The following is a 42,475-nucleotide window of genomic DNA, read 5'->3' on the forward strand; positions in this document are numbered from 1 at the left end:
ATGAAGCGAAAGTTTCATGTACGGTGTGAAGCGGGGGAAAACTTGGAGATAACATCAAAGAGTTACCTATCGCTATTTTATCTAAAGATGCTCTTGCAAAATCTTTAGGAAGCACACCACGAAGGGAAGAGTTTTCCTTTTCAATCACATACATGGCATTATCGATAACCTGACCAATTGTCGGATCTTTAGCACTGTTTTTAATTGTTTCCCAACGTGCTTCCTGCGGCACCCAAAACACATTTTTTGCAAGGTATTCATCTCTATCTTCCGGATCAGCATATTCATCCTGAAAAATTTCTTGATAAGCTCTTTCAAAACTATCAGAAATATATTTCAAGAATATAAGACCAAGACATACGTGCTTATACTCTGCAGAATCCATATTATTGCGGAGTTTATCCGCCATTACCCACAAATCTTCTTTTCTTAATTCAGCCATTTTTATTCCTCCACCATTAAATAATCTGAGATACTTTTGCCCAGATTTGCTTTTCGTTTGGGCTTTCTTTTGCCGACCTAATAATTTTTAATATTGATTCATTTTCCATTAGGTATTCTTTAATATCTGCTGGAACATCTTTTCTTTCTTTTGCAGCTAAATCATACAGCTTGTTCCTTATGTCTGGAAATTCTTCTAAATGCAATGTTGCAATTATTCTATCTAATAACTCTCTTTCGGGAGGTTTATTATTACTCTTTTCAATATCACTGATATATGTAGGTGTTTTACTCACCGCTTTTGCAAGTTGACGAATTGATATTTTTTTTGCTTGTCGGACGGAACGCAAATATTGACCAAATTCAGCATTTTCCGTTTTCAAATTCAAATCATCCACCTTTATCACCTCCATTGTAAGTTAGTTAGCTTACATACTGTTATTATATATTATATTGCTAATTAAATCAAGGTTCTTATCAAAATCAAATTTATTTGCTATAATATTTTTATAATCCAGGAACAAAATGAGATTTCTATGTCGTTTAATAAATAGAGAGTATACTCTCTGGAAAGGAGGCACAAAATATGCCGATATTATTAAAAAGAAAAAACGGTGAGATCACGCCGTTTCGCAACGCAGAATATATTTCTGCGTTTTATTTCATCCCCAAAAGCATTTTGGATAAGTGCGGAAAAGAAATAAACAGTATTCCAAGAAATCCAAGAAAATTACTTCAAGATCGTCGTGCCATAGAAATAATAGAAAGTGATTTGTTTAAGCTTGTAATAATCGACGCTTACGCTTTTATGGTGTGGCCTTTTATGGGGCTTGGCACAAAAAGGGAGATTTATTCAGGATATGAACCGTCTTGGAGATATGCGCACGCAGTTTCTATTTGGATTAAAGGAATGGAAGATGAAGGGATTATCCCTAAGTCACAGGAGATATTAAAAAGCAGCAATGTAGACGAAGATCTCGGATATATATCCGAAGAAGAAATCTCAGAAACATTCACTTGGCTCGTTCCTAAAATAATGGCAAAACACAATATGAATGAGATCATTGCTGTGGCGGAAGAATATCGTTGCTTTGAAGATTTTGATTATCGAAAGAGCCGACAAAAAATCGATTTTTACCGCAAGTGGTATCACACCCGTGCAAAAATATCCATTGAATCTCTTGATGAAATAAAAGAAAAGTATGCAGAGAATACAGACGGAATGGAGTGGGATATTCCTGATGACAGTGTTAATGTTGAGAGTACCGTATTAGAACCGATTGCAGTCAACGAGTTTTTAGACACTCTTTCTGAAACAGACAGGAAAATACTCACAATGCGAATGGATGATGTTACACTTGAAAAAATCGCAGAGGAATCAGGCTTCAAAACGCACAGTGCTATTCACAAAAGAATCCGAAAGATTGGCTTAGCTTACGAAAAATTCAGCGGTGAAGATTTGGGATTCAGCAATAAGAAAATTATCTGACAACACCTATTGATGTATAAATCGGTAGGTGTTCTTTTTATGCGCAAAAGCAGAAAGGAGGTCTTTGGGGTGCAGTACAATCTGATAAAATCGCAGCAAATCAAAATTAAGAACACCCTATGTATGCAATGCGGACACCAAAGCTGTTTGATGATAAGTAGTGGTGTCTGCCCTGTTTTTTCGGGAAGCAAACAAGAAATCATTAAAATCAAGGAGGACAATCACAATGAAAAAATATAAAGAAACATATATCATCGGTATTGACCACGGCTAAGGAAATATGAAAACGGAAAACTGCTGTTTTCAGGCAGGTGTGACCGTATATGATAAAGAACCAATTTTCAAAGACAATCTGCTTGTTTGGAATAACAAGTATTATCTTATCGGCGCAGAACATAAGGAGTTTTCGGCAGATAAAATGCTGGATGAAGACTATTATGTTCTGACGCTTGCGGCAGTCGCAAGGGAACTGAATATTGCAAAAATCTATTCTGCTGATGTATTGATTGCCGCCGGGCTTCCGCTGACTTGGGTAAGCGAACAGCGAGAAGAATTCAAACGATATTTGCTGAAGAACGAAACAGTTGACTTTAATTTCAAAGGCAAGGATTATCATATCCGCATTGTCGGTGCAGATGTTTACCCACAGGGATTTGCCGCTATTGTCAATCACTTATCCGATTTTTCAGGTGTAAATATGCTCTGCGATATTGGCAACGGCACGATGAATATTATGTTCGTCAATGATAAAAAACCGAACCCCCACCGCTGTTTTACCGAGAAATTTGGAACACACCAGTGTATGCTCCATATCCGTGAGAATCTAATGAGAATTCATCACGCAGAGCCGCCCGAAGAAATGATTACCCGTGTGCTTCGTTTCGGCGCAGCAGATATTGACGGCGACTATTTGAAAACAATAACCAATACTGCAAAAGAGTATGTGGAAAGTTTTTTCCGCAGACTGCGTGAACACGGCTACGATTCAAAACTGATGAAGCTGTATATTGTCGGAGGAGACGGTTGTATGATCCGTAACTTTGCTGAATATGACGAAAGCCGTATTACTGTAAACGATGATATTTGTGCTACTGCCAAAGGGTATGAACGAATGCTGGAAATGAAATTGATTAAAAACGGCGGTGCGTTATGAGTATCAAACGAATGAGCCTTAGGTTTAACCTGGATAACGAAGCTGACCGCAAGGCTTGGGAGCATTTAAAAAATACAGCAGATTCAAAAAACAAGGCAGTTATTACTGCTATCAATCAATTTTATGAGCCACACACAGAAATAACAGAGGTTATCCGAAAAACTATTCGTGAGTGCTTGCAAAATCTTTCTGTAATACAGATGGAATCAGCACAGCCCACCGAAGCACTGTCCGAAGAAGAAAACGAACTTATGTATTGCCTCGATATGTTTCTCGGTGAATGACGACATCAGAGTGGTGCCGCTTTTTTACGCTCTGAAATTCACTGTGGCATCATTTTGGCATCAAATCAAAATTAAGGAGGATTTATATTATGAGAGCTTATTTATCATTAAGACAACTTGAAGAAAAAGGTATTTGTGTTGATGAATACCTGACCAATGAGAGAGATGGCGTATTTAAAGCACGCCTTGATTGCAAGCGTTGGGGCAAGAAACGAAATATTCTTGCATACTTCACTTTTGAAGACGGCAGTAAAGTTATGGCTTCCGCTTGGCAGAACACCGGGTATCTCGGTATCCCTGAGATTGAAGAAGGAGCAATGCTAACGCTGACTTTTGAGAGAGCAAAAAACGGAATTTCTTATTTGAGAAAGGTTGAGAGAAACAAGGGAGAGCAATCGTGTCTTATGCTGTAACAAGCAGGGAACTTGTACGGCAAGTTCCAACTCAAAATCGGCTGTTTAGCCGATTTTCTCTTTAGGGACTGACGTCCCTAACACCCTATTTTGAAAGGACTGATAAATCTATGAACAGAAACCCGAAAGAAAAATTTGCCCGAATTGACATTCGGGTAAATCAAAAAGATAAAGACAAAATCAAACGATTTGCCGAAAAATGCAATTTATCTATTAGTGAATATCTGGTGCAAAGGGCATTGGGATATGAACCGATAACGGTTCTTCCTGATGTCTTTTTTGATTTCTATAACAAATTGTGTCAGCTTGACAACACAGTGGGATTTACGCCCGAAACAGAAAACAAACTGCTTTCACTGATTGATGAAATTCATTCGGAACTTTTATTACCACGGAAGGAGGATATGCGTAAATGGCGACCACCGGATTCTGGCCTGTCAAAAACAGGCTGAAAGAAGTAATCGACTATGCCCGTAACCCTGACAAAACCACTGACAAGAAATTCTTGGATGAAGATTTATATGCGGCACTCCGTTATGTTGAGAATGATAAAAAGACGGATCAAACGATGTATGTTTCGGGTATCAACTGTCCGAAACAAAGAGCATACGAATATATGATGGCTACTAAGCGTCGTTACGGCAAACTCGGCGGGAATGTTGCCTATCACGGATACCAAAGCTTTTGTAGTGGGGAAATCTCCCCCGAAGAAGCGCATCAAATCGGACTGGAAACTGCAAGGCGTATGTGGGGCAAGGATTATGAGATAGTCGTTACCACCCACCTGAACACAGATAATCTTCACAATCATATTGTGGTAAATTCGGTATCTTTTCGTACCGGGCGGAAGTTTGAAAACCATATTTCCGACCATTACAAGCTGAGAGAGATTTCCGACGCAGTTTGCTTGGAGCGAGGAAAAAGCGTATTGCCGCCGAGTAAATTCACAGGCAATCGAAAGAAAGATTATTGGATTCACAAAAGCAACGGTTTAACTCACCGAGATATTCTGAAACAAGATATTGATGAAGCAATTTCAAATACAACCAACTGGAAGGGCTTTGATTTATACCTGAAAAATCTCGGCTACTCTTACGCCCGAAACAACGATTACCGTCATCCCTCCATTATTGCTCCCGGTTGGAAACGCTCTGTCCGTCTTGATTCTTTGGGTGAGCAATATACGCAGGAGAAAATACGGCAGAGGCTGATTGATAATCAGAAAAATATTACTCTTTACGCAATTCGTATTCCAAAACGGTATGCACCGCTGTTACAGCTTGAATACGAATTTAAAAAAGCACAGCGTATGGACGGGATACAGCTTGCGTTTGCATTGATTATTGAGCTTTGGAAACTGATTACAGGCAACAATATAGAGCCGTCATCCCCAAAACCTCTATCCCCGGCACTACGGCAGGAAGTCAGAAAATTAGATCAAACCTTAAAGGAATACAAACTTCTTTGTGAGAATCAAATCGATTCCGCACAGGAGCTTGTTTCATTTATCGAGAAAAAATCCACAGATATTTCTACCTTGAAGTCGGAGAGGCAGAAAATTTATAACCGTATCCGCCGCCCGAAATCGGAAGAAGAAAAAGAACAGAACAAAGCGGCGGCAAGAAAAATCTCTGCAAAGTTAAAACCTTTGCGTGAAGATCTCAAAACCGCACAATCCATCACCGAGCGGTATCCGCATATCTTGAAATTGCTTGAAACCGAGCGTGCTATGGAAATACAATTAAAAGCCAAAAACAGAGAAAGGAATTATGAACGATGAAAAACACACCGAAAAATATTGCAATAGAAAAACTTTTCCCCTTTGAGGGACATCCCTTTAAGGTTCAGGACAACGAAGAAATGAACGCTTTGATCGAGAGTATTCAGGAGCAAGGTATTTTGTCTCCGTTAATTGTCCGACCAAAAGAAAACACCGCAGATGAATATGAAATTGTATCGGGACACAGACGGTTCCGTGCAGCAGTAAAGGCAGGGATAAAAGAAGTCCCTGCCTTAATTGTTCCCCTTGATCGTGACGCCGCTGCCATCGCAGTGGTAGACAGCAATCTGCACCGAGAACATATTTTACCATCGGAGAAAGCCTTCGCTTACAAGCTGAAAATGGAAGCACTATCACGGCAAGGCAAAAGGACAGATTTAACTTCCGACCAAGTTGGGCGGAAGTTGGAAACCGCTGAAATCATAGGGCAACAAGCAGATGAAAGTAAAAATCAAGTTCGTCGCTATATTCGTCTTACTAATCTTATCCCGCCCATTTTAGATATGGTTGACGAAGGGAGAATTGCTTTTACGCCCGCCGTTGAACTTTCCTATTTGCAACCTGAAGAACAGACAATGCTGCTATCAGAAATGGAGTACAGCGATTGTACGCCTAATTTATCTCAGGCACAGCGTTTAAAGGTTCTCAGTATACAGGGATTGTTCACGAAAGAACAGTTATCCGCCATTATGAGCGAAGAAAAAGCCAATCAGAAAGAGCGTGTAAAAATCCCTGTTGAGCGTATTCAAAAATATTTTCCAAAAGATTATACTACCACTCAAATGGAAGAAACCATTGTAAAACTCTGCGAAGCGTACCATCGAAAGCGCTTGCGTGACAGAGATTCAAGATAGGAGGTTCGCCTATGGATTTTAAGATGAACGCTGTAATTCACAGAGGAAACGATTATGAAAATTCATTGCGCACTTTCCAGAACAAGAGAATGGAATACCTTGAGCAGGAAATCCGTGCCTTTGATGTTGAAACCTTACGCTTACTTCTATACGACCTTCAAAAACGAGGCCGCACAATAGAAACGGTTACAGGGATAGCGGTATAATCAGACGGTAAGGAGGGCAGCTATGATGAAAAAACAAAAACAAAATAACGAGGACAATCGTAGCGTAGCAATCTACGCCCGAAAGTCCCGCATTACAAATAAAGGCGACAGTATCGGCGTACAGTTTAAGCAATGCGCTGAATATGCCAAAAGAGAACTTCAGCTTTACGACGATTATAATTTTATGGAATATGAGGATAAAGGACTCTCCGGTTACTATTCCGACCGTCCTGATTTCCAGCGTATGCTCCACGATATTGAAATGGGTAAAATCCGTGCCATTGTCTGCTACAAGCTAGACCGTATCGGCAGAAAAACCAGCGACCTTTTACGCTTGCTTGATTTTCTTGAAAAGCACAAGGTGGATTTGCTGATCTGCTCCAACAATATCAACACCGCTTCCGGCGTATCCAAAATATTCATTCAAATCTTTGCTGTGGTTGCGGAATTTGAGCGTGATACTCTGACCGAGCGTATCACAGATAATATGATGGAGCTGGCTAAAGACGGACGCTGGCTTGGCGGAAATACCCCCACAGGTTTCACAGTAAAGCGTGTAAAGACTGGCAGCGGCAAAAACAAATCAGCTTACAGTTATTTGGAGAGCATTCCCGAAGAAAAAGCAATGATACAAAAACTCTATGCTGTATTTTCGGAAACCCGTTCTATTAAGAAAACAGCAGACTGGATGAATGAGCTTGGCTATCGCACAAAGATCGGCAGCAAATTCAACACTTCCACTACAAGATTATTATTAAAAAATCCTGTCTACTGCGTTGCTGATGAAATTGCTTACAACTATTTCTACGAAAACGGCGGCGGAGTATGCGCTGAGCTGTCAGAGTTTGACGGTCAGCACGGCTTATCCGCCTATAACAAAACCGACCAAGAGAAGTTTGAGGACGCTGACAGCACCTTCATTTCTCCAAAATTTGTGCAATTAATGTCTGCAAAGCCTGTTTCTGAATGGATTATCTCGGTTGGCAGGCACGAAGGCTTTATTCCGAGTCAGCAATGGATTGATACACAAAATATGCTTGATTCCATCGCAGAAAAATACAACCGCCCGCACCGAAAGACTAATGCTCTGCTGGCAGGACTAGTATACTGTCCGCATTGTGGAAAACGCCTGCGAGTTGTCTCCGAATCAAATCGATGGACAAACGGCAAGCCGAGATTCAAATATGTCTGTCCCGGCTATCGTTTGAGCGAATGTACTTTCCGTGCTGTTGACGGTGTATTGCTTGATGAATTTGTAGTCAAACAGTTATCCAATCTATCCGATGAGGACAGCGAATACTTTGTCAAATTACTCAATCAGAAGGCTTCAGATATTTTTAAGAGTTCTCAGAACGAGCAGGAATTGACCGAGCTAAGAAAAAAGAAAGCACAGCTTGAAACTGCTATTTCAAATCAGGTGAAAAATCTGCGGGAAGCAGACGATAATCTAAAACGGTTTATTCAAGATGATGTAAAAGGGCTGACGGACGAGCTTTCTGAAACGGAAAAACTGTTACAAAAATTAGAAGACAGCAGGCAAAGTCAGATGTATGCTGTGAGAGATATTGAAGAAATCAAAGAACGGCTGCTGTCCTTTGAGAAATACGCAAAGGACGCACAGCCGGATGTACTGGTAACGCTGATACAATCCTTTGTGGAGCGTATTTATATAGTCGATGAAAACGACGAGCGTTGCTGTCATATCTTTATTAAAGGTTGCACCAAAGAGGACTATGACGAGTTCTTCCGGGCAACCGGTTACATATCTGGTACGAGAGAAACAGGTACTATCACATCCAAATTGTCTTTGTGTGATTCAGATGAGTGTTGCCAAGACTATGTGGTATTTGCAATTCCATGTGGTGTGTGATAAAGTATGTACGTCATTTAATGGATTATTATTCATTATTTGTCCTCCTTTTGATTTTTATGCAGTTGCCAGACCGCATTCTTATTCTATCAAAAGGAGTTTTATTTTTAAAGGCTCATCGCTAAAGCTCTACGGAACCCCCAGACTATCTGGGGGTTTTCTCATACAAAAAAGTCATTCACCTTTTATGAATGACCCTTTCCCTTGATTATTTTTATTTCATTTCAAAAAATCGCCGATTCTGTTCTACTTCTCGACTCTTAGGCTTATACACTCCGGCCAATTCGTTATATTGAACCGCTCGATCCTTATCCCCTAAACGCCACCAGCAGACACACAATTGAATGGCTGGTATATACCCATAACAATCTTCACGAATAAAAGCACCACTGGTTTCATTCATCGGTACTTTCATAGCACATTCATACCAAAAGATAGCCTCTTTATACTTCGCTCTATCCATAAAATGCTTTGCGATATCGCAACATAACTCGGCATGTGGTACTTCATATTGTAAAGAGCATAAAAAACTTTCTAATGCCTTTTCTTCTTTATGCAAGGCATAGTAACAATATCCCAGCATCTCACAGGCATCAATTTTATTTTCTATCCAGCCGCTATCTTCTTTTAAAAACTTTTTGAATGCTTTAACGGCATCTTTATAGCGCTTATGATAGTATAGCTCTCTGGCATAATAAAACTGTTCCCGCGGATTTAACTTTTTTCCTTTATCCAACATAGCTTCAAAGATGCGCAGATTGCGATTGGCATCACTCACATGCACCTTGCGATGACAGATTCCGATATCGGTATAAAGCAGTCTGCCTGTTAAGGGAATCACTTCATGAATTTCCCCTTCCCATAAATGCAATTCTTCCCGTTTTACCATACGTTCCCGATAATACGAAAAAGAAGGATTTCCATCTTCATCAAACGCCGTATGATATTTCATCATAACGATGGAAACTTTTTTATCTAGTTCTTTTTTTAGTTTCTGTATCTTCTCAATATCCTCATCTTCTACCACATCATCCGCATCCAGCCACATACAATACTCCATACTCGCCTTGGAAAAAGAAAAGTTACGAGCCTTGCTGAAATCATCACACCATGAAAAATCATATAACTTATCCGTATACTTCTTTGCGACTTGCTTTGTCTTATCCGCACTTCCCGTATCGACGATGATGATTTCATCCGCAAATTTCTTTACACAGTCTAAACATCTTGCCAATACATCTTCTTCATTTTTTACGATCATACATACACTGATGCTTATCAACGATATTCATCCCCTCTCTCTCAAAGAAAAGGATAGTTTCCCATCCTTTCACTGTGCATTAGTTATAGACATAATAAGAACTAACGTATCTGATAAATAATCAAATATGCATTTACGGTATGATGATTGCTACAAGATTCTATCGTATTGTGGCAGTCTGATACCAAACGAATGCTATTGTTCGGATGCAATTCTAACATGACACAGCCTCTTACAAATTGGTTTTCGCATACTAATGGCATGCGGGATTCTTCTAACAATTCTTCATTATTAATTTCTAAAGCAAATGCATCGCCATCACATACCGAAGAACTGATTAAAACACCATATTCCGCGATATACGTGCCTTCCTGTTGTGCAGTCAGACTTGTATAATCATTTGAAATCGTAAAGCCATCACTGACATTGCCGCAATCAAACACCAAAGCATCTTGAGGACATAGTGATTTTGGTGTAAATGATGTTAGCGATGCGGATGCATAATGGATGATAGGTGCACTTTCTCCGGCAGGTCCGGTGTTTCCCATAACTCCTTGTATACCTTGTGGTCCGGTAGGTCCAGTAGGCCCCTGAATACCTGGCACTCCTTGTGGACCGGTTACACCTTGCGGACCTCGAATGCCTTGTAAGCCTTCTCTGCCTTGTTGCCCTTGTAATCCTCTGGGACCCTGTGGACCTCTTGGTCCTCTTGGACCCATGGGACCTGTTGGCCCCATACCTGGCTGAGGGCACCATCCCTCTTGGTTTCGATAATCTTCCATTGGATGAAAATCATCATAAGCACAATTGCCATCCGGATAATCATAATTACCGTTATAGCCAAAATCCGCCTCATTTCCTCTATCATCACAGTTACCATAATCGAAACGGTTTTCATCATTTGGATGATGCTCATAGCCGTAGTCGTTTCCATATCTGTTCTGGTACATAACATTCCCCTTTCCCTTGTACGCTTATCACGTTCAATCCACTATATGCAGGTATCGGGATAGTTGTGCCGATGAAATCGCACAGTTCATGATATATGACCAGAACAAAGAGAATTCAACTTGGCTACTTCATAACCATGGCGCAAAATACGTTCAAAATCATCTTTCTTTACCCGCTCTAAGGTCGTCTTATAAGAACTTACGCGTAATACATCACTTTCCTTTAGCGATGCATGAAGCAATTCTTGTTTACGGGCAAAAGATATATCACAATGACGCAGCATATCCTTCGTTTGACTGCCTATTTGTAAGAAAAGTCCTTGTTTATTTTGCTCCATAAAATCTATTACTTCCTGCTTACGGAGGAGCTGGCTTTGTGTCATACTGATTGCTAATAATCGTTTTAGATTACTGAATGAGTATCCAATGGTTCGCATCTTGTGCTCCAGCTTGTCCATAGATGCATTACTGACAATAAGATAATTAATATCTGGACACAGCTTATTTTGCCCTTGAAAGGAAAAAAGCGGGTCTAAGCCCATATTATCATAAACACCGCCATCCCATAGATGCAGGGTTTCATCTCTTACCCGAACAATCATAGAGCCTGTAACATCACTCCATACATACGCTTTTGTCTTTAATGTATATGGTCCGATGAAAACAGGAAAACCGGCACTTGCACAAATCGCATGACTAAGAGGAAAGCGCGGGCGTTGCACAAAGCTATACTGTGAGCCCATTCGCTTTGCGGATATGCGAAAATCTTTTCCCGTTTCATAAGCAGTTGTATTGATGGTCCATAAAGGAAGTGTCGGGATATCTTGTAAACAGGCCGTGATCTTCCATCGTTTTTCCATGACATGCGCTAACAGATTTGCTTTTTTATTCCAATAATAAGGGGATACAATAAGCCTGCATAAAGCCGTCCATTGAATATCTTTTGTGATAATATCACGTTTCATAGCCGGAAGAACTTTTGATAAAAATGTTACATCGGATGGCCATTGATTATCATTGTTCGCAAAAATCAGACCTACTGCAATACTTGCCCCGGATACACTTGAAATATGGTGAATCCTTTTCAGCAAACCTTGCTCAGCAAGCCATTTTAAGACACCTAAATGAAAGATGGCAGCACGCATACCGCCACCAGATAATGCCAACCCTATTTTCATATCCTGTTTCAACATGATATAGCCCCCTTTATAGTCTATGCCTAGGATTTTGCCAATATGAAAGGACATGGACCATATCGTACATGCTTTACGATGCGCTGATGAAGCATAGAAAAAAGAGGTGTAACCTCATCGACTTGTCAATCTTGTCTATTTCGTTACATCCTCTTCCATGCATTTGCAAATATCCTTATCCTTGCTCTTTAGGAAATAGTGCCTGACGCACATAACGCTGAGCCTCTTCTAAATCATCATTTCTTACATAAAGCTTATATGCTATGCTCATATCATAAGAAGAGCCTTTTATGACTTCTTCCGTATACTCATCATGAACCTTCGTCGTTTTAACGGTGTATTCTATACCATGTAATGCTAACGTATGAGTTACTTTATCCAAGTTTTCTTTCGTATACGTTATAAATACTTCACTGCGATTAAATACATGTAACATCTTCTTCATCTCCCTTTTCTTATCCTTACTATAGTGCTGCAAGTGGATTTGGTTACATAGAAAATCACCTTATGCGTTTCAAAGTATGCTACTTGATCTTTTTTTCTTGTTTGCTGTTGTGACAAGCATACCTACTAAGATCGTAAACGTCTGTTTATCTTCAGCAATCAAAAAGGCATCGTTCATAAAGAAATTTACTTTCCCATAATATTTTTTCGCTTATCTTCGAAATGCCTGTTATCCTATTTTTATTATAACGGTTATTTCCATAAAATGTCAGTAAAACATGATAAATATAAAGCTTTAAATAATGCTATAGTATTAAGATGAAAGAGGCTGTAATAGTTGTTTGATGCATAACCGCTTGATGATGGATTCCTTTATTCGCATTCTATATAATGCATAAATCAATCATGATATATACATGCAAAAGTATTCTTTGGAAGCGAACTCGGCTGTTTTTTTTCGCATACATGTATAAAAATACGATGATTGACTTGCTTTGATCGTAGCATTTTCCTATTGTGCTTTCTATCCTATGCCGATAGAAAAAAGTGACAGATTGCTCCATCACTTATGTATTAGATTACGGCTTCAAACTGCGGCTTGATTTTTTTCTTTGTGATAAAGAAAGAAATGACTAATAACAAATAGGTGATATCAAAATTTGACGGTGATACCAGCTTAATGAAGACACACGCTAAGAGTGTTGCGGCATCGACACGCATATAAAAGCTGCCAAATTGATAACGACGAATGATTCTGCGTTTGATCTTAAAGTTTTGAAAAGCGATAGCCCCGGCAATACAAGCAACGATTGCGTCAATTGCATAATTGGCCAGGTAATCTTTTGTCAACAGATTCTTTAAGAAGAATAAGACCATCGCAATCGCAAATACCATCCAAATACTGCCAATCTGCAGTTTCTCATAATCCTGATTGCGTAATTTCTTTTTCATTTCTTTATACACAGGACCTTTGGAATACTTCGCCACATAGTCTTTCAAATCGCGAGGAATCACAAGTTGTGGCTTTTTCTGTGCCTTCATGCCTTCCATACATTGTTCTAAAGCAATATTGGCAATGATACTTTTATCCAAGTCACTCTTTTTCGTATCCTCTAACAGATAATCATACAACCGATAAAAGGCTTTCTGATAATCTTCATCTAATTTCTTTACTAGATATAAATTATCAATATGCAGTTGTTTTCTTGCCTTTCCATCCGCCATTAGTTCTCTTGTACCTCAATGCTTTCACTATCGGTAATATGTAAATTGGTATTATAGAATGTAGTTAATGCTTTTACCATATAGTAAGAATCTTTAATACCGGCTGTTTCATAAGATGAATGCATTGCCAACTGAGGTAAACCGATATCTACGGTATGCATAGATACTTTCTGACTGGATAAGTTACCTAACGTACTTCCACCGGCTGCATCACTGCGATTAGCAAAGTATTGTACTGGTACTTCGGCTTTTTCACAAATACCGCCAAAGACCGCAGAACTGATAGCATCTGTCGTATATTTCTGATTTGCGCTGAATTTTACAACGATCCCTTTATTCATATATGTACAATTGGTAGCATCTGTTTTTTCCGGATGATTTGGATGTACCGCATGCGCATTATCACAAGAAACCATGAAGCTTTTTGCGACTGCTCGATAGTAATCTTCCTTTGTGAATCCCATGTTGTCATTTATACGCTGTAACACATCGTATAAGAAGGTTGAACATGCACCTTGTTTTGTCCCTGAGCCGACTTCTTCGTTGTCGAAACAAGCAAATACATTTACCGCATGAGTATTCCCTTTACTTTCTAATAATGCTTTTAAAGATGTAATGGCACACTGTAAGTCATCCAGTTTAGGGGATGAAATGAATTCTTCTTTTGCGCCCCAGATAGATGGTGCCATACGATTATACAAATACAGATCACAACCGAAGATGTTTTCTCTGGTAGTGCCTAAAGCATCGGCAATTAATTCATAATAATCATTTTCTGCACATTCTCCTGCGGAAAATAATGGCAATAGATCTACTTGATTATTGTATTTCATACCATTGTTTACATCGCGGTTCATATGGATTGCCACATTAGGAATTAATACAAGATCCTTATCGAAGCTAAGCAGCTTACTGACAAAGGTATTGCCTTCTTTTACTAAGACACGTCCGGCAATGGATAATGGACGATCCATCCATGTTGCACATAACATACCGCCATAGCCTTCTGTATTCAGTTGTACATATCCGCCTTTTCCTTTTAATTCCGCAACTTCTTTCACTTTGAAAGTAGGTGAATCGGAATGTGAGGAAGTTACCTGGAAATGATAATCATCTAAATCATTTCCTATCGCAAAAGCAATCAAACTGGAACCATTGCGTGTCGTAAAATATTTACCACCGCGCTTTAATTCCCAGCTTTCACACTCTCTTAATTCTTCATAACCAGCATTTTTTAACATTGCAGCCATTTCCGCAACAGCATGGAAACAGCTTGGACTTTTTTGAATGAAATCTAACACTTGTTTTGCAGTTTCTTTATACATATATAAGCCTCCTAAATTACTCGTTTGTATTATAGCATTTTTCCATGTACAAGCCAAACAAAAAGGCAAGACTCCTTAAGAATCTCACCTACTTTGTTTTTATTTTGTGCTAGCTTTTTCGTTTTTCTTAATCAAAGGCAGAATCATACCTAATGCAGTCAGAACGATTGGTGTCACTACGTTTAAGAACATAGTGAATAAATCATCTGAATACATACCCATGATACAGCAAGCTGCTGTGACAAAGAAGCACCAGAAGCCCATTACCAGTGCAACCGGCTGATTCTTCGTGAAACGATATTCCGGATGGAATTTATCTCTAGCTTTACGCAATGCGATATAAGCCGCAAATACCCACAGATAACGCAAAGGCATCGTTACAGAGTTCAGCTTGTTTAACTGTGCCAATACACCGGCTGCCCCTGAACCACCAATGATCTGAATCAGGATGATCGCACCTGATAGTGCAACAACCATCCAAATACCATTGATGTAAGCACCAAATTTGTTCTGTTTCAACAGTTTAGTTGGAATGAACTGACGTGCATCTTCGTTATCCAACAGCATACGCAATGGTGCATCAATGCTGACAACCAACGTAGAGAACTGACCGATTGCATTACATGCCGCATAGATGATCATCAAAAGATTACCTACATGATAGTATTCACCCAGCTTCTGGAATGCCCAGTAAGAACCATTGGATACATAAGAGTTAAAGCTTTCTGTAGAACCATTGATCAAAGCAGGATCAAACATCATGCCCATTGCAATTGTTCCCAGAATTGCACATACCATAACCATGATTGCCAATGCAATCATACCTTTTGGGAAGCCCTTTGCAGGATCTTTTACCTTGTTTACGTATGGTGAAATCTTTTCACATCCACCAACAGCAAATACCAGAATGGATAGTGATGTAAAGTAATTTACATTGAACTGTGGAATGATGTTATCCCAACTGAAATCCATGCTTAAGTAACCACCGTTTGAATTGATGATAGGTGCCGCAAACATCATGACGATGTAAAGAATTGACATAACGAACATACTTGTTCCTGCCAATGTTGCTAATTTCTTCAATGGATTTAAACCACGGCTGGCAACCCAGCAGAAGAATAAGAATACACCTAATGTTGCTAACTGCACACCGATCGTAGGGAAGGTATCGTATGTAGAACCATCTTGGAAGACCATCCAGCTTAACGCTTTCAAGCCGCCGCTGCCCTTACTTGCGATGTAAGTGATGTGGCATGCCCAATAAGTCCAACCTGCATAATAAGCAAATTTAGGACCGATTGTTTCGTGAATCCATGAAGAAACACCGCCACCTGAGTTTTTAAATGCGGAACCAAGTTCACCAACCATCAATGCATAAGGCACGAAGTATAAAGCGAACATCAGAACCCAGCTGAATATAACCTGAATACCGTTGAAATAAACGAAACCATTTAATACGTTTCCGAATCCCCAAACAGTAGAGAATGCCATGAAGGCAAGGTTATACCAGAGAATTTTCTTTGAACTTTCCATTGTAACCTCCTTAAACTCAACGTTCCAATAATAGCATAAATCAAAACTGAACGCTACAATAATTTAGCTTTATACTTACATTTCGTATATTTTGTCTATCGCATGAAAACATGAATTGCTAATTATTGGAATATCATTTTTAGATAATTACGCAAAAAAAGGAACCTCATCAAAAAGGTTCCAAATATGCTAAGCAATCGTTAATTAAATATCCATGTATTTCTGTGCAGCTGTCACAATCGCCATTTTGAATACTTCTTCGGCATTACAGCCACGAGATAAGTCATTGATAGGTGCATTTAATCCCTGCAGGATTGGTCCGATAGCTTCCCATCCGCCTAAACGCGCCGCGATCTTGTAGCCGATGTTACCGGCATCAATATTGGGGAAGATAAACGTATTGATCTTACCAGCCACCTTAGAATCAGGTGCTTTTAATTTTGCTACTTCTGGTGCTACGGCACAGTCAAACTGAATCTCACCTTCTACCCCGAAGTCTAATGGCATACGTTTTAAACGTGTTGCAGCCTCTTTTACTTTATCCACACTGCTGCCCTTTGCTGAACCTAAGGTAGAATATGATAACAAGCCAACACTTGGTTCAATACCAAACTGGCGAACCGTATGTGCTGTCTGTAAAGTGATTTCCACCAGGTCATCTGCACTTGGATCAATATTGATAGAGCAGTCACCCATAACCAACTGTTCTTTATCTTTTAATAAAATGAAACAACTTGATACGATAGAGTTTCCCGGTCTTGTTTTTACTAGTTGTAGTGCAGGACGCACTGTATCCGCTGTTGAATAGGTAGCACCACCTAACAAACCATCTGCACAGCCTAATTTTACATACATAGTACCGAAAAAGTTTGTTTTCAAACAAGCTTCACGTGCCTGTGCTTCATCTAATTTACCTTTACGTAATTCAACAACTTTGGTAACCATCATATCCATATTCTTATATTCTCTAGGATCCAGCATTTCAATGCCTTCCAGATCATATCCCAAAGATGCGGCAGCACCTGTAATTTCAGCACGGTTTCCTAACAGTACAGGCACCAGGATGTTTTCCTTATGTAAACGAACAGCAGCTTCCAGAATACGTGCATCTGAACCTTCTGTAAAGACGATACGTGTTCCTTTACCCTTAATTTTTTCAATCAATGTGTCAATCATGAAAATATCCTCTCTTTCTTATTTTCTTGCTTTACCATTTTTTATTATACACCGCTTGTTTGCATAAAAAAAGGATTTTTTCACAAATGATTATTTTCACAAAGAAAGATACTGCTATTTACCAAAACGGTTATATAAAAGGATGGAAAAAGGGATACGTCTTTTGATACGTTCCCTTCTTTCATCTATTATCCTAAAATGCCAAAATAAGTTAATGCAATTGCTGCGATCATGATACCGAAAATCAATCTTACCGCTTCCTTGCCATTGGTTTTCTTCAAACGCCAATAACAGAATAGCGTAACTAATACCGGTAAGAAACAAGGCATGATCTTATCAATGAGTTCCTGAACGACAATCTTGCCATCACCACTGGCAAATTCTAAAGGGACACTTAATTTAACGGTTGTGGAAACCAAGCAACCGGCTACACAAAGACCTAAAACGGTAGCAGCACCGGAGATGCGTTTAATGACTTCATCACCCGAACCGGAGTTAATGATATCCATGCCTTTGGTATAACCGATACGGAAACCAAACCATTTCACTCCCTGATTGATAACATTGAAAACGACAAAGGTGAAGATTGCGCCAAAGATATTTCCGGTAACCGCCATAGTTGCGCCGATACTTGCGCAAATTGGCCACAAGGTAAACCAGAATAAGCCATCACCTAAACCGGCAATCGGTCCCATCAAACCTGTTTTAATGGAAGTGATGCTGTCTTTTTCCGCTTCTGGTGTATTTACCTCCAAAGCGGCGATAAGGCCAAACAATAATGGAGCTAGGGTTGCATGTGTATTAAAGAATTCCAAATGCCGTTTGATTGCTCGTTCTCGTTCCTCAAGTGGTGCATCCTTATATAACCGTTTTAAAACTGGTGTTAAGGTAAACAAACAGCCATCCGCTTGTTGGCGTTCATAATTCCATCCCCATTGGAAGGTCAGATGATTGATAAACATTTCACGATAGACCTTATTGGTCATTTCAAATTTTTCACTCATTATAAATCAATGCCTCCTTCCAGCTCCATCGCTGTATCACGTTCTAATTTTTTACGTTGTACATAATTGTAATCGTGAATACCGGCAAATACGATGCCAATTAAAGAAACTCCTAATACCGGAAGACCTAAGTATGCGGCAGAGACAAAACCAGCCACCAGATACATCCACATATCTTTTTTCAACATCATTGTCAGCAACATACTAATACCTACAGCAGGAATGATACCGCTGGCAACATTTAAGCCATTAATGATAAATTCAGGCAACCATTCGATGAAATCAGATAATACGGTATTGCCAATATAAACAGCGATAAAACATGGAATCGCACGTGCTAAGAATAACAGAACACCACTATACAAATGCCAGCGATTCGCTTTGTTGAAGTCACCCGTCGCAGCATCAATTTCCGCGCGGTGAATATGAACGGATAAATAAGTTTGTAACAAGACAATCAGCTGCAGAATCAAGGTTGCTGCCGGAACGGCAAAGGCAACACCGGCTGCCACACCGCCGTCACTGGTAATACCCACAGTAACACCGACAATAGCTCCACCGGTGATATCAGGAGGTGTATAAGCACCGACAGAATTTACACCCAGCCACATCAATTCCAAAGTACCGCCGATAATCAACCCCTGTGTAAGATCCCCCAGAATTAAACCGGTGATGGTTCCGGCTAACAGCGGTTTACGAATCTGCAGCTGCATACCTCCATCATCGAGTGAACAAAGACCAGCCCATAGGGCCACAAGCAATGCTTTCACTAACATAATCTTTTTCTCCTTTTCTTATTTGGTTTTTGTTAAGACATCTTTCATGTTTAATAATTCATCTCTTGGTACCATTTGTATTTGTACATCGATTCCCATTTCCACAAGTTTCTCAAACGCTTCCCTTTCCTTTGTCGTAACGGAAACAGCCTTGGCGATTTTAATTCGATCATTTTCAAAACGCATACCACCTACATTCAATACCGGAAAATTGACACCTCCTCTCGCCAAACGGTATGCATCAATCGAATTCGTTAAGATCAGCATCGTACGACGATGAATCGGATTCTTCTTATACACCTCAATAAAGGCATCTACACCAAAGACTTTTACCTTCACATTCGCAGGTGCCGTCATCGATATTACGGATTGTTGCATCTTATCTAATAAAATCTCATCATTAATGATCAATACCTGTTCAATCGAATAGTTGTTGATCCAAGTCGTCGCTATTTGACCATGAATCAATCGATCATCAATTCTCACTAACTCGATAGCCATTTACATTTCTCCTCTCTTATTCATGATGCGTAAGGATGAAGCCAAGATTTCTTTACTGTCCTCAATCAGCTCACACACCTTCATCGCTGTTGTATTGCGGCGGTTCACAAGTTCCACCAGAATCGCTAAGTTATAGCCGGTCAAAACCGTGATATCTTCTTCATCCATCATTAAGCGAACAGCTACATTGTTTGGCGTTCCACATAATAAATCTGTGAATATCAATACCTCATCACATTGTTGATGCAAACTTTCATACGCACGCTTCATCTGCTGACGTGCTTCTTCATTGTTCATCTGCGGTGTTATGGACACACATAGCAGATGGTCACAGGGACCAATGATCATCTCCAGGCTGTCTTTAGTGCCCAGACAATACTGCCCATGACTTGCCAGCAGAATACCCACTTTATTCTCCATGTTCTTCCACGTCCTTTCACTTTTTTATTAGCAAATCTCATGCCAAAATTGAAAAAAGGCTTATTTATCAGCCTTTTCCTCTCTATGATACACATGAATACAGTGATGACATCAAATGGATACATGCGCATTCTCATCTGTATCATCTAAAATGATCTGCATAAGATAGTAACACTCTTCCTGATTGATGGTAGTGTGAAAACTCGAACGGATTGCCTCCAATTGCTCAGTTACGATTGTATACAGCTTTGAATGTTCCTTTACTTGTACCATTGTTTCTTCGTTTTGCTCAAAGTGATATTCATCAAATAACAAACGTTCGATCATGCAAGACATATGAACGATCAAGCGTGTTAATGTTCGATTATTCAACGTCTTCTGTAATTCTTTTTCAACCCCTTCGATAAACTTCATCAACAATGGATAAAGTTTTTTAGAATTCAAGTACATCAGATATTTATCAATCGATTCAAATGCTACATCGACAAAGACATCACGCTCAAAACTTTTAACTACATCACTTTTATGAAGGACATCAATATCACCGATGATTTCAAATAAACGCTGCACCCCATCACTCATTAAGATATCTTCCATTGAAATAAAGGGATATTCATGAAGTCCTGGATCTACATTGCCGATCATACACAACACTTCTTTATTTTTGGAAGTTTCTTCTATCATACTGCGAATCTTTATCAAAGAATCATTACTCAGCGCAAGAATATCAATTGAAAAGATACCTTCCTGCTCTAACAAATCTTTTAAATATTTCTCTAAATAATGTGCCGTACCATCACCGGAATAACATATCGTATAAATGATCTTTTCACTACTTTGCGCAATATGGTTATGAATGTGATGTTCCAAGGTTGCATCCAGTTTTTGATTCATCCGCATGACATCCTGTAAAATATTACTCAAGGTATATTGCATAAAGACGGCTTTTCTTGCTGCATCAAGCAATAACAGAGTGTTGATTGTTGGGATGACAACTACATGATAAGATGTTTTCTGACGCAGCGTTTCTTCTAGGGAAGTAAGGGAACCCATATCGACAAATAATAAAATTTCATTCCCTTTTGGTTCCTGTTTGATCTTAAGAATCAACTCATCCATAATTTGATTTACATTTTTGGTCAAAGGCATATCCATCGGAATCAGATAATGGATTGATAATAATTCATTGACCACATCGGCAATATTACTTGCCAGACTTGTCCCATGAGCAACAACAAACATACTAATACCACAGCTTTGTAAGGTATTCGTTGTAAAGGTATTTAAGATACATGCTAAGGTATGCAGTTCCTGTGCAGGAATGCGCAAATGAAAATGTTGTTCAATCGCACGAATGAGACTGCGGGCATCTTCCATGGTCGCCACATCATAATCCTTCAGATCCTCTTCATGAGAAAAAGCATCTAGACGATTCTCACGGATATTTTTTAAATAAAAGGCAAGTGCCGCGCTTTGGCTGCGGCCAATAAGCACATTCATATTATGTAATACCCATTCATGAATAAAAGCCATAATTTCACGGATTTCGGTATCTATGATAAAGGATGGCAATTGATCATGTTCCAATGAACGGGCTATCTTTTCTACATACTCCTCAAAGGAAGTCTGAATATCTGATTTCGTTACATCTAATTGTGGTGGCGCAAATAAGGCCGTGTCATCTTCTTCAACCATAATTACATCATATGGCTCTACGATATACGTATCCTGTACCAACACCTTTTCAATCTCTCTTCGCTGTTCGATATCCAAATCACTCATACCATCTTTAACCTGATAAGATAAAGCATAGTTATGAATACGTATTTCATTGGTTATTTCCTTATTTTGTTGATCACGCATTTCAAGATAACTGCGGGCAATTGCCAGTTTTATATCATTCTTTAATTGCCCGATATTGCCCTTGGGCTGATAAAGCAGTAAAGTTGCCATTGTATCCTTATCTATCACGATCGGACAACCGATAGCAGATGCCTCTAATGAAAACAAATACAAGATCATTTGTTTACGTTCATTAAAAGATTTCTCTTTCAAACTTGGTATTTTTATAACCATCGGAATTCTTCGTAAAAAGGTGGTTAATAAATGATTATCCGGATCTTCAGTAGTTGCTAAAACTAAGGTTACTTTTGCCTCATGCTCACTGTTAGCTTCTCCCAGCATACGATACTTTTTCTTATCGATGAAATAAAACAGCATCTCTTGTCCTTCGGGTGGTAGACGATGCACTTCATCTAAAAACAGCATACCGCCATCCGCTCGTTTTAATAAGCCTTCCTTTGTTGCATCGGCTCCGGTATATGCCCCTTTGACACTGCCAAATAGCTGTGAAAGTAACAATTCTGCATTGTTGGCATAGTCGGCACAGTTAAATACGACAAACTGACTATCAGCAGTAAAAATGCCCTCTTTTTTTCCAAAGGTGAAGATTTTCTCGGCAAACAAACTTTTTCCGACGCCACTTTCACCCAACAGCATCGTATGCAAAGCTCCTCCCGGATACAATATTCCTGCTTTTGCCGAAAGAATCGCATTCTTTAGGCTGGCATTATATCCGATTAACGCAGTAAAGGGATCTTCATAATCTCTTACCTCATGAAGATCACCTAATAATTCATTCAAATTGGAACAGGTTGTTTGTGCTGGCAGCGTTTTATGCGTTACTCGCATAAAATGTTCCTGTGAATAAAACCGATACATCTTATTACCGCAAATCTTGATAACCTTGCCTTCTTGAAATAGCTTATTCACATCTACATTCACATTATTGCGTAACAGATGCAATTTCTCAGCAATTTCATAGACACTGATCCCCTGTACGCCTTGTTTTAAATCGGTGAGTGTGTGTGTTTGACAATAAGCATTGATTACTTGCATAATACTATCCTTGCGCATATTCACACCTCCTGTGTATGTGTATTATACATTATTTTACTAAATTTGTGATGGTATGGTAAGCGAGATGAGCATAGTCTACGCAGGAAACTTTTGGTAATTTTTCACACATTGCGCATGTTTCTAACGACACAACACCATCAAATTTTATCTTTTTTAATGTATTCGCAAAACGTTTCCAATCAATTGTTCCCAATCCACATAACAAATGCTGATCTAGGGCGGCATAATTATCATGAACATGCAAAACCTCAACATAGGAGCCTAACACTTCGGCCATATAAGAAGGATCTATGCCATTCACATTGGCATGACCGGTGTCCAGGCAAGCCACAAATACATCACGGGAAAGTTCTTGCAGATATGCCAGGAGTTCTTCTGCGGTGCGAAAAATGGTATCAACAGGTGTGTGTGTGATAGGATGATAGGCAAACATATTTTCTAAGGCGATCTTTACATGATGCTTTCTTGCCAATTCCTCATATTCCCGATACATTGCTAAATTATATTCCTTGGCATACGCATGTGCTTCTGCACTGCCATAATGTAGCAGTTTGCGTGGATGCATCACCATATAGTTACATCCTAACAACTCAGCAACCGCAAAGCCGCGCATCGTCATTTTCTTTAAAAAGGCCTCTTGCTTCTTTTCTTCTGGTGTAGCTGCTACATCAATGCGTCGATGGTACAACGGGGCATGCATCTGGTGAATACGTATACCAACTTCATCAGCGACGGCTTTTAATTGTTTTGCATAAGCGACATAATCCTCTTGATCATAGATAGAGCCTTCATAGGCATGCATATCATAACTATAATCAACGGCATCAAAGCCGATTTCCTTATATATCCGTAACACATCTGTTTCACTATAATGATGAGCCAGTTCTTCTGTTGTCATTCCATAGTACATATCCTTTCCTTCCTTTCATGATTTTACGATACACTTTGATACAGTTGCCTCATCGCAGGAAGCTTCCTGTATTTTCTGTTCATTCCTTTGTAAGAGTAGTTTTAATACCTGTGTCTGTAAGATGGTAAAACCAATACCGATCAATATCGAAATGCCGCCATAGGAAGCAAAGCCTAATAAGATAACACCAATATTGATATAGCGCATCGTTATGGCAACATCTAGTTTTTCATAACGTTTATGTAAGACAAGTGCTAAGACATCAAACCCCACGGTGCTAGAACTGGCACTGATACATAAATAATATCCTATTCCTACCAGTATGGCCGCTAAGATAATTGCAGGTAATACTGGTATGGACAGGCTATAACCGATTGCGTGAAAACTGCTGAACATGACCATATAACAGATACTGCTAAGCAATGATTTCATCAAAAATGCTTTTCCCAGGAAATACAGACAAATTCCCAATAGCACTACCGTAACACAATTGGTTATGACACTGATATCCACTGGAAGAAACACATGCAGAATCATGGAAAAGGAGGTCACTCCGCCATTTACCACATGGCGAGGTACCGTGATAAATGCATAGGCCGATGTAATACATATATTTCCAATTACGATACGCAAAATTTCCCTCATAACAAACACCTCCACCTTTTTTGTAGCAATTTCCATGCCAATACACGAACAAGGTATTTCTAAAAGCGCTTACTTACGTTATAATACATACAGGTGATGTATATGAAAATGAAACAGGAAATGCGTCCTACACTTAAACAAAAACAAGTCTTAACCATGAAACAGCAGCAGGATCTTAAGATCCTGTCCTTTTCCAGCAGTGAATTACAGACATATATTGAAGAACAGGTAGAAAGCAATCCCTTATTGGAACAGGATATCCAATATGAAACCGGCTATATCCAAAAGTGTGAGCGCAATTTTGAACTTATGATGAATTATGTCATTCAAGAACAAACACTCAGTGAGGTATTGCAGGAACAAATTCATCAATATAATAAACCACTTTTTGTTGATTTAGCCGTATTTCTTGCGGATCTATTGGATGATAACGGCTATCTGCCCTATTCCAATAAAGCTATTCAGCGTTATTTCCCACAATATAGCTATGATGATATTGAAGAAACAATCAATATTTTACAAAGTTTTGAACCAAGTGGTGTAGGAGCCAGAAATCTTCAGGAATGTCTTTTAATACAACTGGCAAACCTTGCTCATCCCTATGCGAAACTGGCCATTCTTTTGGTGAATGAATATTTAAGTGAACTTGCTCAACATAAGTTAACGATTTTGGCCAAAAAGTTGGATGTGGCTATCACCGATATTCAAGAGGCTTTAAAACTAATCCAAAGCCTTCACCCAAAACCAGGATCGATGTATGCTGCTACTGCGGTATATTTGAATCCGGATGTTTATGTCGCCTGTGAAGATGGAGAAATCACGATTGAATTATTCCGTAACACCTATGGACTGCGTATGAATATGGAAGACTTTCCTGCTCATTATGAAGAAATGAAAGACTATTTGAAGCAAGAAAAGAAAAAAGCCGAAAGCTTATTAAATGGTATAAAAAAACGCAGTGACACACTGCTGCACTTAACAAAAGCCATTGTGGCACATCAACTGCCTTTTTTCACAGAAGGAAAACCGTTACAGCCGTTAACCATGAAAACCATTGCGGATGCCTTATCTATGCACGAATCAACCATCAGTCGTTGTGTAGCCAGTAAATCCATGATTTTTCAAAATCAGACCATTCCGTTAAAATACTTCTTTGTTCACTCCTTATCGAATGACAGCGTAAAAGAAGTACAGGAACGCTTGAAAGAACTCATACGAAACGAAGATCACAAGAAGCCCTACAGCGATCAAAAACTATGCGATATCTTACTTCATGAAGGCTATACGATCTCACGAAGAACCATCGCCAAATATCGGGATGAATTTAAAATTCCATCAGCTGCGAAACGAAAATCTTATGAATCCTAAATTTCGATAATTTTTTTCTTGTAAAATACTACATACTATCCTATAATCAGCATGTAAGCAGAGTAGAGATTGAAGCGTTAAGTATCCGCGAACGGGGAGTTGTCGTCGGGGCGAAAAGAGTTTCTCTTGCGATTTCAGTCTTGCATCCCGCTGTTGCATAAGAAAAAAGGAGATACCTCTTTTTTCGTATGCATCACAGGAAAAGGAGGTATTTTTATATGAACTTTGCGAAAGAAATTATGCAGTTGCCAATATTAATCAAAGAAAGCAGTAAAGAGATGAAGAAAGTGAAATCCATTTGCGGATGTGCGATGCTGACAACGTTAAATGTAGTAGCAGGCACCTTCTTTATTCCTCTTTCACCAACTTTACGTATTGGCTTCTCAAGTATATTTGCCGGTGTTTCCGGTATGATCTATGGGCCTGTGTTAACCGGCTTTGCCGGCATCATTGCCGATACCTTAAAATACATTGCCCGTCCGGATGGCCCGTATTTTCCCGGCTTTGCCTTGAATGAATTTTTAATCGGCATGATCTATGGCTGCTTTTTCTACAAGAAAGAATTATCGTTTCTCCGTGTTTTAGCCGCTCGATTGTGTATTACCGTCTTCATTAATCTTTTCTTAACTTCGTTATGGTTAAATATACTGTATCAAAGCCAGCTTTTTACCCTGTTGCGTATTTTCAAAAATGTAATCATGTTCCCTATCGATGTTGCCCTGTTATACTTTGCTTTAAAAGCAACAAAACGTATCCCTACGTGAGGATACGTTTTTTTATGACTATATGTCATCACGTTGCTTATAAACAGTTTAAAAAGCCTTTCAAAACCTTAAGTCGTTTATAAACTAAAGGAACCCCAAAAGGTGGATAACTACGATAAGGGGTTCAGTATAAAGATATTTACGTTTTACTTTACTATAGAGCACAGCTGCGTGGCCCGCTTTTACCGCCAACACGGATGATTTCCGCTTTCGGTGTGGTTTGTTTTACTTTAACAATGGCACCGGAATTTTCTCTTCCGATATATAAATCCAGATGACTTCCATAAATAGCTCCACCGCGATCTAATACGATTGCATAATAAGGTTTATCTGGTGAAATACCACTGCCGCTAAGTCCATGATTGCTAATCTTAATGATGGAGCATAAAGGAATACTTGGATCAGCTGCTATGATGTAATACTTCCCATATCGAATGCCTCTTTGCCAGCTGCCATCCGGCATCATAACACCCATATCGGCATCCAAAGTAACGCCAAGTGAAGTTCCTCCACGTCCATCTTCACCACCACAGCCATAACAGTCAACACCATAGGTTGTTGTCATAGGGGTAAAGGTTCTCGCCTCACGTTTTGCCTGTTCTTGTTGCTTTTTGCGAATGCGTTGATTCATTTTCACACTGTAATTCTTTATCGCTTTCTGTGTACGAAGGCTTCCTTTAACATCTCGGTTTTGTAACAGTGTGCTGAATCTTTGTGATACACTTGCATCATTTGCCATGAGCGAAAGTGCGGATACGTCCTCGGTGATATTCATCATTTCAGTTGTATGAAGTGCAGGCATCTGCGCTGCATCTGTTTTATTAATCGTTGTTATGTTCGCAGTGCTTAGCGTCTGTGTTGATGTCGATTTACTCCCGCTTGCACACCCATATAAAGCGAAAACACTGATGAATAAAGCGAATTTTATTCGTTTTGAGTTCATTGATGTTCCTCCTTTTGTACGAAACAAGCAATAGTCTAGCATACTTTTTTCAACTTGTCCAATTTTTTTGCTTTTTAACATGTGTTATTACCTATTTTTCCCTTAATTTATAACTTTATACCGAGAATTTTTCTGTCGAAATTTAGTTTTATGCCCTAAATATCGTCCCACTATCAAAATATGTATGTTGCAAAGCTTTATAATATGCGTAAAATCACTTGTGAATTTCGTTTTATTTTCACATATAAAAGTGTTTTTTATCTTTTGTTTCATTTTCTGAAATCGGTATCACTCCCCTGTTTATCAGATATTCTGAAATTATCCGGCAATTGTGAAAAAGCAAAGAAAAACACCTGTAAATTACTGGGAATTTCTCCTCGTTTTACAGGTGTCATCAACATATTCTTCAAATCACAAAGCCCAATTCGCGCCTTTATAATTTTTTCTCAAACATAAGTTTTGTGCGTTTATGCAAATTTAAACCATAAACAATTTCATGATCGACAATTTCAAAACATTTTTTATCTGCATATTTTTCAGGTGTATGAGCATCCAGTCCATAGACTACATCCACAGGATACTGTTCTGCTACTTTCCAGAACGCACGATATGGATAAGTATAACGCCATTCCTCACCAATCTGGCGTTTACCATATTTCAATCCATTTAGGTTTATCTCAATAGGAATGTTGGCATCACAGGCACTTTGACAAATGATGCGTGCTGCTTCCTCACATGCTGGTGTCCACTGTTGCTTACTGAACATAAATAAGTCAGGATGTGCGATAATATCCGGAAGTCCTTTTTCACACGCTTTACGGATAAGATTTGCATAGCGCAATACATCCTCATCCGTATTCGCTTCATAAAATTCCGGTTCATACAAGGCCGGACCATGCTGTCCGATAATCATATAGTCAAAGCGATCGCGATATTCCAACAATTCTAGCAACTGATCTTCAAAATACTCAAACTCTAAGCCAATGCGTATTTCAATTTCCTTTTCATATTTCTTCTGCAACGCTTTTACACTGGCGATATAGCCTTCCAATGCTTCCTTATCCATACGCTCTCCCGGTGTATGAACACCTGCATATGGCGCATGATCACTAAAGCCCATAACTTGAAAACCGTTGGCAATGGCTGCTTTTACATATTCTTCATCTTCTCCAATGGCATGCTCGCAGCGTTTTGTATGACTGTGATAATTAAAGTTCTGCATAGTTGATCTCCTCATCCTTATATAATATGATGTTTCCCTTATAACTCTTCTTCATAAGTAAAGCCTAATCCCTGTACTTCGTTTGTATCTGTCACAATTACAAAAGCTTCTGCATCAATGTGACTGATCATATGCTGTAACTCCGGCAGCTGTTTTTTCGTTACAACAACCATTAAGACCGGTTTTCGCTCATTTGAATATCCGCCATTGGCCTCAAGAATGGTCGTGCCTCTTTCCAAACGTTCATGAACCTTATTCATGATCTCTTTATATTTTTCGGAAATTATCATAACGTTTTTAGCATCATGTCCACCTATCAACATGGTTTTATTGATCATAAAGCTGCTGACCCAAACAGATAAAATACCTGTCAATGCTGCCTGCAAGCCATATACCGCAGCCCCCAGTAAGACAGTCAATGCATCAATAATCAATACCAGAGATGGTAAAGGGATATGCGTGTATTTATTTATGATCAGTGGTGGAATGTCCATACCACCGGTGCTTGCGCCGGTACGGAAAACACAACCGACACCAATCCCCATCAAAGCACCTCCATAAATAGTCGCCAAATATTTATCCATAATAAAAGTATCTGCCGGTATATAATGCGCTGCTAAAAATGATAACAGTGATAAGAATAATGGATAACAGATGGTACTTAAAATGGTCTTCATCGCAAATTTCTTTCCTAATATGAAAGAACCTGCCACGAATAAAACAACGGTTAATACATTTATCACAATTTCCGGTGTAACATGAATTAATGGCTCTAAGGCAATCGCCACACCAGCTAAACCTCCGGTCAATACATTATTGGGCAATATGAACCAGGCAACACCGATTGCCAACGTAATATTACCTGCTAAAATCCAAGCCAGATCCCGCAGCGTTTCTTTTGTATTCAGCTGCACAATGACCACCTCATTTCATAACGTTAATATTATACCATTCTTTTTTTTCTTCGTCTTCTAAAACCTAAGCACATTCATAATATTTACAAGCCATAAGAAAAGCATGAAACCTATGTTCATGCTCAATGAAATAATTCTTGTAGGAAAGAGCGCGGTTGTACTTTTGGCATACAGACACTTTGGGCAACCAATTCACCTGTGATGGTCGTCCCTTTCCCATCTCCTTCTATGATATGCAGATGGTTCTTTTCCCATTTGGCATGTACGTTATCAGACACCTCAAACATATCTAGATTATGTAATACCATTAAAATATAAGATTCTTCATGTACACCGCTCACCAATTCGGTATATGCATCTTGCATCTCTTCCTTTAACGGATATGTTTTTTGTGTTGTACTGTCAAAATGAATTTCATACTGCAAGGATGTCTTACTGCTACAAGTCATGATCGTCATAAGCACTGCCAGCCAAATACCTCCAATTACCATATATTTCTTCATACATTCACCTCATAGCTGAAGTATGCTCTATCTATCTTGTTTTAAACATAGCCGCTCACAATTTTATCCAAGTCTCCTTCACAAATACTGAAATGGAACATACACATGCAAAAGAATCATACCTAAATATGCTATAAATTATATAAACTAACAACAAATATACAAATTAGTGGTAAACAGAGGGAATTCGGGCTTAGCTTATTAAATGACGATACATACTAAAAAAGCCTTCTAACTAAAAAGATATTTACGCTCAACCACCATAAAGATACTATTCTCGATAAATTGTATCATCGTTTTCCTTATAATATATTAAAGAAAACAGCCAACAAGTAAGACAATCACACTCTTATTCGATAAAACGATTCGTTAATAAAGACAAAACACTGGTATTTTAACAGGAATGTGTTAAAATACTCTAGGAAATTTCACGTTTCCCTTAAACTAGTCATGTAAGACACGGAGGTAAACTATGAAGTATGATTTGCTGATAATCGGGGCAGGGCCCGGCGGGATTTTTTCGGCTTATGAAGCAATGAAATTAAACCCTGAATTAAAGATCGGTCTATTTGAATCAGGCACATCTTTGGAAAAACGTAAATGTCCAATCGATGGTGATAAGATCAAATCCTGTGTAAATTGCAAATCTTGCAGCATCATGAATGGATTTGGCGGTGCCGGCGCTTTTTCTGATGGTAAATATAATATCACGAACCAATTCGGCGGAACACTTTACGAATATATCGGCAGAAATAAAGCCATAGAGTTGATGGAGTATGTGGATAAAATTAATGTTGAAAATGGTGGCAAAGGTACAAAGCTTTACTCTACCGGCAACACACATTTAAAAAAGGTATGTATGCAGAACGATTTACATTTGCTAGAGGCAAGTGTTCGTCATCTTGGTACCGATGTAAATTACATTGTACTGGAACACCTGTATCATCAATTAAAAGATCAAATCGACATTCATTTTAATACCCATATCGATAAGGTAGAAAAAGTAGAGGATGGTTATCGTATATGGAGCGGTGAACATAACTTTACCGGAACCAATTGCATTATCTCTACTGGTCGTAGCGGCAGTAAGTGGATGGAAGCTATTTGTGATTCTTTGCATATTCGCACGAAAAGTAATCGCGTGGATATCGGTGTTCGTGTAGAGCTTCCTTATCGTATCTTCTCTGATCTGACAGATGAACTTTATGAAAGTAAAATTGTTTACCGAAGTGAAAAATATCAAGATAAAGTACGTACGTTTTGTATGAATCCACGTGGTGTAGTCGTAAGTGAGAACACCAATGGCATCATTACCGTAAATGGTCATAGCTATGAAGATCCAAAACGTTATACCGAAAACACCAATTTCGCGCTTCTTGTCAGCAACCATTTTACGGAACCATTTAAAAACAGTAACGAATATGGCGAAAGCATTGCCCGTTTATCGAATATGTTAGGTGGCGGTGTCATTGTTCAGCGCTTCGGTGATTTGATTCGAGGACAACGTAGTACCGAAGGACGTATAGCAGAAAGCTTTGTCACACCGACGTTATCCGCAACTCCCGGCGATTTAAGTCTGGTTATTCCAAAACGTCAGTTGGATGATATCATTGAAATGATTTATCGTCTGGATAAGGTTGCACCCGGGACGGCAAATGATGATACTTTGTTGTATGGTGTAGAAGTCAAATTCTACAATTTAGAAGTAGAAATTAATAAAAATCTGGAAACCTGTCATAAAGGGTTATTCGTTATTGGCGATTGCAGTGGCGTTACTCATTCCTTAAGTCATGCCAGTGCCAGTGGAGTGCATGTTGCCAGATATTTATATCAGAAATAGAGCAAGAATGAAAAATGAAGCACAAAAAAGGTTTGTATCCTTAGGTGAATATAGTAGCCTGATACAAACCTTTTCCTTTTATAATTCGCTTCTTCAAGCTTTCGTATAAGCCTTTCTTAAAATAGCGAAGAATATACATAATACTTCTAAAATAAGCTGTATGATGTATAAAAACCATCATTTTATACTTTATATAGCTATTTATAGTATATTTCTACATTCTCTTATTCTCTGTTTTCCTTATCTTTTTCAGGGCGATAGGCAGCTAAACGTGTTTTCAGATCTTCCCCTTGCTCATGCAAATCATCCATAGTGAATACTTCTGCTAAGCGTCCATTTTCTAAAACAAGACAGCCATCCGCAATTGTCTCAATTTCAGCGATATCATGTGTGGATATTAACAAAATTCGTTCTTCCATAACTTCTTCTAAAACAGCATGAATACAATCTTCCTTAGCATACATATCCAAAGAAGTAAAGGGTTCATCCATTAATATCAATTTGGCATGTTGCGCAAAAGCAGCGGCCAGTTCTATTTTCATCTTTCCCCCTTTTGATAAAGACGCTATACGCTCTTGTGCATCTAGTTCAAAACGATTGAGAAAATGTAAGTAATCCTCCATTGAGAAGGATGGATAGTACTGCGCTAGAAATTGTCCGTATTCCTTTCCTTTCATATAAGGAAGACTACTGCCATCAGCACTTGCAAACGCGATATCCTGCAACTGTTCACAGGCAGGCTTTCCATTTAGCAAAATCTGTCCTTTATCTACTTCTAATAAGCCTAATATACACTTCAACAAGGTTGTTTTACCACTGCCATTGCGCCCTAAGATGCCATAAATTTCCCCTGGCTGAAACGTAATTGTTATATCGTGGATACCCTTATCTCCTAAAAACAATTTTTCAACATGATGCAATTCTAGCATGTCCTTACCTCCTGTTTCTTCCTTTCCCAACACTGTGTAGCTACACCAATATTTGCGAAGATGCACAATGTATAGAATAGTATTTGAAAATATTCAGTCGTATACGTAATACGTAAGAAACAAACACATAACGAGAAAATTAAATACATCTTGGTGATAGGTTTCACCTGTTCTTTCCATAACGTCATGACCGCTGCGACAAGCAAGCTGGATAACTGCACAATTAATAAAATCATGCTGATAAAACTTAACACATTCACAGGCAAAAGCTTTGCCATAATCGTTTGTTGTTTTACCATTTGCCAAAACACCGGTGAGACATCGTTCACTTTGATATTCGTTGCCAGATAAGCGATAGAATGTTTATAATAGATGCCGTAAAACAGGAGATAGCCTATCATGAGAATACCCGCTATCACGATAATGTCGGCGATGACCTGTAAGAAATGCTGCTGCATCACCAATTGCCAACGCACCTTCCCTTTTTGATACCAAGTGTACAATTGTAGAAAAGCGATAAGCAAAACAGGAACTACAAAAAACAAAAGCATAAGAAATGACATATCTGTTTCTTTCGGATAATCATGGATCTCTTGATATACACAATGAAAGTTATCAGAGAAATTCAGAAAGGTAAATTCTAAGCCATACAATAGTAAGATTTTCCACCATAATATGCTAAGATGATGCCTTATCTGATGCAGAACCACCTTCATGATCATCACCTCCGGATACGCGCTTGATAAAACATATAATACGCATCTTCATCTTCGCGATACTCACCTAACTGCCATTTTCCTTGATACACGTTTTGTTCATGTTCTATGACTTGGATATAGATACAAGATGCATCTTGCGTCAACACATAAGTTTTCCCATCACGATAATACACATCATCAACACTAACATTATCTAATTTAATCGTATCATAAGGACATACATTTGAGAGTTTCATCGTGTTGGTATCTAGACGATATAGTTTTCCATCCGCAAAATAATGGATATAGCCGTCGTTTTGCCATGTAAACTCATCGAATAATATTTTTTGTTGGGTTTTTAACTCTTTCTGTAAATTCCCTTTTTCATCATAGAGCATGGCATAAGTATTTCCCTTCGTATCATAGGCAATCACCAACAAACGATCAGCAACCTTTTCCATGATAAAATAAGAACGCTTAGCCGGCAGTGTAACCATTGGTGTAATTTCTTTTATCTTAACTTTATTCTCCTGTAACAAAGCTTTATCTTGCGATTCACAACTGATTTTATAAATATGATTAGCGCCGTGAAATTGTGTATTTGTCTGGGGCATGAAGTAGTAAACATTCTCATCTTTACCACGAATCAGACTTTCCGTAGGAAGAACATCTGTATACTTTTGTACTCCTCTTTCATTTACATCCGTATCCAATTGTTCTAACGTAATATAAGAAGTATCATCCGTTTGTTCCTTTATATCATAAAGTGTTTCCTGTAATTGATAGTGCTCATTGGATATTACATGCTGTGTAGGTATTTTTATATTATTTGAACTATAGAACACATAAGCCGCATCAGCCTGTGGTATAACTCTTTTTATCTCATGTCCCTCTTCACTTAGATTCTTTGGTTTTCCTATGGTCTTTTTTGTCTGTTCATCCATTTCAAAAATACGTTCCATAGAAATTTCATAATCTTTTTGCTTTTCTTGTGTACTTTGACGAGTATATCTTTGGGTGATCTCTCCATCTTTAAGATCGAGATATAGGGTTCTGCCCGAATCTTGCATGCCGAATGTTGTTTCAATCGTCATCCCCGCTAAGGCGGATCTTGCTTTATCACTATTATCAAATGGAATATCTTTAGGAAATAAGTGATTGACATGATAACCAAGGCATGTCAACAGCAATACTGTTGATGTTGTAAGATATAGTATAATTTTTTTCATATGGATTTCCTCCTGACGAATGCATGTTCCAACTTTCGATGCAATAATAGAATAAGCAGCAAAGCTTCTCCGGCAAAAATTTCATAGCGGTAAGGTAACATCAGAGAAGAAGAAAACAAAATCATATTCAGAAAAAGGATGATGACAAAGGTTATGAGCAGCACCATGATTAGGCTTATACGGCGGTCTAAATCGATTGCCGTAAAAGAGAAAGCAACCATGATATAGGCAATACCTAATAAAATAAGCAACAGACAACCACATTCAATAGCATTTATTGGCATCCAATCAGTAATGGAGATGAGCAAAGTTGCATACGCATATAGATTATTCATAAAAGGAAAGTGAAACGGTTGAAGGGCAATCATCATAAACCATACAAGAAAAGGGACACTTGCTAGCAATAAGACACTCGCATAATTGAAGAGTACTTCGCCAAAGATAAAAGAACGTTTCGATACCGGCAATACCTGTATGCGGGTAAGTCCGCCACTTTTGGCAAAATGGGTGAATCGCTTTACCTGTATCCATAATAATAGGATAAACCCTATGAGGATTATCATGATGTTTATTCCCATATCATGATAGTATAAGAGTTCTATATTTTTTAATTGCAGAAACAGCCATGTTCCTTCTGCCAATAGCACACAAAGAAATAAAAGGATAATTTGTGAGATTGCTGAGCGGCAAGTCATATTCATTAATTTCAACATGTTTTTCATAAGCTTCTCCTTACTGTATTATATTCATAATACACTCATTCGATAAAAAAATTATATTTTATCCCATAATGTGGTCATGATAGCAATCGTCTGCTGAAAATTCATGCCACAGCTTTTACAATCCGTGATAAAGGTTTTTACTTGTTGTTCTATGAGCTGGCAGCGAATACGTTCTTTGGTGTCTTGGGTTACGACAGCAATACTGCGAATATTGGATATTGTACGAATAAACCCTTCATCTTCCAGTAATTTATAGGCCTTTTGAACAGTATTAGGATTAATGGATAAGCGCAAAGCCAACTCTCGGCGACTCGGCATATCTTCGCCATCCACAATTTCTCCCAGTAAAATGCCTTTTTTGATATAGTCAGCTAATTGCGGATATACAGCAGCTTTTTGATGAAATTCTATATCCTGCAGTTTTATCACGATACCACCTCCTAACTGTATTATATCCATAATACACCAATGCGTCAATACATCTCTCTTCATGAGTTGTCCATTCGATAAAAAAAGGGTATACTAATACTAACACAAGGAGGAAATGTTACATGAAGATCATAAAACGTCTTTCGTTATTAGCCTTATCCGGCATCATGGCACTATCGTTAGGTGCCTGTTCTTCAAAAGATCCCCAGGAAGAACAAAAGAAATTCGACCGTTTTATTGAAAAACAGTTCATACAGCAGATGGAAAGCGACTATACGACCATGCATGTATATCTGAAACAGCCACAAAAACACGGTGTCGACCCAACGAATGTAAAAGTAAATTTAGGAGAACGTCCAACGATCGAAAACCAGCATAAAGCTGCTGAAAAAGCGAAGAAGGTCTGGGATGAATTTAAAGAATTTAAGCGTGATATCTTAAGCGATGAGCAGAAACAGACATACGATTGTTTCGAATATCAAGGAAATATTGAACTGCAGCTGATGGATAAAAAGTTTGACTATTATCAACAGATGTTTGCCAGCATCTCGGGGATACATTATCAGATGCCAACCTTATTCTCTGACTGGGATTTACGTAATGAACAGGATGTTAAGGATTTAATCTTATTAGTAAAAGATGTAAAGCCTTATGTTGATTGCGTTATCCAATATACAAAGGAACAGGCAGATAAAGGACTGCTTATGACAAATTTGGATGATGTAAAGAAATATTGTGATGGCATTTTAAAAAAAGGTGAAAACAGTGCCATATTAACATCCATGTATCAAAACATCGATACTCTCAAGCTGAGTAAAACAAAAGCCGAATCCTACAAGAAACAATTGAAACAGGCTTTTACTACTTCCTTTCTGCCAGCCTATCAAGATATTAGTGATTTGATGAAAGACTTGAAAAAAAGTGGCAAAAACAATGACATAGGACTTGCTAAATTTGAGAATGGTAAAGCATATTATGCTTTATTATTACAGAAAAGCATCGGCAGCAATAAGAGTGTGGATGATATCAAGAAAATGATGAACACCAGTTTTAACACGCATTTACAAAATTTGCAAGGCATCGTCATAAACAATTTAGATATCGTTAAAAAAATTACAGAGAACAAACTGCCTGTCACTTCATTTAAGAGTTATGATGAGATATTATCTTATATTAAAACGCAAATACCAAATGATTTCCCTAGCGTTAAAGAATTAAAATATAATATTAAGGCAATAAATGACGAAATTGCCTCTAGCAGCGGTGTGGCAGCTTATTTTAACATTCCTCCACTTGATGGTGATGGTACAAAACAATTGCGCGTAAATCCAAAGACAGGGGCCATTAATAAGATTCAGACATATTCCACGGTTGCTCATGAAGGATTTCCAGGACATATGTTCCAATATAGCTTCATGTATGAGAATCAGCAAAACCTTTTCCGGAATGCCTGCATAGATTCCAGTGCTTATGTTGAAGGTTATGCTGTTTATGCTCAGTATTATGCTTATAATTATTTAAAGGATATAGATCAGAATCTCTTACTTGCTTTAAAAGAAAATGAGCTTGCCAGTTACAATATGATCATACTGGCAGATATCGGCATCCATTATGAAGGCTGGTCGTTAAAGGATTTCAAAGATCATTTCAATGCTATCGGCTTTCAATTAAGTGATCATGACGCTATGGTACAATATAGTCAATTACAAGCAAATCCTTGTGCCTTTGAACCATATTATGTTGGTTATGAAGAAATCGCTTCTTTAAAAGAAAAGGCGGTCAAGAAACTTGGCGATGCATTTGACGATAAAGCTTTCCATACGGCATTGTTAAAGAGTGGTGTTGCCCCTTTCAATGTTGTTGAAGAAAACATTAATGCCTATATTGAAAAAGGTAAATAAGAATAAAGTTCTATTGGTTACAAGCTTTTAAATAATACTTCTTTAGAAGCAAGGTTACTTGTGCATTGCGCAAGAGCACACTCTTTAAGTAAACAGTATTCGCTTTTCCACATGATTATCGCTTTTATGGATAAAGAAGTTCAGCTTTTTGAAAGATATAAAGAGTATCTAAAAAACATAGGAAACTGAAGTCCACCGCAAAAACATGTGGTGCTTCAGTTTTTTTCTATACATTTACCGATATAAAAAAAACGGTTTATGTAACACATGCATACGATATCATAATGGATAACGCCGCATTGTGTTTCTTTAACCGTTTTTTATTTTATCCTAAGGCATTTAACATTGCTCTGGATAGGGTTGGTACGATCTGGTTTTTACGTGATAATACATCTTCATGGAAACTGTGTTCCTCTTCTTTCTCATTTGGAAAGGCATCAAAGATGGCCTGTGCCTTATCACCGGATGAATAAAAGATAGAACCATTTTCAAGTATACTGGTAAAGACAATCACACATAAATCTAAACCTTTATTTCTGGTAAATTCATCCAATTCTTTTTGTAATTCACCCTCTATTTCTTTCACTTCACCAACACTGGAAACAATCACCTGTCCAATCATTACCACATTATCATCTATTTCAAAACGTTTGATATCTTGATTGATCAGATCATGTACACTCTTTTGACTGATGTTGGAGCTTACCTTAAACATTTCCTTCGCAAATACATCGATATCCAATCCTGCTTTATCTGCCAATGTCTTGGCAATACCGATATCTTTGGCAGTGGTTGTGGGAGAGCGGAATTTCAATGTGTCTGATAAGATTGCCCCTAACAAGAGTCCTGCTAAGTCTTTCGCAATATCCATCTGATTTTCCATATAAATTGAAGTGATGATGGATGCCGTACTTCCGATGATTTCATTACGGAAGGAAATGGGGCGAGATGTGATGATATCACACACGCGATGATGATCGACAACTTCCAATAGATCGGCCGCCTCTATTCCTTTGACAGATTGCGAATACTCATTATGATCCACCAGAATCACTTTTTTATTGTGATGGTCCAAGATATGGAAACGTGATATATAGCCCTTTAAATGATTATCATTATCGACAACCGGGTAACTGCGATATCGTGTTTTTAACATTTTTTTACCGACATCTTCTACAAATTCATCCATATTAAAGCTGACAACATCACGCTTCATTAACAGTTTAACAGATGGTGAGAAATATAAATAACGAGAAGTATTCATTGTACCATGACCACTGATGATAATAGGACAATGATGTAGTTTCGCCAATTCCAATACTTCATCATCAATGGAATCACTCCAAACAACGATTAAGATACCTGCCCCTTTGGTAATGGCCGTCTTTTGAGCTTTTGCATCATTTCCTAATACAACCAGTCGATCTTGAACATCATAATTAGCCAGACGTGTTTCCGTCATGGCTATGATGCTGACTTTTCCATTAAAATGAAGTTTAGGATCATCATATATCATTCTGCCATTGATCGTACGACAAATATTTTCAATTGGCGTTTCTCTTAATAAAGCAATACCGACAGCTGTATCTCCCAAACCGACCGTTGCCAGATCACTCTTTGTTACCATGCCCAATAACTGACCTTTTTGATTCACTACACCATAAGACTGCTTGTTTTGTTCATTCATCATCTGCAGTGTTTCATAAATAGTCGTTGTAGGTGAAATCGTAAGTGGCTCATCCATTTCAATTTCATCAAGAGTAGCTCTTGCGTCTTCAAACAGCATTGGTTCTTCAAAACCAAAGCGGTTTAATAAATACTTAGTTTCTGCATTCAGTTCCCCTAAGCGGCATGGAATCGCACGGATTCCTTTGCGCTGTTTAAACAAGGCATAAGCAATAGCCGATATAATAGAATCAGAATCAGGATGTCTGTGTCCTGTAATATAAACGATGTCCTTTTTCATACATAACTCCTTTATTGTTATTACGTTTACTATTATACCCGACATCTAATAAATTGCAATTTATAGCCCTCTGAATTTTACGGTAAAGAAAAAGGTGTTGTTTACCATTCACGTATTTATCTTTACCAGATAACAACATGCATCATATGCTAACACCTTATCTAACATCAATGATTTATAAACTTTTGAAATTCATCGATAAGCTTGTTTTTCTCTTTATTCAACGTATCCTTCCATGAAGAAATCATATTACTACTTTCCTTAATGATTGCATCCTTTTTATCATCTGCCGCTTTATATACATCACTTGCATATGTATGTATATCTTTCCCTAGTTTAGCTAACTTTTGACTTGATTCAGTAGCACCGGCTTTGGCAGCTGCCTCTAAATATGTTCCTGCCTTAATCAGATTCTTCACAACCTCATCATCTTTTACTTTATTCATATTTTCATGTATGTACGTTGTTGCTTTCTCAATATCTTCTTTACTATATTCTTGCACATCTTGAAGCGTTTTTTTCGCTTCTTCTTCTAATTTTGTAACTTCGGCATCGATGTCTGCCTGTTTATTATTGCTGCATCCCATAAGGCATATGGTAACAGCTAAAGCAGATGCCACTATGTGTTTCCCTTTCATAAAATAACTCTCTTTCTTATTTATGCTATATCCTTCTTATGTAGGATTTTCTTTCTAAAAAACGCCGTTATCATCATTAGACATGCCAACAATAAGGTGATGGCACCCAGTATTAATGTATAACGTTCTAATTGAGCAATGTTGTCCTGCAAAGCAGCCGCCACTTTTGTATTCGCAAAGACATGTGCTAACAGTTGTGGTATTGTTTGTGATACAACAAACATCAGCAAACAGCCGATTAACCATACCATGGTTAATCCTCGCAAACCTTTCTTTTGCATGACTAGCAATAACGAACATAATAGCATACCCAATTGGCTGATATAATAACAGATATCTCCCTTTAAAAAATATAAGATTTTAAATGCTGTCAGCTGTACATCACTAAGCTCTTCTTTCATGATATGAAGCGAAACATCATATAAGGCCTGTACGTCCATAGCATCAATTACCGTTGTCATAATGGCGGATACTTCTTTTTCACTTAAAAGCCCTTCGGTAAATAAGCTTAGTTCACTCGCATGTTGATTCGCCTGCTGTTTCAGTGTTTCATTGATCTTCATCGTTGTTTCACTTTGCGTATCTTTGACAATGTCGGCAACAAACGCTTCTGTATATACATTCAAGACAGCTAACACTTCTTCATCATTTACAATATCTTCTAAAATTTTGGTTAACTTTTCCGATTCTTCTTCTGCTTTTGGAAAGTTGATCGAGTTTAACCTTTCTGCTAATTTTTTCTCAATGTGGATCTGATTTAATACGACATGAACCATGGAGTGCTGAATCATTCTGGAACAAAAGGTGTAACCGCCAAATAACGTGATACAGCAAAGCAAAGCAATTCGATAAAACCATGTGATCCCCGACTTCATATGAATTTCTCCTCTTTTTTATTTCAATAAAAGGTAACGAATTCACTTATCTCTTTACGTTTTGGCATTGTTGGTGTCGCATCACCATATCCTACAGCAATTACTGATACGATAATTTCTTCTTCACTGATACTCAGCATCTCACGTAGTCTATCAGCATCACGAATTCCCATGACTAAGGTACTTAATCCTAAATCCGTTGCTTTTAATAATAAGTTTTCATTCTGCAAGCCTAAATCATAACAACCCCAGCCATTGCCCAGTTCATTACTTGGTTCACCGTTACGTTCATAACCACTGCGATCTTTTACAAATGTTGTAACAATCAAAACTGGAGCATCTTTCGTATTCTCTGCATTAAATGGGGCAAGCCCTTCCTTTTTCACCTGCTCTAGCTTATCTTTATCCATAACAACATAATAACGTCCTGTCTGTGAATTTTTCCATGTAGGTGCTAAAAGAGCCGCATGAAGTAATTCCTCCACAACTTCTTTCTTTATCGGCTTATCTTGATATTTACGAATACTTCTTCTTTGTTCCAACACTTTCTGCATTTCCATCATTATCACCTCTTACCTTAAGTATATACTTATTTTGCGATATGTAAATTGTATCTTTACATCTATATGGATATAAAAAGTAAACAAAAGCATCATAATAACCCAATGTAGTTAACCTTTTGTAGTACCTATCTTTAGAAGTTAAAAGTAAAAAAATGGTGTAAACTCGAAATTATAGCTAACGAGTATGCATCATTTTTATT

At 38.3% G+C, this 42,475-nt stretch carries 43 protein-coding genes, 2 pseudogenes and 1 riboswitch; of the genes and pseudogenes, 14 read left to right on the forward strand and 31 right to left on the reverse strand.

What is annotated here, in order from left to right; all coding sequences use genetic code 11:
• Together ACESSZ_RS10670 and ACESSZ_RS10675 are read right to left on the reverse strand one after the other, a co-directional pair.
• Positions 1-442 (reverse strand): type I restriction-modification system subunit M N-terminal domain-containing protein (locus ACESSZ_RS10670; protein WP_499842800.1); only part of this gene is annotated, 442 nt, incomplete at its 3' end.
• Between the two features lie 16 nt (positions 443-458).
• Positions 459-839, reverse strand: coding sequence for a helix-turn-helix domain-containing protein (locus tag ACESSZ_RS10675; protein ID WP_175627750.1), 381 nt, complete (start codon positions 837-839; stop codon positions 459-461).
• Between the two features lie 188 nt (positions 840-1,027).
• Between ACESSZ_RS10675 and ACESSZ_RS10680 the strand changes: the two genes are divergently transcribed.
• From ACESSZ_RS10680 to ACESSZ_RS10725, 10 genes and pseudogenes are all read left to right on the forward strand, one after another.
• Complete coding sequence (locus tag ACESSZ_RS10680; protein ID WP_217706351.1) at positions 1,028-1,930, forward strand: hypothetical protein; 903 nt, start codon at positions 1,028-1,030, stop codon at positions 1,928-1,930.
• A gap of 39 nt (positions 1,931-1,969) precedes the next feature.
• Positions 1,970-2,170: a hypothetical protein gene (locus tag ACESSZ_RS10685; RefSeq protein ID WP_499842801.1), complete on the forward strand. Its 201-nt coding sequence runs from the start codon at positions 1,970-1,972 to the stop codon at positions 2,168-2,170.
• 40 nt (positions 2,171-2,210) lie between these two features.
• On the forward strand, positions 2,211-3,083 hold the full coding sequence (locus ACESSZ_RS10690; RefSeq protein WP_499842802.1) for a ParM/StbA family protein: 873 nt from the start codon (positions 2,211-2,213) through the stop codon (positions 3,081-3,083).
• Complete coding sequence (locus ACESSZ_RS10695; protein ID WP_142419663.1) at positions 3,080-3,367, forward strand: hypothetical protein; 288 nt, start codon at positions 3,080-3,082, stop codon at positions 3,365-3,367. The genes ACESSZ_RS10690 and ACESSZ_RS10695 overlap by 4 nt, the downstream gene beginning before the upstream one ends.
• A gap of 89 nt (positions 3,368-3,456) precedes the next feature.
• The gene (locus ACESSZ_RS10700) at positions 3,457-3,780 is read left to right on the forward strand and encodes a hypothetical protein (protein ID WP_142419664.1); all 324 of its coding nucleotides are present in this window, start codon (positions 3,457-3,459) and stop codon (positions 3,778-3,780) included.
• 110 nt (positions 3,781-3,890) lie between these two features.
• Positions 3,891-4,232: a plasmid mobilization protein gene (locus tag ACESSZ_RS10705; protein ID WP_142419665.1), complete on the forward strand. Its 342-nt coding sequence runs from the start codon at positions 3,891-3,893 to the stop codon at positions 4,230-4,232.
• Positions 4,193-5,560 carry a relaxase/mobilization nuclease domain-containing protein gene (locus ACESSZ_RS10710; RefSeq protein ID WP_142419666.1) on the forward strand — a complete coding sequence of 456 codons (1,368 nt, stop codon included), beginning with the start codon at positions 4,193-4,195 and terminating at the stop codon, positions 5,558-5,560. The genes ACESSZ_RS10705 and ACESSZ_RS10710 overlap by 40 nt, the downstream gene beginning before the upstream one ends.
• Positions 5,557-6,414, forward strand: a complete 858-nt coding sequence (locus ACESSZ_RS10715) for a ParB/RepB/Spo0J family partition protein (protein ID WP_142419667.1) — start codon at positions 5,557-5,559, stop codon at positions 6,412-6,414. Before ACESSZ_RS10710 ends, ACESSZ_RS10715 begins: the two co-directional genes overlap by 4 nt.
• Before the next feature lie 11 nt (positions 6,415-6,425).
• On the forward strand, positions 6,426-6,620 hold the full coding sequence (locus ACESSZ_RS10720; RefSeq protein WP_142419668.1) for a hypothetical protein: 195 nt from the start codon (positions 6,426-6,428) through the stop codon (positions 6,618-6,620).
• A 25-nt stretch (positions 6,621-6,645) separates the two neighbouring features.
• Positions 6,646-7,878 (forward strand): annotated as a pseudogene (locus ACESSZ_RS10725) (recombinase family protein); the annotation flags it as partial.
• 570 nt (positions 7,879-8,448) lie between these two features.
• Here ACESSZ_RS10725 and ACESSZ_RS10730 read toward each other — a convergent pair.
• The 16 genes and pseudogenes from ACESSZ_RS10730 to ACESSZ_RS10805 form a co-directional block, all read right to left on the reverse strand.
• A pseudogene (locus ACESSZ_RS10730) lies at positions 8,449-8,526 on the reverse strand (IS200/IS605 family transposase); the annotation flags it as partial.
• Positions 8,527-8,704: 178 nt separating this feature from the next.
• Entirely contained in the window at positions 8,705-9,772 is a 1,068-nt protein-coding gene (locus ACESSZ_RS10735; RefSeq protein WP_017144739.1) for a glycosyltransferase, read from the reverse strand.
• Positions 9,773-9,852: 80 nt separating this feature from the next.
• Entirely contained in the window at positions 9,853-10,701 is an 849-nt protein-coding gene (locus ACESSZ_RS10740; protein WP_499842803.1) for a collagen-like protein, read from the reverse strand.
• Positions 10,702-10,787: 86 nt separating this feature from the next.
• The gene (locus ACESSZ_RS10745; protein WP_008690347.1) at positions 10,788-11,894 is read right to left on the reverse strand and encodes a patatin-like phospholipase family protein; all 1,107 of its coding nucleotides are present in this window, start codon (positions 11,892-11,894) and stop codon (positions 10,788-10,790) included.
• Positions 11,895-12,069: 175 nt separating this feature from the next.
• Positions 12,070-12,330 carry a hypothetical protein gene (locus tag ACESSZ_RS10750; protein ID WP_008690345.1) on the reverse strand — a complete coding sequence of 87 codons (261 nt, stop codon included), beginning with the start codon at positions 12,328-12,330 and terminating at the stop codon, positions 12,070-12,072.
• A 581-nt stretch (positions 12,331-12,911) separates the two neighbouring features.
• Positions 12,912-13,562: a threonine/serine exporter family protein gene (locus ACESSZ_RS10755; RefSeq protein ID WP_008690343.1), complete on the reverse strand. Its 651-nt coding sequence runs from the start codon at positions 13,560-13,562 to the stop codon at positions 12,912-12,914.
• Positions 13,562-14,887 (reverse strand): M18 family aminopeptidase, encoded by a 1,326-nt coding sequence (locus tag ACESSZ_RS10760; RefSeq protein ID WP_008690341.1) that lies wholly within the window; start codon positions 14,885-14,887, stop codon positions 13,562-13,564. Before ACESSZ_RS10760 ends, ACESSZ_RS10755 begins: the two co-directional genes overlap by 1 nt.
• 99 nt (positions 14,888-14,986) lie before the next feature.
• Complete coding sequence (locus ACESSZ_RS10765) at positions 14,987-16,420, reverse strand: amino acid permease (protein ID WP_008690339.1); 1,434 nt, start codon at positions 16,418-16,420, stop codon at positions 14,987-14,989.
• A 204-nt stretch (positions 16,421-16,624) separates the two neighbouring features.
• On the reverse strand, positions 16,625-17,596 hold the full coding sequence (gene pta, locus ACESSZ_RS10770; RefSeq protein WP_008690338.1) for a phosphate acetyltransferase: 972 nt from the start codon (positions 17,594-17,596) through the stop codon (positions 16,625-16,627).
• Positions 17,597-17,784: 188 nt separating this feature from the next.
• Positions 17,785-18,600: a PTS system mannose/fructose/sorbose family transporter subunit IID gene (locus tag ACESSZ_RS10775; RefSeq protein WP_008690336.1), complete on the reverse strand. Its 816-nt coding sequence runs from the start codon at positions 18,598-18,600 to the stop codon at positions 17,785-17,787.
• Entirely contained in the window at positions 18,600-19,376 is a 777-nt protein-coding gene (locus tag ACESSZ_RS10780; RefSeq protein WP_008690333.1) for a PTS mannose/fructose/sorbose/N-acetylgalactosamine transporter subunit IIC, read from the reverse strand. The genes ACESSZ_RS10775 and ACESSZ_RS10780 overlap by 1 nt, the downstream gene beginning before the upstream one ends.
• A gap of 18 nt (positions 19,377-19,394) precedes the next feature.
• Positions 19,395-19,877 carry a PTS sugar transporter subunit IIB gene (locus ACESSZ_RS10785; RefSeq protein WP_008690331.1) on the reverse strand — a complete coding sequence of 161 codons (483 nt, stop codon included), beginning with the start codon at positions 19,875-19,877 and terminating at the stop codon, positions 19,395-19,397.
• Positions 19,878-20,297, reverse strand: a complete 420-nt coding sequence (locus ACESSZ_RS10790; RefSeq protein ID WP_499842804.1) for a PTS sugar transporter subunit IIA — start codon at positions 20,295-20,297, stop codon at positions 19,878-19,880.
• Between the two features lie 111 nt (positions 20,298-20,408).
• Positions 20,409-23,213: a sigma 54-interacting transcriptional regulator gene (locus ACESSZ_RS10795; RefSeq protein WP_008690329.1), complete on the reverse strand. Its 2,805-nt coding sequence runs from the start codon at positions 23,211-23,213 to the stop codon at positions 20,409-20,411.
• A 31-nt stretch (positions 23,214-23,244) separates the two neighbouring features.
• Entirely contained in the window at positions 23,245-24,126 is an 882-nt protein-coding gene (locus ACESSZ_RS10800; protein WP_008690328.1) for a sugar phosphate isomerase/epimerase family protein, read from the reverse strand.
• Positions 24,127-24,141: 15 nt separating this feature from the next.
• Positions 24,142-24,771, reverse strand: a complete 630-nt coding sequence (locus ACESSZ_RS10805; protein ID WP_008690327.1) for a YitT family protein — start codon at positions 24,769-24,771, stop codon at positions 24,142-24,144.
• 102 nt (positions 24,772-24,873) lie between these two features.
• On the opposite strand from ACESSZ_RS10805, the gene rpoN reads away from it, so the two are divergent.
• Both rpoN and ACESSZ_RS10815 read left to right on the forward strand, forming a co-directional pair.
• Positions 24,874-26,139, forward strand: coding sequence for an RNA polymerase factor sigma-54 (gene rpoN, locus ACESSZ_RS10810; RefSeq protein ID WP_008690326.1), 1,266 nt, complete (start codon positions 24,874-24,876; stop codon positions 26,137-26,139).
• A gap of 56 nt (positions 26,140-26,195) precedes the next feature.
• Positions 26,196-26,294: riboswitch (THF riboswitch) on the forward strand.
• A gap of 63 nt (positions 26,295-26,357) precedes the next feature.
• Positions 26,358-26,903: a folate family ECF transporter S component gene (locus tag ACESSZ_RS10815; protein ID WP_008690325.1), complete on the forward strand. Its 546-nt coding sequence runs from the start codon at positions 26,358-26,360 to the stop codon at positions 26,901-26,903.
• Positions 26,904-27,057: 154 nt separating this feature from the next.
• Here ACESSZ_RS10815 and ACESSZ_RS10820 read toward each other — a convergent pair whose 3' ends face one another.
• From ACESSZ_RS10820 to ACESSZ_RS10835, 4 genes are all read right to left on the reverse strand, one after another.
• On the reverse strand, positions 27,058-27,846 hold the full coding sequence (locus ACESSZ_RS10820; RefSeq protein WP_008978070.1) for a 3D domain-containing protein: 789 nt from the start codon (positions 27,844-27,846) through the stop codon (positions 27,058-27,060).
• A gap of 433 nt (positions 27,847-28,279) precedes the next feature.
• Positions 28,280-29,068 (reverse strand): histidinol-phosphatase, encoded by a 789-nt coding sequence (locus tag ACESSZ_RS10825; protein ID WP_008690322.1) that lies wholly within the window; start codon positions 29,066-29,068, stop codon positions 28,280-28,282.
• Positions 29,069-29,106: 38 nt separating this feature from the next.
• Positions 29,107-29,982, reverse strand: a complete 876-nt coding sequence (locus tag ACESSZ_RS10830) for a YitT family protein (RefSeq protein ID WP_008690320.1) — start codon at positions 29,980-29,982, stop codon at positions 29,107-29,109.
• Between the two features lie 122 nt (positions 29,983-30,104).
• Positions 30,105-30,485: a hypothetical protein gene (locus ACESSZ_RS10835; protein WP_008690319.1), complete on the reverse strand. Its 381-nt coding sequence runs from the start codon at positions 30,483-30,485 to the stop codon at positions 30,105-30,107.
• Between the two features lie 472 nt (positions 30,486-30,957).
• Here ACESSZ_RS10835 and ACESSZ_RS10840 point away from each other — a divergent pair, with 472 nt between their 5' ends.
• Positions 30,958-32,325: an NAD(P)/FAD-dependent oxidoreductase gene (locus ACESSZ_RS10840; protein ID WP_008690318.1), complete on the forward strand. Its 1,368-nt coding sequence runs from the start codon at positions 30,958-30,960 to the stop codon at positions 32,323-32,325.
• Positions 32,326-32,549: 224 nt separating this feature from the next.
• On the opposite strand, the gene ACESSZ_RS10845 is transcribed toward ACESSZ_RS10840, so the two are convergent.
• The 5 genes from ACESSZ_RS10845 to ACESSZ_RS10865 are packed head-to-tail and all read right to left on the reverse strand — an operon-like array spanning position 32,550 to position 36,332.
• Positions 32,550-33,254: an ATP-binding cassette domain-containing protein gene (locus ACESSZ_RS10845; protein ID WP_008690317.1), complete on the reverse strand. Its 705-nt coding sequence runs from the start codon at positions 33,252-33,254 to the stop codon at positions 32,550-32,552.
• Entirely contained in the window at positions 33,248-33,970 is a 723-nt protein-coding gene (locus ACESSZ_RS10850) for a hypothetical protein (RefSeq protein WP_008690316.1), read from the reverse strand. The genes ACESSZ_RS10845 and ACESSZ_RS10850 overlap by 7 nt, the downstream gene beginning before the upstream one ends.
• 5 nt (positions 33,971-33,975) lie before the next feature.
• Positions 33,976-35,181, reverse strand: coding sequence for a hypothetical protein (locus ACESSZ_RS10855; RefSeq protein WP_008690315.1), 1,206 nt, complete (start codon positions 35,179-35,181; stop codon positions 33,976-33,978).
• Positions 35,178-35,903, reverse strand: coding sequence for a hypothetical protein (locus tag ACESSZ_RS10860; protein ID WP_008690314.1), 726 nt, complete (start codon positions 35,901-35,903; stop codon positions 35,178-35,180). The genes ACESSZ_RS10855 and ACESSZ_RS10860 overlap by 4 nt, the downstream gene beginning before the upstream one ends.
• 51 nt (positions 35,904-35,954) lie before the next feature.
• Positions 35,955-36,332, reverse strand: a complete 378-nt coding sequence (locus ACESSZ_RS10865) for a GntR family transcriptional regulator (protein ID WP_017144738.1) — start codon at positions 36,330-36,332, stop codon at positions 35,955-35,957.
• A 122-nt stretch (positions 36,333-36,454) separates the two neighbouring features.
• Here ACESSZ_RS10865 and ACESSZ_RS10870 point away from each other — a divergent pair, with 122 nt between their 5' ends.
• A complete protein-coding gene (locus ACESSZ_RS10870) occupies positions 36,455-38,233 on the forward strand; it encodes a DUF885 domain-containing protein (RefSeq protein WP_008690312.1) in 1,779 nt (592 codons plus the stop codon).
• Between the two features lie 325 nt (positions 38,234-38,558).
• On the opposite strand, the gene ACESSZ_RS10875 is transcribed toward ACESSZ_RS10870, so the two are convergent.
• The 4 genes from ACESSZ_RS10875 to ACESSZ_RS10890 form a co-directional block, all read right to left on the reverse strand.
• A complete protein-coding gene (locus ACESSZ_RS10875; RefSeq protein WP_008690310.1) occupies positions 38,559-40,199 on the reverse strand; it encodes a putative manganese-dependent inorganic diphosphatase in 1,641 nt (546 codons plus the stop codon).
• A 167-nt stretch (positions 40,200-40,366) separates the two neighbouring features.
• The gene (locus ACESSZ_RS10880; RefSeq protein ID WP_008690308.1) at positions 40,367-40,837 is read right to left on the reverse strand and encodes a hypothetical protein; all 471 of its coding nucleotides are present in this window, start codon (positions 40,835-40,837) and stop codon (positions 40,367-40,369) included.
• A gap of 20 nt (positions 40,838-40,857) precedes the next feature.
• The gene (locus ACESSZ_RS10885; protein ID WP_008690305.1) at positions 40,858-41,712 is read right to left on the reverse strand and encodes a hypothetical protein; all 855 of its coding nucleotides are present in this window, start codon (positions 41,710-41,712) and stop codon (positions 40,858-40,860) included.
• 23 nt (positions 41,713-41,735) lie between these two features.
• Complete coding sequence (locus tag ACESSZ_RS10890; RefSeq protein WP_026006746.1) at positions 41,736-42,272, reverse strand: nitroreductase family protein; 537 nt, start codon at positions 42,270-42,272, stop codon at positions 41,736-41,738.
• Between the last annotated feature and the right edge of the window lie 203 nt (positions 42,273-42,475).

The sequence above is a fragment of the Eubacterium sp. 3_1_31 genome, from assembly GCF_964249515.1.
Classification (GTDB): Bacteria; Bacillota_I; Bacilli_A; order Erysipelotrichales; family Erysipelotrichaceae; genus Longicatena; species Longicatena caecimuris.

What these genes read in the sequence shown, in the direction of transcription:
- ACESSZ_RS10680 (WP_217706351.1), top strand. Translation starts at nt 1,028, where the DNA reads ATGCCGATATTATTAAAAAGAAAAAACGGTGAGATCACGCCGTTTCGC.
- ACESSZ_RS10685 (WP_499842801.1), top strand. Translation starts at nt 1,970, where the DNA reads ATGCGCAAAAGCAGAAAGGAGGTCTTTGGGGTGCAGTACAATCTGATA.
- ACESSZ_RS10690 (WP_499842802.1), top strand. Translation starts at nt 2,211, where the DNA reads ATGAAAACGGAAAACTGCTGTTTTCAGGCAGGTGTGACCGTATATGAT.
- ACESSZ_RS10695 (WP_142419663.1), top strand. Translation starts at nt 3,080, where the DNA reads ATGAGTATCAAACGAATGAGCCTTAGGTTTAACCTGGATAACGAAGCT.
- ACESSZ_RS10700 (WP_142419664.1), top strand. Translation starts at nt 3,457, where the DNA reads ATGAGAGCTTATTTATCATTAAGACAACTTGAAGAAAAAGGTATTTGT.
- ACESSZ_RS10705 (WP_142419665.1), top strand. Translation starts at nt 3,891, where the DNA reads ATGAACAGAAACCCGAAAGAAAAATTTGCCCGAATTGACATTCGGGTA.
- ACESSZ_RS10710 (WP_142419666.1), top strand. Translation starts at nt 4,193, where the DNA reads ATGGCGACCACCGGATTCTGGCCTGTCAAAAACAGGCTGAAAGAAGTA.
- ACESSZ_RS10715 (WP_142419667.1), top strand. Translation starts at nt 5,557, where the DNA reads ATGAAAAACACACCGAAAAATATTGCAATAGAAAAACTTTTCCCCTTT.
- ACESSZ_RS10720 (WP_142419668.1), top strand. Translation starts at nt 6,426, where the DNA reads ATGGATTTTAAGATGAACGCTGTAATTCACAGAGGAAACGATTATGAA.
- ACESSZ_RS10740 (WP_499842803.1), bottom strand. Translation starts at nt 10,701, where the DNA reads ATGTACCAGAACAGATATGGAAACGACTACGGCTATGAGCATCATCCA.
- ACESSZ_RS10745 (WP_008690347.1), bottom strand. Translation starts at nt 11,894, where the DNA reads ATGTTGAAACAGGATATGAAAATAGGGTTGGCATTATCTGGTGGCGGT.
- ACESSZ_RS10750 (WP_008690345.1), bottom strand. Translation starts at nt 12,330, where the DNA reads ATGTTACATGTATTTAATCGCAGTGAAGTATTTATAACGTATACGAAA.
- ACESSZ_RS10755 (WP_008690343.1), bottom strand. Translation starts at nt 13,562, where the DNA reads ATGGCGGATGGAAAGGCAAGAAAACAACTGCATATTGATAATTTATAT.
- ACESSZ_RS10760 (WP_008690341.1), bottom strand. Translation starts at nt 14,887, where the DNA reads ATGTATAAAGAAACTGCAAAACAAGTGTTAGATTTCATTCAAAAAAGT.
- ACESSZ_RS10765 (WP_008690339.1), bottom strand. Translation starts at nt 16,420, where the DNA reads ATGGAAAGTTCAAAGAAAATTCTCTGGTATAACCTTGCCTTCATGGCA.
- pta (WP_008690338.1), bottom strand. Translation starts at nt 17,596, where the DNA reads ATGATTGACACATTGATTGAAAAAATTAAGGGTAAAGGAACACGTATC.
- ACESSZ_RS10775 (WP_008690336.1), bottom strand. Translation starts at nt 18,600, where the DNA reads ATGAGTGAAAAATTTGAAATGACCAATAAGGTCTATCGTGAAATGTTT.
- ACESSZ_RS10780 (WP_008690333.1), bottom strand. Translation starts at nt 19,376, where the DNA reads ATGTTAGTGAAAGCATTGCTTGTGGCCCTATGGGCTGGTCTTTGTTCA.
- ACESSZ_RS10785 (WP_008690331.1), bottom strand. Translation starts at nt 19,877, where the DNA reads ATGGCTATCGAGTTAGTGAGAATTGATGATCGATTGATTCATGGTCAA.
- ACESSZ_RS10790 (WP_499842804.1), bottom strand. Translation starts at nt 20,297, where the DNA reads ATGGAGAATAAAGTGGGTATTCTGCTGGCAAGTCATGGGCAGTATTGT.
- ACESSZ_RS10795 (WP_008690329.1), bottom strand. Translation starts at nt 23,213, where the DNA reads ATGCGCAAGGATAGTATTATGCAAGTAATCAATGCTTATTGTCAAACA.
- ACESSZ_RS10800 (WP_008690328.1), bottom strand. Translation starts at nt 24,126, where the DNA reads ATGTACTATGGAATGACAACAGAAGAACTGGCTCATCATTATAGTGAA.
- ACESSZ_RS10805 (WP_008690327.1), bottom strand. Translation starts at nt 24,771, where the DNA reads ATGAGGGAAATTTTGCGTATCGTAATTGGAAATATATGTATTACATCG.
- rpoN (WP_008690326.1), top strand. Translation starts at nt 24,874, where the DNA reads ATGAAAATGAAACAGGAAATGCGTCCTACACTTAAACAAAAACAAGTC.
- ACESSZ_RS10815 (WP_008690325.1), top strand. Translation starts at nt 26,358, where the DNA reads ATGAACTTTGCGAAAGAAATTATGCAGTTGCCAATATTAATCAAAGAA.
- ACESSZ_RS10820 (WP_008978070.1), bottom strand. Translation starts at nt 27,846, where the DNA reads ATGAACTCAAAACGAATAAAATTCGCTTTATTCATCAGTGTTTTCGCT.
- ACESSZ_RS10825 (WP_008690322.1), bottom strand. Translation starts at nt 29,068, where the DNA reads ATGCAGAACTTTAATTATCACAGTCATACAAAACGCTGCGAGCATGCC.
- ACESSZ_RS10835 (WP_008690319.1), bottom strand. Translation starts at nt 30,485, where the DNA reads ATGAAGAAATATATGGTAATTGGAGGTATTTGGCTGGCAGTGCTTATG.
- ACESSZ_RS10840 (WP_008690318.1), top strand. Translation starts at nt 30,958, where the DNA reads ATGAAGTATGATTTGCTGATAATCGGGGCAGGGCCCGGCGGGATTTTT.
- ACESSZ_RS10845 (WP_008690317.1), bottom strand. Translation starts at nt 33,254, where the DNA reads ATGCTAGAATTGCATCATGTTGAAAAATTGTTTTTAGGAGATAAGGGT.
- ACESSZ_RS10850 (WP_008690316.1), bottom strand. Translation starts at nt 33,970, where the DNA reads ATGAAGGTGGTTCTGCATCAGATAAGGCATCATCTTAGCATATTATGG.
- ACESSZ_RS10855 (WP_008690315.1), bottom strand. Translation starts at nt 35,181, where the DNA reads ATGAAAAAAATTATACTATATCTTACAACATCAACAGTATTGCTGTTG.
- ACESSZ_RS10860 (WP_008690314.1), bottom strand. Translation starts at nt 35,903, where the DNA reads ATGAAAAACATGTTGAAATTAATGAATATGACTTGCCGCTCAGCAATC.
- ACESSZ_RS10870 (WP_008690312.1), top strand. Translation starts at nt 36,455, where the DNA reads ATGAAGATCATAAAACGTCTTTCGTTATTAGCCTTATCCGGCATCATG.
- ACESSZ_RS10875 (WP_008690310.1), bottom strand. Translation starts at nt 40,199, where the DNA reads ATGAAAAAGGACATCGTTTATATTACAGGACACAGACATCCTGATTCT.
- ACESSZ_RS10880 (WP_008690308.1), bottom strand. Translation starts at nt 40,837, where the DNA reads ATGAAAGGGAAACACATAGTGGCATCTGCTTTAGCTGTTACCATATGC.
- ACESSZ_RS10885 (WP_008690305.1), bottom strand. Translation starts at nt 41,712, where the DNA reads ATGAAGTCGGGGATCACATGGTTTTATCGAATTGCTTTGCTTTGCTGT.
- ACESSZ_RS10890 (WP_026006746.1), bottom strand. Translation starts at nt 42,272, where the DNA reads ATGGAAATGCAGAAAGTGTTGGAACAAAGAAGAAGTATTCGTAAATAT.